Annotated in this window: 38 protein-coding genes and 3 pseudogenes (1 of these 41 running past the window's edge); 27 read left to right on the top strand and 14 right to left on the bottom strand. The window is 60.8% G+C overall.

What is annotated here, in order from left to right; translation table 11 throughout:
* The 14 genes in view from NKH43_RS19490 to NKH43_RS19425 are tightly spaced (at most 39 nt apart) and all read left to right on the top strand, a layout consistent with a single transcriptional unit that may run on beyond the window.
* A protein-coding gene (locus NKH43_RS19490; RefSeq protein ID WP_023678576.1) for an Hcp family type VI secretion system effector crosses the window boundary here: on the top strand, positions 1 to 439 show its 3' portion. It extends 23 nt beyond the left edge of the window; the window shows 439 of its 462 coding nt (coding positions 24-462); its start codon lies beyond the left edge, outside the window; it ends in the stop codon at positions 437 to 439.
* Entirely contained in the window at positions 426 to 1,181 is a 756-nt protein-coding gene (gene tssE, locus NKH43_RS19485) for a type VI secretion system baseplate subunit TssE (protein ID WP_023720341.1), read from the top strand. The genes NKH43_RS19490 and tssE overlap by 14 nt, the downstream gene beginning before the upstream one ends.
* Position 1,182: 1 nt before the next feature.
* Positions 1,183 to 3,057 (top strand): type VI secretion system baseplate subunit TssF, encoded by a 1,875-nt coding sequence (gene tssF, locus NKH43_RS19480; RefSeq protein ID WP_352859468.1) that lies wholly within the window; start codon positions 1,183 to 1,185, stop codon positions 3,055 to 3,057.
* A complete protein-coding gene (gene tssG / locus NKH43_RS19475; protein WP_352859467.1) occupies positions 3,021 to 4,082 on the top strand; it encodes a type VI secretion system baseplate subunit TssG in 1,062 nt (353 codons plus the stop codon). The genes tssF and tssG overlap by 37 nt, the downstream gene beginning before the upstream one ends.
* Entirely contained in the window at positions 4,079 to 5,548 is a 1,470-nt protein-coding gene (tagH, locus tag NKH43_RS19470) for a type VI secretion system-associated FHA domain protein TagH (protein WP_352859465.1), read from the top strand. Before tssG ends, tagH (NKH43_RS19470) begins: the two co-directional genes overlap by 4 nt.
* Positions 5,549 to 5,551: 3 nt before the next feature.
* A complete protein-coding gene (gene tssJ / locus NKH43_RS19465; protein WP_023720337.1) occupies positions 5,552 to 6,007 on the top strand; it encodes a type VI secretion system lipoprotein TssJ in 456 nt (151 codons plus the stop codon).
* Between the two features lie 39 nt (positions 6,008 to 6,046).
* Positions 6,047 to 7,381 carry a type VI secretion system baseplate subunit TssK gene (gene tssK, locus NKH43_RS19460; protein WP_023720336.1) on the top strand — a complete coding sequence of 445 codons (1,335 nt, stop codon included), beginning with the start codon at positions 6,047 to 6,049 and terminating at the stop codon, positions 7,379 to 7,381.
* Between the two features lie 4 nt (positions 7,382 to 7,385).
* On the top strand, positions 7,386 to 8,708 hold the full coding sequence (gene icmH / locus NKH43_RS19455) for a type IVB secretion system protein IcmH/DotU (protein WP_352859463.1): 1,323 nt from the start codon (positions 7,386 to 7,388) through the stop codon (positions 8,706 to 8,708).
* A gap of 1 nt (position 8,709) precedes the next feature.
* Complete coding sequence (gene tssM / locus NKH43_RS19450; RefSeq protein ID WP_352859462.1) at positions 8,710 to 12,243, top strand: type VI secretion system membrane subunit TssM; 3,534 nt, start codon at positions 8,710 to 8,712, stop codon at positions 12,241 to 12,243.
* A complete protein-coding gene (gene tagF, locus NKH43_RS19445) occupies positions 12,225 to 12,767 on the top strand; it encodes a type VI secretion system-associated protein TagF (RefSeq protein WP_023720333.1) in 543 nt (180 codons plus the stop codon). The genes tssM (NKH43_RS19450) and tagF overlap by 19 nt, the downstream gene beginning before the upstream one ends.
* Positions 12,767 to 13,876 carry a DUF2169 family type VI secretion system accessory protein gene (locus tag NKH43_RS19440; RefSeq protein WP_352641600.1) on the top strand — a complete coding sequence of 370 codons (1,110 nt, stop codon included), beginning with the start codon at positions 12,767 to 12,769 and terminating at the stop codon, positions 13,874 to 13,876. The genes tagF and NKH43_RS19440 overlap by 1 nt, the downstream gene beginning before the upstream one ends.
* Positions 13,873 to 14,898 carry a beta-ketoacyl synthase N-terminal-like domain-containing protein gene (locus NKH43_RS19435; RefSeq protein WP_031194389.1) on the top strand — a complete coding sequence of 342 codons (1,026 nt, stop codon included), beginning with the start codon at positions 13,873 to 13,875 and terminating at the stop codon, positions 14,896 to 14,898. Before NKH43_RS19440 ends, NKH43_RS19435 begins: the two co-directional genes overlap by 4 nt.
* Complete coding sequence (locus NKH43_RS19430; RefSeq protein WP_352641598.1) at positions 14,895 to 15,968, top strand: PAAR-like domain-containing protein; 1,074 nt, start codon at positions 14,895 to 14,897, stop codon at positions 15,966 to 15,968. Before NKH43_RS19435 ends, NKH43_RS19430 begins: the two co-directional genes overlap by 4 nt.
* Before the next feature lie 18 nt (positions 15,969 to 15,986).
* Positions 15,987 to 16,883, top strand: coding sequence for a hypothetical protein (locus NKH43_RS19425; RefSeq protein WP_352641595.1), 897 nt, complete (start codon positions 15,987 to 15,989; stop codon positions 16,881 to 16,883).
* 21 nt (positions 16,884 to 16,904) lie between these two features.
* Here NKH43_RS19425 and NKH43_RS19420 read toward each other — a convergent pair whose 3' ends face one another.
* From NKH43_RS19420 to NKH43_RS19410, 3 genes are read right to left on the bottom strand one after another with little or no spacing between them, the layout of a single operon-like run.
* Complete coding sequence (locus tag NKH43_RS19420) at positions 16,905 to 17,246, bottom strand: hypothetical protein (protein ID WP_352641593.1); 342 nt, start codon at positions 17,244 to 17,246, stop codon at positions 16,905 to 16,907.
* Positions 17,246 to 17,671 carry a DUF6484 domain-containing protein gene (locus NKH43_RS19415; RefSeq protein ID WP_023720327.1) on the bottom strand — a complete coding sequence of 142 codons (426 nt, stop codon included), beginning with the start codon at positions 17,669 to 17,671 and terminating at the stop codon, positions 17,246 to 17,248. Before NKH43_RS19415 ends, NKH43_RS19420 begins: the two co-directional genes overlap by 1 nt.
* A 10-nt stretch (positions 17,672 to 17,681) precedes the next feature.
* Positions 17,682 to 20,009 carry a type VI secretion system Vgr family protein gene (locus NKH43_RS19410; RefSeq protein WP_352859461.1) on the bottom strand — a complete coding sequence of 776 codons (2,328 nt, stop codon included), beginning with the start codon at positions 20,007 to 20,009 and terminating at the stop codon, positions 17,682 to 17,684.
* A gap of 305 nt (positions 20,010 to 20,314) precedes the next feature.
* On the opposite strand from NKH43_RS19410, the gene tagH (NKH43_RS19405) reads away from it, so the two are divergent.
* The 8 genes and pseudogenes from tagH (NKH43_RS19405) (at position 20,315) to NKH43_RS19370 (ending at position 33,717) form a co-directional block, all read left to right on the top strand.
* Complete coding sequence (gene tagH / locus NKH43_RS19405) at positions 20,315 to 21,355, top strand: type VI secretion system-associated FHA domain protein TagH (RefSeq protein WP_352859460.1); 1,041 nt, start codon at positions 20,315 to 20,317, stop codon at positions 21,353 to 21,355.
* A 292-nt stretch (positions 21,356 to 21,647) separates the two neighbouring features.
* Entirely contained in the window at positions 21,648 to 23,150 is a 1,503-nt protein-coding gene (gene tssL / locus NKH43_RS19400) for a type VI secretion system protein TssL, long form (RefSeq protein WP_352859459.1), read from the top strand.
* A gap of 22 nt (positions 23,151 to 23,172) precedes the next feature.
* Entirely contained in the window at positions 23,173 to 26,736 is a 3,564-nt protein-coding gene (gene tssM, locus NKH43_RS19395; RefSeq protein WP_352859458.1) for a type VI secretion system membrane subunit TssM, read from the top strand.
* A gap of 373 nt (positions 26,737 to 27,109) precedes the next feature.
* A pseudogene (locus NKH43_RS19390) lies at positions 27,110 to 27,274 on the top strand (hypothetical protein); the annotation flags it as partial.
* A 257-nt stretch (positions 27,275 to 27,531) separates the two neighbouring features.
* Positions 27,532 to 28,305: a PP2C family protein-serine/threonine phosphatase gene (locus NKH43_RS19385; protein ID WP_023720321.1), complete on the top strand. Its 774-nt coding sequence runs from the start codon at positions 27,532 to 27,534 to the stop codon at positions 28,303 to 28,305.
* A gap of 4 nt (positions 28,306 to 28,309) precedes the next feature.
* The gene (locus NKH43_RS19380) at positions 28,310 to 30,868 is read left to right on the top strand and encodes a serine/threonine-protein kinase (RefSeq protein ID WP_352859457.1); all 2,559 of its coding nucleotides are present in this window, start codon (positions 28,310 to 28,312) and stop codon (positions 30,866 to 30,868) included.
* A 108-nt stretch (positions 30,869 to 30,976) separates the two neighbouring features.
* Positions 30,977 to 31,387 carry a DUF1036 domain-containing protein gene (locus tag NKH43_RS19375; protein ID WP_352641580.1) on the top strand — a complete coding sequence of 137 codons (411 nt, stop codon included), beginning with the start codon at positions 30,977 to 30,979 and terminating at the stop codon, positions 31,385 to 31,387.
* Positions 31,384 to 33,717 carry a M23 family metallopeptidase gene (locus NKH43_RS19370; RefSeq protein ID WP_352859455.1) on the top strand — a complete coding sequence of 778 codons (2,334 nt, stop codon included), beginning with the start codon at positions 31,384 to 31,386 and terminating at the stop codon, positions 33,715 to 33,717. Before NKH43_RS19375 ends, NKH43_RS19370 begins: the two co-directional genes overlap by 4 nt.
* Positions 33,718 to 33,941: 224 nt before the next feature.
* Here NKH43_RS19370 and NKH43_RS19365 read toward each other — a convergent pair whose 3' ends face one another.
* Positions 33,942 to 34,478 (bottom strand): OmpA family protein, encoded by a 537-nt coding sequence (locus tag NKH43_RS19365; protein WP_352641575.1) that lies wholly within the window; start codon positions 34,476 to 34,478, stop codon positions 33,942 to 33,944.
* Between the two features lie 185 nt (positions 34,479 to 34,663).
* Between NKH43_RS19365 and NKH43_RS19360 the strand changes: the two genes are divergently transcribed.
* Together NKH43_RS19360 and NKH43_RS19355 are read left to right on the top strand one after the other, a co-directional pair.
* Positions 34,664 to 35,257 (top strand): DUF6931 family protein, encoded by a 594-nt coding sequence (locus tag NKH43_RS19360; RefSeq protein ID WP_031194381.1) that lies wholly within the window; start codon positions 34,664 to 34,666, stop codon positions 35,255 to 35,257.
* Between the two features lie 1,475 nt (positions 35,258 to 36,732).
* Complete coding sequence (locus NKH43_RS19355; protein ID WP_156948118.1) at positions 36,733 to 37,008, top strand: hypothetical protein; 276 nt, start codon at positions 36,733 to 36,735, stop codon at positions 37,006 to 37,008.
* Between the two features lie 372 nt (positions 37,009 to 37,380).
* Here NKH43_RS19355 and NKH43_RS19350 read toward each other — a convergent pair whose 3' ends face one another.
* From NKH43_RS19350 to NKH43_RS19325, 6 genes and pseudogenes are all read right to left on the bottom strand, one after another.
* Positions 37,381 to 38,634 carry a caspase family protein gene (locus NKH43_RS19350; protein WP_352859453.1) on the bottom strand — a complete coding sequence of 418 codons (1,254 nt, stop codon included), beginning with the start codon at positions 38,632 to 38,634 and terminating at the stop codon, positions 37,381 to 37,383.
* A gap of 11 nt (positions 38,635 to 38,645) precedes the next feature.
* Positions 38,646 to 39,752 (bottom strand): OmpA family protein, encoded by a 1,107-nt coding sequence (locus NKH43_RS19345; protein ID WP_352641572.1) that lies wholly within the window; start codon positions 39,750 to 39,752, stop codon positions 38,646 to 38,648.
* Between the two features lie 456 nt (positions 39,753 to 40,208).
* Positions 40,209 to 41,291, bottom strand: a complete 1,083-nt coding sequence (locus tag NKH43_RS19340; protein WP_352641570.1) for a sensor histidine kinase — start codon at positions 41,289 to 41,291, stop codon at positions 40,209 to 40,211.
* Between the two features lie 408 nt (positions 41,292 to 41,699).
* Positions 41,700 to 42,008: pseudogene (gene nadE, locus NKH43_RS19335) on the bottom strand (NAD(+) synthase); the annotation flags it as partial.
* A gap of 354 nt (positions 42,009 to 42,362) precedes the next feature.
* Positions 42,363 to 44,912: a caspase family protein gene (locus NKH43_RS19330; RefSeq protein ID WP_023721741.1), complete on the bottom strand. Its 2,550-nt coding sequence runs from the start codon at positions 44,910 to 44,912 to the stop codon at positions 42,363 to 42,365.
* A gap of 297 nt (positions 44,913 to 45,209) precedes the next feature.
* On the bottom strand, positions 45,210 to 46,658 hold the full coding sequence (locus NKH43_RS19325; protein WP_352859450.1) for a caspase family protein: 1,449 nt from the start codon (positions 46,656 to 46,658) through the stop codon (positions 45,210 to 45,212).
* Between the two features lie 423 nt (positions 46,659 to 47,081).
* Between NKH43_RS19325 and NKH43_RS19320 the strand changes: the two genes are divergently transcribed.
* Positions 47,082 to 48,176: an autotransporter domain-containing protein gene (locus NKH43_RS19320; protein WP_352641565.1), complete on the top strand. Its 1,095-nt coding sequence runs from the start codon at positions 47,082 to 47,084 to the stop codon at positions 48,174 to 48,176.
* Between the two features lie 575 nt (positions 48,177 to 48,751).
* Positions 48,752 to 49,908 (top strand): annotated as a pseudogene (locus tag NKH43_RS19315) (ATP-dependent DNA ligase).
* A 276-nt stretch (positions 49,909 to 50,184) separates the two neighbouring features.
* Here the strand turns inward: NKH43_RS19315 and NKH43_RS19310 are convergent.
* The 4 genes from NKH43_RS19310 to NKH43_RS19295 all read right to left on the bottom strand — a co-directional run bounded on the left by NKH43_RS19310 (position 50,185) and on the right by NKH43_RS19295 (position 55,976).
* Positions 50,185 to 53,655, bottom strand: coding sequence for an ATP-binding protein (locus NKH43_RS19310; RefSeq protein WP_352859448.1), 3,471 nt, complete (start codon positions 53,653 to 53,655; stop codon positions 50,185 to 50,187).
* Positions 53,652 to 54,911, bottom strand: coding sequence for a metallophosphoesterase family protein (locus tag NKH43_RS19305; protein WP_031194810.1), 1,260 nt, complete (start codon positions 54,909 to 54,911; stop codon positions 53,652 to 53,654). Before NKH43_RS19305 ends, NKH43_RS19310 begins: the two co-directional genes overlap by 4 nt.
* Positions 54,912 to 55,064: 153 nt before the next feature.
* Positions 55,065 to 55,331 carry a BrnA antitoxin family protein gene (locus NKH43_RS19300; protein ID WP_031194808.1) on the bottom strand — a complete coding sequence of 89 codons (267 nt, stop codon included), beginning with the start codon at positions 55,329 to 55,331 and terminating at the stop codon, positions 55,065 to 55,067.
* Positions 55,332 to 55,763: 432 nt separating this feature from the next.
* Positions 55,764 to 55,976: a cold-shock protein gene (locus tag NKH43_RS19295; RefSeq protein WP_031194806.1), complete on the bottom strand. Its 213-nt coding sequence runs from the start codon at positions 55,974 to 55,976 to the stop codon at positions 55,764 to 55,766.
* 518 nt (positions 55,977 to 56,494) lie between these two features.
* Here NKH43_RS19295 and NKH43_RS19290 point away from each other — a divergent pair.
* The gene (locus tag NKH43_RS19290; RefSeq protein WP_352859446.1) at positions 56,495 to 57,367 is read left to right on the top strand and encodes a ferritin-like domain-containing protein; all 873 of its coding nucleotides are present in this window, start codon (positions 56,495 to 56,497) and stop codon (positions 57,365 to 57,367) included.
* Positions 57,368 to 57,671 lie beyond the last annotated feature (304 nt).

Raw genomic sequence — 57,671 nt, 5'->3', positions numbered from 1 at the left:
TGGCTTTCTAAAGGTTCCGGATATCAAGGGTCCAAGCACTCGAGATGGTCATGAAGACGAAATCGAAATCCATGGCGTCGATTACAAGATGATCGCACCCTATGATCCAAATTCGCTCTCGCGCCGAGGTCGTGTGTCCTTGGGTATGATCAAGTTCACCAAGCACTATGACAAGTCTTCGCCCTACCTGAAAAAGGCGCTGTTCGAGAACAAGGCGCTGGACGAAGTCGTGTTTTCGGCACGGCGGACCATTGATGGTGAGACCAAGGATTACCTGGTCGTCACACTCACCGACGCCTCGATCATGGAATACGACATGTCGCAGGCCGAGGATGAGGAAGACCTGATCGAGGAAGAGGTCAGCTTCGCATACAAGAAGATAAAGTTCGTCTACGACGACAACGACGAAATCGAAATGGATGTCTATGTCGGCAAGTGAGGCCCGGCGGCCCGGCGCGGACAAGTCGCTGGGTAGCGGCAGTTCGCGAGCAAAGCGCGAAGCGGTCCAGCCCTCTCTGTGGGACCGCCTCATAAACGATCTGCCGGGCGTGACCTCCGAGATAGACGGACTGCGCCAGGCACTGCAGGACGAGCTTGGCGCGGAGCGGCTGGACAATCTGGTTGCTGCCAGTGCGCGGCTCATCGACGCCGACGCGGAGTTGACGGCCGACCAGAAGCGGCGTCTGCATCGCTTGGCCTTTCAGAGCCAGCACCGCGCTGAAATCGAAAGCCGCGGCGTGGTTGTGTCGGCTCGTGTGCTCAAGGAAGCCGTTCGGCGCGATGTCGAGGCTTTGTTTAACACCGAGCGCTTCGAGGCCGTTCCGCTTCTTTCCGACCTTGAAAGCGAACAGGCCGCGGACAACCCGCCGTCGCTCGCCGATTTTCCGGAGGTGCGTCGCAGCGTCGTCAATTACGGCGTGCCTTCCTTCTCGGGCCGTTCCTCCCGCGACTTTGATCGCGAGGCCCTGGCGCGCGAGATCCGCTCGGTGCTTGCCACCTTCGAGCCGCGTCTCAAGGACAGTGCAACAAAGGTTACGGTAACCCTTGGCGACAAAACCGTGGGCCTGAAGATCGAGATAGATGCGGTGTTGATCATGACGCCGACGCCCGAACGCATGCGCCTGCGCACCACGATCAACCTCGATAACGGCTTGGCTCGGACCGAATTTAGGGAAGCCTGAGATGGATCGGGTCTTCGTAGAATATTACGAGGAGGAACTGACCCATATCCGTGCGCTCGCGGCAGAATTTGCCGACCTGCATCCGGCGGTGGCGCGCAACCTTTCACTAGATACGGTCCCCTGTCCGGACCCCTATGTCGAGCGGCTGCTTGACGGTGTTGCCTTCTTGGCCGCGCGGACCCGGCTCAAGGTTGATGCGGAACGCTCGCGTTTCTCGCGCGCCGTCCTTGATGTTCTCTATCCCGATCTTGTCACGCCGGCGCCGGCAACGGCCATGGTGGTGCTCAAACCCGGCCAGCAAGTCCAGACGATGATTGCGGGCCATGTCGTCAAGCGCAATACGCGGCTGGTCTCCAGCCTCCAGCCTGGCCTGTCGACGCGTTGCACGTTCACGACTGCCCAGGACATAACGCTGTGGCCGATAGCCATCACCTCGGTCGGGTATTTTCAGGATCGCAGCGCCTTGGCGGCAGCCGGCATCACGCGGATCGGCGGTGTCGATGGCGAGGCGGCGCTTCGCATCACGCTGGCCCGTACTGGAAAAGGCAAGCTCGACGAACTGTCGCTCGACCGGCTTGATCTCTACTTTGCCGCGCGCACCAAGGCACCGCTGCTTTTCGATGCGATTTTCGGCGCCTGCTCAGCCGTTGGTGCACGACCGGGAGGCAAGACCAACCCAATATCGGCGTTGCCGGCACCCGAAATGGTCGGCATCAGCGACGACGAGGCTCTGATGCCTCGTACACGTCCGACCTTCGAAGGATATCGTCTTCTGCGCGAACATTTCATGATACCGGAGCGCTTTCACTATGCTCGGGTTTCGGGGTTGCAGCCCATCGTGCGCAGATGCACAGCCGAGCTCGAGATCATCTTCATCTTCAGGCGTCCGGCGCCTGAACTTGCCGATCTGATGGCGGCCGATTTTGAACTTTTCGCAACCCCGATCATCAATCTGTTCGAACGCGAGTGCAACGTCGTCGAGCTCGATCCGCGCAAAACGCGGCAGGTGCTGCATGCCGACCGCACGCGAGCGCGGGACTTCGAAATCTATCGGGTTATCCGCGTCGAGGACGCCGACAGCGAGGGCAGCGACGCCACAATCCCGGAGCTCTTCAGCTTGGGACAGAACCGCGGCAGCGGCTGGGTTTATTCCACCGAACGGCGCCCACGCCGCCCGACGGAGGAGGAACGGCGCGATGGCCTCACCCGCACTTCATACACGGGCGATGACGTTTTCCTGGCGATTTCACGCCCAGCGGAAAGTCCACCGAACCGGCCGCTGAAGCGCGTCGACATCGTGGCGCTCTGCACCAACCGCGATCTGCCGATTCTTGACGACAACCCTACCTTGACGCTGGAAGCCGGCGATCCGGTCGAAACGATCCGGCTTCTCGGCGCATTGCGCCCGCCTCGCCCAGCCATCCCCGCAGCGCTGCCGGCGGGCGCGGCGGGTGAATCGCGAGCCGACAATCTCGCCTGGCGGCTTGTAGCGCAGCTAGCGCTCAACTTTCTAAGCCTTGCAAAGGAAGGTCGCGGCGTCGAGCCGCTGCATGCGCTGCTTGAGCTTTACGCCGACAGGGGAGACCCGAGCCTCGCCCGCAATGTGCACTCGATTGTACGCATCGACTCCCGGTCGGTCATCGAGCGGCTGCAGATCGATGGGCCGATGTGCTTCGGACGAGGCACGGAGGTGACATTGCATGTCGATCAATCGGTCCTGGCGGGGCAAAGCACCTTGCTGCTTTCGGCCCTGCTGGCACGGCTCTTTGCCCGTCATGCCGGGATAAACGGCTTTGTGCGAACCCGCACATGGCTGCTGCAGAAGCAGGAGGATGTGCCATGGCCGATGACGCCCGGCAATCGCTACCTGATCTAGACAAGCCTGGCCGGTCCGAAGAGCTGTCGGATGCGTTCGACTTCTTCGAGCTGTTGCGGCGACTCGAACGGAGAGGCGGGCTGTTCGGCTATTCCGGCCCGCCGGAGCGCGAACCCTCGCGGCTCGGGCAGCATGTCCGTCTCAGCTTTTCCGCCAAGGACTTGGCAGAATTCCGCGAAGCGACTGACAAAGCGCCCGCCCGGGTTACGGTCGCAAACATTGGTCTGATGGGACCTGAAGGTCCGATGCCCCTGCATTTGACGCGCTGGGTGCTAGATCGCCTGTCGCAACGCTGGTTCACAGGCGCCGATGCGCAGCAGACCAGCGACACAACCTTCATGGACTTCGTCAACATTCTTCAGAACCGGATGATCGCGCTGTATTACAGGGCTTGGGCGGATGCGCATCCGGCGGTTCAGGTCGAGCGCGCGGCAGGCGGGCGCGTTCGCGCCATGCTCGAAGCCATGGCGGGGATAGGGCTTCCCGGCACCCACAATCCCGAACTGGACGCCGTGAAGCTGCGCCAGGCAGCTTCGCTTGCCAATCAGGTCGACGGCCCCGAGCGGCTGACGCTGTTCCTGGCGGAGGCGTTCAAGGTGCCGGTCCAGATCAGGGAGTTCATCGCTGCCTGGATGACCATACCAGCCGCGCTCCAGACACGCCTAGGCAAAGCCTACGTAGCGCTCGGCCGGGGAGCAACGATCGGTCCGCGTGTCTTCAACCGTCAAAGCAGGATCGAGCTCCGTGTCGGCCCACTGGGCTACGAGGAGTTCAAGGCGTTCCTGCCGGGCGGTCAGCGCCTCAAATTGTTCAAGCAGGCCGTTAGCGACATGGTCGGCGAATCGCTCGACGTCGATGTGCGCATCGTGCTGGCGCGCGATGCCGTTCCGCCGCCGCGTATTGGAACCGTCCAACTCGCCCGGACCGCGTGGCTTGCGCGGCCCGCTGAAAGGGGCGATGCTGACGACATGCGGCTGCGGACATTAGTCGGCTGGCGGCAGGAAGGGGCGGAGGTCGCGGCATGAGTCTGCTGCTGACGCTGGAGCAAGGGCCACGCACCCAGGCGGTACGGCAGACCCGGCTTGACGAGGGGGAACTGGTGATCGGCCGCAGCGCGGACGCCGGCTGGCAGATCGACGATCCCGACATGTTCGTTTCGCGCGCCCATTGCAGGATCACTGGTGGGCGCGACGGATATTTCGTCACTGATACGTCAAGCAGCGGATTGTTCATAGACGACTCGGACAGCCCGCTCGGTGCCGGCAAGTCGACGCGTCTTCGCAATGGCATGCGGCTGAGACTGGGCGATTACGTCGTATATGTCGATCTGCAGACGCCGAGTGCCCAAGCCACAGCAGCAGCAGCCGCAGGGCCAGTTCCGGAGCGCTCCCCGCCGGCGTCTCGGGCGCCGGTCAGCATCGGCCGTGACGATTTCTTTTCAGCCACCGTGGAAGAAGAGCCGCAGCGGCCACGTCCAGCCGGGCTGCCGAACCCGTTCGAGCAGCCGATCCCGGGTGCGTTCGAACGGGCCAATTCCAGACAGCGCAGCTCGCCTGCTTTCGATGACCCGTTCAGCCTCGATCCGATCGCAACACCCGTATCCAAAGGCACCGCAGGACCAGCCCGCGCGCCCAACCAGACAGACCCATCCGGCCTCGACTCGGGATCGTTCCCCAACGGCTCAACGGAGCCCCCGACGGCAAAGCTGCCGGAATTCAATGACGACTTCGGTTTTGGGCCAGCCGCGGCCCCCAGCCCGGGACGCGATGCGGGCTCGACCGGTCAGCGCGAGCGCGACGCCCAACCACTGCAAGCGGCCAATCCCTGGGACGTGCCCGTGCGAGCGGCAGATGCCCCTCCCCCAATGCGAGCAGGCCCAGCCGGCAGCCCCGCCCGCCAGCCGCCTGCGAGGCAGCACGCCGAAATGGCGCTTCGCACCGCATTCCTGCGCGGCATGGGCATCGCGGAAGCCGATTTTCCCGGACGCGATGCCGTCGCCGAGATGGAGAAGTTCGGCCGCGAATATCGGCTTATGATGGAAGGATTGATGCAGCTGCTACGCAAGCGTGCCGAAGAAAAGGGAAATGCTCGCGTTGCGCAGACAATGGTCGGAGCCTCCGAGGTCAATCCACTCAAGTTTCTGCCGACGGTCGACGACGCTATCGTGACGCTTATCGCCGAACGCAGCCCCGGATTTCTGGCCGGCGAAGCGGCTATCGCGGATGCGGTTCGCGACCTCGCACAACATCACGTACGCGCCTGGCGCGGCGTGCAGGCCGCCTTGCGGCGGATGGTCGACCGTTTTGAGCCGGCAGCCATCGAAGAAGAGCTGAAATCGAGTTCCGCGATCGGCACGCTGTTGTCGGGCGGGCGCGGCGCCAAGCTGTGGGAGCTTTATCAGAAACGCCATCGTGAAATCGCAGAGAGCGCGGAAAAGAGCTTTCTCGGCGAAATCGGCGCCGATTTTCGGGATGCATATGAGGAGGAGTAACACATGATCGATCGACGCGAATTTATCGTTGCCTTGGGTGCGACCGGGCTGCTTACGGCCTGTCAAAGCGCCGGGCCGCCAAAACCGTCGGTCATCACGGTCAAGCTGACAGGGGCGGCCGGTATGAACCCTGGACCAGGCGGCGGCGACCGGCCAGTGACGGTGCTGGTCATGCGGCTGCGCAGCACCGGTAAGTTCAATTCCGCCGACTACTTTGCCTTGCAGGGGGATGCCGGCTCGGCACTGGCAGGTGATCTCATCGGATCCGACCAGATTGCCGTCGCGCCTGGAAAAACCGCGACCAAGACCATTACGGTTGAACCGGATGCGACGGCCCTGGGCTTCGTTGCACTTATCCGTGAGCCTGGCGGGCGAAACTGGCGGACGACCAAATCGGTTTCGCCCGGATCAAACTTTACGATCAATGTCACACTCGGCAGCGGCGGCATTTCCGCCTGACGGCCAAGGCAAGGGGAGCTCGATGCAGAGAGTAGCCGGATGAGCGATGCAAACAGGGTGCTGTGGTCCGAGGGCCTTTTTCTGCGGACCCAGCATTTCCAGCAGCAGGACCGTTTCTTCGAGGCGACTGTGCGCGGCGCGTTGCAGGCCGGCCAGCTGCACACGTTCGGCTTTCAGCAATTGACCCTGGATAAGGCATTGCTCGATGCCGGCCAGATCTCGATCCTGTCTGCACGAGGCATTTTCCCTGACGGAACCCCCTTCTCCATTCCGGATCTGATGGACGCGCCGCGTCCGCTGCCGGTCACCCCGGATACAGGCGCCGGCCCAGTGCTGGTCGCCCTGCCGCTCGAGCCGGCCGGCGGCGTTGGCTTCGATCCCGCGCATGCGCCACCCAGCGGCGCGCGCTATCATGGACGGATCGTTTCGGTGCGCGATGCCGTCCAGGGCGGTTCAGACCCCGAAGAAATCGAAATCGCCCGACCGCAATCGCTGTTGCTTGCACCCGGCAAATCGGTCGGCGGCTATACCGCCCTGCCGATAGCCGACATCAAGGGGGTTCGCGCCGATGGCGGCGTTTCGCTGGACGAGACATTCCTGCCACCGGCCCTGGTTACTGGTGCAGTGGCCTGGTACCGGCAATTGCTTCTGGAAGTCGTCACAGGCCTTGACCAGATCGCCGAGGCGCATGGCAAGATGGTCATGGGCGGGCCAGGGCGCAGCGTCGAAGACCTGTTGATGCTCAACCTCGCCAACGCGGCGCGTCCGCGCCTGGCCCATATGCTGGCGCAGGATGTTTTCCATCCGGCCGAACTCTATCTGGAACTGGCCGGGCTTGCCGGTTCGATGGCGACCTACGGCTCGAGCGCGCGGCGACTGGGCGAGTTGCCGGCTTACGATCACATGGCGCCCGGCCCACCGTTTTCGGCGCTGGCGGATGCATTGCGCTCACTGATCCTGAGCCTGCGTTACATCGAGCCGAAATCGCGCGCGCTGCCCGTCATGCGCCATTCGACCAATGTTTGGAAAATCCGCATCGACAATCCGAAGCTGCTGGTAGCCAGCCGGATCGTCATCAGGGTCGGTTCGGAACTGTCGGAGGACGCGCTACGCAAGATATTCGTCAACCAGGCGACCGTGGGCTCGGCGGATGAGTTCGAGGGCCTGTGGAAGTCCCGCCTGCCCGGCATCCCGCTGAAACCGCTTCATTCGCAACCGCGCGAGATTCCTTACGACGGCGATCGGCTGTGCCTTGAGCTCGACCAGAAAAGCGAGCACTGGGCATCGCTGCTCGGTGCCCCAGGCTTCGTCATTGGCGTTTCGGGTGTACTGCCGAGCGAACCGCAGGTGGACTGCTATTCGGTGAACAGGTGAAACCATGAGCCGGGATGATCCTTTCGGACTGTCGGAGGATCGCGAACGCACTCGCATCAGGCTGACCGGCACGCCGATGCCGCGGCCGATGGCGGCATCCTTGCCGGGCGGGCCGGTAAAACGCTCGCGCACCCACCCGAACGGCCTTGTCAACGCCTTCGCGCCCCTGCTCGAGTTTGCGCCGGAGCTTGAGAGCGCGCTGCCACCGGAGAATCCGGAAGTGTTACGCACCCGGCTGCTCGAAGAACTGGTTCGGGCACGCGACACGGCAATGGCGGGGGGGTCGTCGATGGAACGGGCCGATCAGGCAGCCTGGGTTGTGGCGGCTTTGCTCGACGATCTGGCACTGAACACGCCCTGGGGCGGGGCCAGCGCGTGGCCGCGTCAGCCGCTTGTGGTCATGTTGCGGGGCGATGTCGACGCCGGCACGCAGTTCTTTACACGGCTCGACGAACTGGAACGTCATCCGAACCGAGATTGCGAATTGCTCGAACTCCAGTATGACTGCCTGGCACTCGGTTTTCGCGGCAAGTATCGCGTGCCCGGCCGGTCGGGCGATCGCTCGCTCAATGCCGTTCGTGTGGCCGCGGCACGTTTCCTGCGCGATTCCGACGCCGAGAATGCCCCGCTGTCACCAAACTGGAAGGGCGTCATCGCATCCGACGAGCCGCAGCGCTTCATCGTTCCGATCTGGGTAATGGCCCTGGCCGTGGCGGTCATCGCTACCGCGACCTATGTCGGGCTCTCGATGGGCCTAAGCAGCCAGGCGGTGGAGCTTTCAGCACTGGTCCGAGCCCTGCCGCCGCCGACCCGTGGCGACATCAGGCGCATATCGCCAACAGTCGATGCCCCGCCGCCGGAGACTGTGGATTTTGCACTGCTGCCCGAATTTGAGGCCGAGGCGCCGGGCAATCTCAGATCGGCTCTGAGCGGCACGGAGAGCGTTTCGCTGGCCAAGCTGGTCATCCAGGCATCCAACCCCGAACTGTTCCAGTCGTCGCGGCCAACACTGACGGAAGGATTCGAGCCGCTGATCGGCTCGATCGCCAAGGTGATCCTCGCCAATCGTGACCTGATCGGCAACATCACTGTGGTCGGACATACGGACGGGGTTCCTCTGCAAAGAACCAATCCGCTGTCGACCAACCAGCGACTGTCTGAGGCTCGCGCCCAGACCATTGCCGACATGCTGGTACAAAACGGAGTGCCGCAGGAACGCGTCCATTCCGAGGGCCGGGCAGCCACGGATCCAGTGGCCGACGACGGCACGCGCGAGGGCCGGGCCCTGAACCGGCGCGTTGAGGTGCTGGTCGAAAAGAGGCTGTGAGATGTTCATCCTGCGCTTCCTCTGGGCGGTCCTGACATCGCGCTGGCTGTGGACACTGATTGGCATCACGCTGCTTTCGTTGGTGATCTGGGTATTCGGGCCGATCGTCAGGGTCGGACCCTACGACCCTTTCGCCTCGGACAATGTGCGCATCGTCATCATCGCGCTGCTGGTCATCTTCTGGCTGGTCTGGTTGATCGTTGCCCAGCGTCGGGCGATCCGTGCCAACCGGATGTTCGTCGCCGAAATCGCCGCGCCGGCGGTGGAGAAGCCACTCAGCCCCGGCGAAGAGAATGTCGCTGCCGTCGGTGCCAAGTTCGCCGAGGTCATGGCCGAGTTGAAGCGCCGCAAACTGGGCGGTCGCAAGTTCCTGCGCGAGATGCCGTGGTACGTTATCGTCGGGCCGCCGGCCACCGGCAAGACCACAGCCTTGCGGCAGTCGGGGTTGAACTTTCCGATCGACCTGACCGACGACCTGCAAGGGGTCGGCGGCACGCGCAATTGCGACTGGTTCTTTTCGGAGAGCGCGGTTCTGATCGACACTGCAGGCCGCTATGTCCAACAGGAGAGCCAACCCGACGTCGACGCGGTGGAGTGGCTGGGCTTCCTCGACCTTTTGAAGAAGCACCGGGGCCGTCGCGCGCTCAACGGTGTGATCGTCGCGCTTTCGATCGATGTGCTTTCGGAGGGCGACGACGCCATCAAGGCGCATGGCCGCAAGATCCGCCGTCGGCTGGCCGAGCTCAACGATCGCCTCGAGATCCGCCTTCCGGTCTATCTGATGCTGACCAAAGCCGACCTGATCAAGGGATTTGAGGCTTTCTTCGGCGGTTTGTCGACGGCTGCGCGCGAGCAGGTCTGGGGGACCACGTTTGCACTCGACGCGCATGTCGATGCAAGGACCATCGAGCGGGAAATCGCGACGTTAGCAACCGAGCTCGAGCGGCGGCTGGTGCCCCGGCTGGAGGATGAGGACAAGCTTGCCGCCCGCGCCGAAATCTTCAGGTTTCCCGCCCAACTCGCCAGCCTGTCCGAGCCGATCCAGGTACTGGTCGAGGCGATGTTCGGGGAAAGCCGGTATGAGGAGGCCCCCTGGCTGCGTGGCCTTTATCTGACATCGGCGACCCAGGAAGGGGCGCCGATCGACCGGTTGACCGCAGCGCTATCTGCCTCCTTCGGCCTTCCGCCGCGCCGGGCGTTGGCCGCGCTGCGTGTCGAAAAACGCAGCTTCTTCCTAAAGAATCTGCTTACCGAAGTCATCTTCAAGGAAGCCGGCCTCGGCACCTTCGATCCGCTGGCGCAACGCCGCCGCGCCTGGGTCTGGCGTGGCGCGGCTGCCGCATGTGCCGCAGCCGCCCTGCTGGTCAGCGGGCTGTTCACCTGGTCCTATTACGACAACCGCAACGCGATCACGGCCCAGGCAAGCCAGTTCGAGGCGCTGCAAACGCCATTGACCTCGGCCGCGGCAAACCCGGCATCGGTAGAACAGCCTGCGATCGATATCGCCCTCGGTGCAATGGAAGAGGTCGCAAATGCCCGCACCCCGCCTCCTGGCGCAGCACAGGATTTGCTGGGGCCATCAGCCTCGGCGGAACTGGTGCGGGCACAGACCGACACTTACGACCATGCTTTGCGTAACGTTCTCGAGCCGCACATGGTGGCGCTGCTCGAGGCGACGATGTGGCGGCAGATCCGCGATCCGGACTTCATGCTTGGCGCGCTGAAGACCTATCGCATGATGACCGGCCTCTCCCAGATGGATCCGGATTTCGCCCAGAACTGGTGGGTAAATAGTCTGCCCGAATTCGCGGCAGCGGCCCCCTTCCCGACAGCTGACGCGGAAGAGCACCAGCTTGCCGCGATCCGTCGCATGGCGGTTGACGCCAGTTATATCACCCCGGACCAGGCACTGGTTGCAGAGGCACTGAAAACCGTCTGCACGATTTCCTTGCCGGCGCGTGCCTACAAGCAGTTGCTGGCCGACCCGGCGGTGGCTGCGCTCAAGGAATGGATCCCTGCAAACTTCGCCGGCCCAAACGGCGCCAAGGTCTTTGCGCGGCGTTCGGACAAGACGCTGCGGGTCGGCATTTCGGGAGCGTTCACCTATGCCGGCTTCCATGACGCCATTCTCGACCGGGTCGAGGATGTCGCCGCCCAGGCAGCACTCGACCGGGCGGTGTTCGCCGGCGGTTGCTCGGAGAATTCCGAAACCTCGGTGTCGGCGCTGTCAGAGGATATTCTGAAACTTTATTACGACGACTATATCGCGCAATGGGACAGCTTCCTGCGCGACATGAGGCTTGCGCCACTGACCGACCTAAACGTCGCCAGTGAAAACCTCAAGGATCTTTCAAGCGCCGACTCCGCGCTGAAGCGCCTGGTCACCGCGGTGGTCCAGGAGACCGAGCTTACGCGATCCGATGAAGCGCCGGCAAACGACAAGGCGGCGGCAGGTGGCTCGAAACTGCTTGGCAAGCTGGGCAAGCTTGGCAAGATCGTAAAAACCGGAGCAAAGCTTTTGCCGCGTGCGGGCTCCGCCGACGAAGTGGATCTTACCGGCAGTCTGGTGGCCGAGCATTTCAAGCCGCTCAAGGGTGCCATCGCCGAGGTCGAGGGCCAGCCGCCGGCGCTCGACGCCGCCATTGTCGCGCTCACCGCACTGTCCAACGTGCTGCAGACGGTAACGGCCAATCCCGATCCTCAGGACGCCATCAAGAAGCAGGGCGGCCTCGCAGAACTGACTGGAGCGGTTGCCAGGCAGGCGCAGATCCTGCCCGACCCGATCGACGATTGGTTGGGCGGCATTGCCGGCGATACCAGCGGGCTGACGCAGAAGGCGGTCACCTCGGAGCTCAACGCGATCTGGCGAGCCGACATCCTGCCGTTCTGCCAGGCAGCACTCAACAACCGCTATCCTTTCAGCCCTGACAGCGCCGTAGACGTCAATGTTCGCGACTTCGCCCGCCTGTTCGGACCGGCAGGGCTGATCGACAACTTCATAAACGACCACCTGATCAGCTATGTCGACACGTCGGCGCAGCCATGGAAATGGCGCGCCGATTTCGGCCTCGATCCTTCGGCACTGGCCGCGTTCGAACAGGCAAGACGGATCCGCGATGATCTCTTTCCCGGCGGTACAGGCCCGCTGATGAGCTTCACGCTCGAACCGAAGGACCTGTCGCCCAATGTTGCGCGCGTGACGCTCAACCTCGATGGCCAGAACCTCGTCTACTATAACAATGCAACGAGGCCGCAGCCGATGACATGGCCCGGCAAGGACGGCACAGGGGTCATCTCGCTTGCCTTCCAGCCGATCGATGGCTCGCCCGAAATCTTGCTCAACGAGACCGGCAGCTGGGCGTGGCTGAGAATGTTGCGCAGCGGTCGCTTCACCGGCACCTCGCTGTCGGACGTCTACAGCCTGCGCCTGGGCACCAAAGGCATGTACGCCGATTTCCAACTCAAGGCCGCCAGCGTCGAAAACCCTTACAACCTGCAAATGTTCAAGAAATTTTCATGTCCGCCGCAGATCTGATCCTGCCCGGCTTTTACGGCAAGATGCCCGCGACCGGCGATTTTGTGACGCGGCGGCTGCCGGGGGATTTTGTTCGTCCCTGGGACCGCTGGCTTGCGCAGCATGTCGTCCCGCTCATCGGCTGGGAACCCTGGCCGCGCGGCACGGCGCTGCGGTTCCTGAGCGGTCCGGATTTTCTCGGCGCATCGGCAGGCGTCATCGTGCAGAGCGCCGACAGAGTTGGCAGGCAATTCCCGTTGAGCGTCGTCGCGCAGCTTTCCGAGGCTCCCGTTCAGCTGGCTCACGCCGAAGCCTGGTTTTCCGGGATCGAACGAACAGCCATCGCTGCCCAACGCGGCGAACTGACGCCCGACGAACTGGACGCCGCTTTGGCCGGACTGCCGGTGCCGCCTGTCGAGCCGGGCGACGAGCTCATCAGCGATATGGTGATGTGGACAGCCGGTTCGGACATTTTCGACATTGATCCACTGTCACCGCAAGCGACTCTGGAGCAAATCTTTGCCGCTAATTGGGAGACCAGGTGATGCAGATCTGGAACCAGATGGGCTACCCGCACCAGTTCACGGCAGCAACGGATGTTGGAGGGCACGATTGGCTCGTCGTCGTGGTGAAGGGGACCTTCGATTTTCCGGAGACACCTGGCGGAGACGTGCGCAAATCGGCGGAACAAGTTCCTCTGGTTTTCGCCGACACCCAAACTGGCAAACCGGGTTATTCCGCCACACTCTGGGAAACCGATTTTGCGTTCCGCAAACCTCGCTGCGACGTGATTGCCAATGGCTGTGCCTACGCGCCTGGCGGCCGGCCGGCCGAGCGTGTGCCTGTCGGCATCAAGATCGGCAACTGGTCGAAACTCTTCGAGGTGCTGGGCAATCGCGAATGGCGCGCGATTGGTCCGGTCTTCACCGCGACCTCACCGCAGCCGTTCCTGAAACTGCCGATCAGCTATGACAATGCCTGGGGCGGCGTCGACAAGGTCGACCCCGATGACAAATTGCCGGGGGTCTATTCCACCAACCCGGTCGGCACCGGCTGGTCACGCACAAAGAACCAGCGCTTCATTCCGGGTTTGCGGCTACCCAACACACAAAAAGTCGGCGAGGAAATCCGTTCGCCTTTCGGCGACTACACGCCCATGAGCTTTGGACCGATGGGGCGCGGCTGGCCCGGGCGCATCGAGTATGGCGGCACCTACGACGACAACTGGACCAAGAACATCTTTCCGTTCCTGCCGCCGGACTTCGACGAGCGCTACTTCCAGATGGCGCCACCAGACCAGCAAATAGACCGCCCGCGCGGCGGCGAAGAGGTGCAACTGGTGAACCTGACGCCGGAGGGGCGCATGAGTTTCCGCTTGCCGAACACGGCACTGCCCATGGCGCTGTTCAAGGACGGAGCTAAGGTGGTCGACACGCTGGTTCTGGCCGACACAATCCTGTTTGATCCGGAGCGCCGGAAGTTCTCGCTGGTCTGGCGTCTGTCCCAGCGGCTGCAGCGCACGATCCTTGATTTTTCCGAATGCTGGATAGGGTTGCCTACGCCCGGCATGTTGTTGGCTCGAGCGACCGGCAAACGCTACATCCGCAAGTTCGATACTCCGTTGCACGAAGACGACGGCGCGGAGGCGGCATGAGTGCCAGCCTCGATATCGTTTCAATAGGCATGGTGACGGCCGTTGGCCTCGACGGGCCGTCAAGTTGTGCCGCGATGCGGGCGCGGTTGAATGGTTTTCAGGAGACGCATTTTCACCAGTCGCCAGAGGCTCGTTTGACCGGCGCGCCGGTGCCGCTTCCGCGCAACTGGATTGGCGAGAAACGTATGGCTCATCTTGCTGCCGGTGCGATCTCCGAGGCCTTCGAAGCAGTGCCACAGGCACGTGGCCAAACCGCGCTCATTCTTTGCCTGCCGGAAGAAGACCGGCCCGGCCGACCGGTGCGCGACAATTCGGCCTTGTTGCGGCGGATCGGCGACATCATCCAACTCGCCCCCCACGACCACTCCCGTATCGTGGCGCATGGACGTCCGTCTGGACACGCCGCCTTCGACCATGCCCGGCGGCTGCTGGCTTCCGGTGAGGTGTCCTATGTGATGATCGCCGGCGTGGACAGCTACCTGACCGCGCCGACGATCTCCCACTATCTCATGGGAGGCCGCCTGCTGACGGCCGACAATTCCGACGGTTTTATCCCAGGAGAGGCAGCCGGGGCCGTGTTGTGCACACGCTCGAACGGCGGGGCCTTTCAGCTTTTCGGACTTGGCCTCGCGCGCGAAGCGGCATCGATCTACAACAAGGAGGATCTGCCCCTGCGCGCGTACGGCATGACATCAGCCTATGACGCGGCCTTTCGTGAAACGGGCATCGAGATGAGCCGGCTCGGCTATCGCATCTCCGATCTCGTCGGCGAGCAATACTGGTTCAAGCAGGCCGCGCTCGTGACGCTACGCCTACTGCGTGGCCGGCACGAATTTCAGGATCTTTGGTCACCAGCTGAATCTCTTGGCAACATTGGAGCTGCCGTTGTGCCGTTGATGGTTGGTATGGCCTGGACCGCCGCTCGAAAAGGCTACGCTGCCGGCAATCCAGTCCTCATTGAAGCTTCTTCGGACGCTGGAGCTTGCGGCGCCGCCCTGTTCGGCTCGAGGAACGCAGCATGACTGTCTTCGCCAACGGGCTGGAGATTGCCTGCAAAGCACAGGCAAACCAGGTCATAGCGGCGTTCCCCTATGTCTGTTTCACGCCGCCACAGACACCAGCGACACCACCGGGCGTGCCGGTGCCCTACCCGACCTTCGGCTCCGATAGCGACACCGATAACGGCACCAGCACCGTCAAGATCGGCGGCAAGACGGTTACCCAGAAGAACAAGTCCTACTACACCAAATGCACCGGCAACGAAGCGGGTTGCGCGCCGAAAAAGAACGTCATTACGTCTGTGAACACGGGCAAGGAGTACGCCCACGCCTGGTCCGGCAACGTGTTCATGGATGGCGAGCCGATCAGCCGTTTCTCCGACATTTCGTCGAACGACCACGCGTCGCCCATTGCCGGTGGCCCTCCCTTGCCCAAGGTCGGCATCCTCGACGAATCCGATCCCAGATGCGCGTTCCTCGGCATCAAGCCATACAACAAGCTGAAATGCGATCCGGGCGAGCAGAAGGAACACACGGTCGAGGTTCAGTTCTTTACAGCGGGCGGCGTGCGCGACCTCGTGCTGAAATGCTGCGAGAAATACGACGACAGGGAGGCACCATGCATCTGCATGAAGGCGAAATGGGTCGCTGGCGAAGGCGCAACAGCGCGTTCGGCAGGCGTTGAGGGACGTTCCGTTCTAGGCAGGACGACCAACACGCCCCACTATTACAAATCGGCTGAGGCAAGAAACTGGATCGCCAACAACCCGGAGGGAAAGCTGGGCGACTTCGTGAACACTTGCGTTGCCGCAACCGTCGACAACCTAGACATCCCGCCAGCGCAGGTCGCACTCGCGACAGAATGCCTTGAAGTCGCAAATATGAACTATTTGAAGAAGAGCATGAACAAGAGTGAGCAAGACGTAAAGGACAAGCAGGTGTGCCACACGACTTGCACGCGCGCCTACGCGGAAGAAGAGCGAGTGGCTGGAGCAAAGAAAAAGCTCAAAAAACTAACCGTATCTGCACGACAGGTTGAGAAGGCGATGAAGCAACGCCCGACGGTCGGGTGCAAGCGACGCGCCGGCACTTGAAGGGGTTCAAAGATGAGAATGGACCGTGAACTGCTGGACATTTTTGCACAGGATAGCGACACGGCATACCAATGCATACAGGTCGCGCCGATGCGCGACGGCCGCGCCGCAATCCTCTTCCTGGTCAGTGATCCCGACTTTGTGAATACCGTGTCGGTCGTCTTCGTTGTCGATGATTTTAACCCGGCTACCGCCAAGCGAATACTTCTGTCGGATGCGTGGCTGATGTCTCTTTCCGCGACGCCGTCGGACGAACTCCTTGCTCTCGAGGCAACCACCCGGGTTTGGCGTTTTGCAGGCGCGAACTGGTCGAGCGAAAAGATCTCGGAGATCAGCCTCCGGCGTATCTGGGCGAAGGACCCGGATGGGCCCATTGCCGTCGGAAGCAAAGGGGTGGCTCTCAGGTTCCGAGGGGCTGCGTGGCGTCCCATACCACCCATTGTCCCGACACAATATTTCGACGTTCACGGCTCACCTCAGCACGGCCGGTTCGCCTGCGGCAACCAGGGCAGCCTTCACCGGTTGGCGGATTCGGGCTGGCTAGCGGTGGAACTTCATCGCCACGACCAGTTCCGCGGCATCGACGTCGCTCCCGATGGCACGATCCGACTTGCCGGAGACGGCGGCGCCTGCCTCCGAGTGGCCAACGAGGAAGCGACGGAGCTTCAGGCGCCCGAACATGCCTTTTTTGCCGTGCGTAGTTTCAAGGGCCGCGCCTATTGGGGCGACGAGGTGGGCGTAAGCGTGGAAGCGGGGGACGCGCTACAGCCCTTCGAGGATACCGGCATCGGTTCGGACCTGCGCAGCGATGGCGACTATCTCTATGTCGCCGGCATCGACGCTGCCTGGCGCTTCGATGGCAAAACGTGGAAGAAGCTGACGCTTGTCTATGACAATGGATTCCGACTGGAGTGACGGCCTGAACGTCGTGTTCGTCTACTTCTGGCCGCCATTGCTCGACAGATACGCCCTCACCTTGGGCAGGTCGAGTTCCGCGATCCTCGATGGTGCGCCCTTGATTAGCATGCGCAAAACAAACAACTCGCCCGCTTCGGGATACTCGGCATAGAGCGTTTCAGCGATCTCCTGCCCGACCTCTCCTGCGATACGCAGACCGTCTAGATGCGAGTCAAGCCGTTCCACAAGACGCGCCAGCCGCTCCTCGTCCATGTCAGGATTCTCGTCCGGATACAGCAGATGATGGTCGTAGACCGTCCATAGAAACGCTGCCATTTCGGCATGCTGGCGAACGATCTCGCGCAAGACGATCTTTGGCATCAGTTCAGATTCACTGACCCGCCACGGACCCTGTTCGTGGCGCTGGCATGGCTCGTCACATAGGTGCCGCGGATGGTGATGTGGCCATCCTTTTCCATGATAATCGTTGCCTTGCCACAGCGAAGCTCGATCCGCTCGTCGCCGACTATGGTCACCAGCTCACCATCGCGAATGACCTGCGGCGTCGGAGATTTGCGGGCAGGTTCGACGATTCGACCCACGATCAAGGGCCGCGCCGGGTCACCCTCTTGGAAGAGCAATGCGACTTCCGCCCCGATCATCGCCGAGGTGAGTTCAGTCAGGCTGCGTGCGGGAACCGCCGCATCACCTGGATTGCCGGGAAACACGACCAATGGCGAATCAGAATTGAAGCCGAGAAACAGGCCGATCACCACACCTTCTATGCGTTCTTGAACCTCGGTCATGCCGGAATCCCTAGTTCTGATTTATCTTGCTGCCCTTCATGGTGATGTCGCTAGACGCCTTCACATTGATCGTGCCGGACCCCTTTATCATGATGTCCTTGCCTTCTATGGTGATGGTGCCGTCCTTCTTCATCGTAATGGACGATGAACCGCATTTCAGGGCGATAGCGTCGCCTGCTTCGATCAGGAATGTCTTGGCGACGGTGATTTTGCCGTCCTCGCCGATCTGTACCATGCTGGCCTTGGCTATCTCCAACTGGAAGGCGCCACCGACCTTGGTGCCGTCGTCCTTGGCAATTTCCGTGCGCCTCCCCGCGCCAATCTGGCTATTCTGATCTTTGGCGATACTAAACTTCTGGGTGCCGCCGATCGTCACGTCCTGATTTGACGCGATGTTCCAGCTGTCGTCGGCACCTATCTGATGGCTCTGAGCGGCACCTACGGTGACAGAGCGTTTTGACCCGATCGTGTTGGTCTGCGCGGATCCTACCGTGCGAGTCTCGGTCGCGCCGACGCTGTCCACGCGCGCTGCCCCCACGGTGATCGCCTGGGCTATGGCCACGGTCTGCGCGTGATTGGCGCCGATGGTCTCGGTCGAGTTTGAGCCGATGCTGATGGTCTCGTTGGACCCTACCTTCAACGAGCGGTTTGACCCCACCGTTTCCGTATCGTTGGAGCCGATATTCGTCGTCTGGTCGACGCCGATCTTGACCGTCTTGTTGTTGCCGACGTCCTCATCAAGGTTGTGGCCGACGGAGTGCTTGGCGTCGTGGTCGATGCGGTCGGACTGGTCGTGCTGCACCAGCTTGGTGCGGTCATTCTTGATCAGAAGGTTATGGTCCTTCTGAGACTGGAAATTGACCAGCTCGGAGCCGGCCTTGTCCTCGAACATCAGCTCGTTGTAGCCACCGCCGCCTTTCGAGGAGTCCGACTTCCAGCCCGATTGCGTAGCGCTGCCCGGCAGTCCGTAGGGCGGCATTTGGGAGGCATTGTAGACGCGGCCGGTGATGATCGGCAGATCCGGGTCGCCTTCGATGAAATCGACGATCACCTCCTGACCGATACGCGGTATTTGGATGAACCCCCAGCCGCTGCCGGCCCATGTCTGCGAGACCCGCACGAAGCAGGAGCTGTTCTGGTCCTTCTTGCCCAGACGGTCCCAGTGAAACTGGACCTTCACCCGTGCATATTTGTCGGTGAATATTTCCTCGCCGGAAGGTCCGACCACGGTCGCCGTCTGCGGCCCGCGCATGATCGGTCGTGTCGTGACCCGCGGCGGACGATAGGGCAAAGCCGTAGGTGCCACACCAAGGATCACCTTGAAGTTCTCGCTGTCGACATCCGCATGGGCTCTGTAGCCCGGGTCGAACAGCCTGTATTCAGCGCTGACCACCAGATACTCCTGGTTCTGGTCCTCGCGCGGAAAGCCATCCAGCTTGAACGTGCAGCCGGAATAGAGGCCGCGCAGGGTTCCGACCGCGGCGACGCGCTGGTGCACCGCCTGGATTTCCTCGCGCCGGATCGCCGCCAGGCTATCGCCGCGGCCCACTTCCAGATGGGCGCCGGGCTGACGGTAATTCTCGCCCGCAGCCAGCTTGTGACTGAACGGCTGGGCCGATTTGGCCATCAGGTCGGCACCCGGTTTCTTGAAATCATAGTCGGTATGGACATAGGCGCCCGGCCGCACCGAGCTGCCCGGGATCCATTCGGTGATGTATTCGACATCGCGCCGGGAGCCCTGCCCCTCGAAGTGGTAAGGCACTTTTTCATAGCCCGGCGCCGGCTTCAGCTTGCTCATCGCATCGGCGAGCACAAGCGTGTGCTTGCCCTCGCCATGCTCGAAGAAATACAAAATGCCCTCGTGCTCGAGCAGCCGCTGCACGAAGTCCAGATCGGTCTCATCATATTGCACGCAATATTCGCGCGGCGGATAGGAACCTTGCAGGCGTTTCTCGAATTTTGCCGTGCTGTATTTCGAGAAAACCTCCTCGACGATTTCGATGACGCTCATGTTCTGGAAAATGCGGCAGTCGGTCGTATTGCCGAGAAACCAGAGCCATGGTCTGACGACCGTTTCGTAGTAGGCCAGCTGGTCCTCGATCCGGGTAAGTCTAAACTCGGACACCAGGCCGCTGAACCAACGTTTTGGATCGGATTCACCTTCGATCGAGACGGCCCCACCCAGCATCTTCAGCGGATCGATGTCGTGGTCGGTACTTACGAACCCAACCGTGTAGCCAAAACAACGGCTTATCTCATCGCGCCCGACAAGGTGCGTGAAGGTCAACAGCTCGGCGCCAATCGGCGTCTCCACAACCGTGGCACGTTCATTTGGCATTGGTCGTGCCCCTCCTGGACCCGGTAGTCAGTGGATTTGAAGGTCCTGCTATACTGTCCTGCTATACTAACGACGACAGGTTCAGGAACTGAAAGCTCACAACAATTCTCTTTGCTGGTCCGTGTTGAGCGTACCACATGTTGTTGCGCGGGCCAAAGAGGCATGCCAGCAGAGCTGGGCGAATCAGCAAGATCCAGAGTTCGCCCGCTGCCTTGCGCCAATGTGATGCGAAATTGGATTAGCCACGTTAAAAACATGGAGTATCGTGCCGAGAAGGCCGCCAGCGATCACACAGGCGATTGTGCATGTTAATCAGTCTGCAGATCAGCAATGTCGATGCCCTGCCCGCTGGCGTATCCCCCGGCTACAGATCGCGTGATCGCACCTTCAAAATCGGTCGCGAAAATTGCGACTGGATCTTACCCGACCCGGACAAGTTCATTTCCGGCCGGCATTGCCAGATTCGATACGAGGCAGGCGCGTTTTGGCTGCATGACATCTCGCGCAATGGCACTTTCATCAACGGGTCGAGCCAACGCATCACCGGTCCGCACCGGCTGGCGCACGGCGACAGGCTCCTGGTCGGCCGCTACGTCATCTTTGTATCGATTGACGAGCGCGCCTCGCCGACCCATCCGCAAGGCGACGAAGGTTCGACACAACGACACATGCCCGTCGCGGCCGATCGACTGCTTGGCTCTGGAGGCGAGCCTTTCTTGAATTCGGCACAGCCATGGCCCGAGCAACAAGCACCGTCGCTGCCCGCCTCGGTCCTTTCGACGAGAGACGAGGTGCTGCGGGAAATCGCGATTGGAGCGGGTATTTCCCCGGAACTGCTGCAGTCGCGGGACCCGCATGAAGTCGCGGCCGAAATTGGCTCGGTCCTGCGGGTGGTGGTCGAGCAACTGGCCATGCTGCTGAAGGCACGTGCGGCCGCCAAAACGCTGGCCAAGAGCACGCACCGGACAATGATAAGCTCCGCCGACAACAACCCGCTTAAGTTCGTGCCGGGAATCGACGACATCCTCGAAATCATGTTCGCACGGCGTAGGGCCGGCTATCTCGATGCCAGGCACAGCGTTGAAGACGCATTCCGCGATCTCAAGGCGCACGAATTTGCCACCTATGCCGCCATGCAAGCTGCGCTGTCGCGACTGCTTGACGACCTTTCGCCGGAAGCGATCGGCAAAAAGCTCCCGCCGACATCTTTTTCCTCGAAGAAGGCCCAAGCATGGGACGCTTTTGTCGGGACGTGGAGGAGCATGGAGGAAGCACACGAAAACGGCATGCTGGATATATTCTTGGCCTATTTTAGCGAGGCGTATGCAAAAGCTGAGCAAAAATAGCCCGGCGCAACAGACTGTGGCGCTTTAGCTGACAAAGAAAAACGCATCGGCGCGCCGCGTCATGTTCCAATCGAGAACATCTGCGATTACGATCACATACGACAAGTTCGCCAAGCGGGTAAGCCTGATTGACCTGGGGTCTGCGGCAGATGTCATATTGCGGCGCCATAGTTTCTTGTAGCTCCGGACCGCGACCGTGCCGGTATGATACTTGCCTGCGCTATCCGACCAGGAAAGATCTGGCGCCTCTCGCACGCGAACGCGGGCACCGCATGGCAGCGGCACATCGGCGATGAGCTCGAAGGACGATCCTTTCGGCCCGGTGGGCAAGACCGTCATCCGCCCACGGCGCGGGCAGAATGCAAAACCAGCCGCAAACGAACCGATTGCGAAGACTGCCGGACCCTCGGACGTCAAGGAATCGACAGTTTTCGAACCTGACATAGGTCGGCATATGCCGCCGGACTGGACATCAGGAACCATTCTTTATCAGGGAGCATCGTCAGGTGCAGCGGCCAAAGCCGGGGCAGCCGAGTCAAGGCCGATCATTCAGCAGGAGGTGCTGCTCGAAGCCGCAGACACGGTCAAATATTCGACGGCAAATCCGATCCTCGCTGCGTCAGCACCATTGCTCGTCCTGTTCGGGCATCTCAGGCTCTTGCCGGTTGAAAGACAGGCGGCGCCATTGGCCGAGCATATCGCCGAAGCGATCGAGAGGTTCGACCGGACGCCGGAGAAGTCGGGCGTTGCCGAAGAGGATGCGCGGATCGCGAAGTTCGCCCTTTGCGAAACCGCCGACGATCTTGTTGGCAACCTGCCCTGGACCGGCAAGGACACCTGGGCACAGCACAGTATGTTGTCGCGGTTCTTTCACGTTGAAGCCACGGGCGCCGGCTTTTTCGAAGCGCTGAACAAGGTGCTGGCCAATCCGGAGCCACACTTAGACCTGCTGGAGCTGATGCACGTCTGCCTGTCCGTGGGATTTGAGGGCCAGTATCGGGATCTGGCGCGCGACGATACCAGTCTGGAACGTGTGCGGCGCGACGTCTACGAGACGCTTCGCTACTTCAGGGCCCGCGCCGGAGAGGACATCTCCCCCCGCTGGCAAAGCATGGCGGCGACGATGGTGCCGTCTTCGACCGGCCTGCCGCTCTGGGGTGTTGGCGCCGCGGCATCAGCCCTGCTGACGGCCGCGTTCTTCACGTTGCGGGCGTTCGTGACCGATGAAGGCGATGCTGCAGCCAGACAGTTGCTGGCACTCAATCCCTCGACGCCTGTGACGATCGAGCGCGCCAGTGTGGTACCCCCACTTGCCGAACCGGTGACAGTTGCCTCGCCTGCCGCAACCGAGCAGATCGACCGCATCCGCTCGGCACTGTCCACGCAAGTCGAGCGCGGCGGGATGACCATCGGCACAAAAGGCGACTTCATCGTAGTGGAGATCAACAATCAATTGTTGTTTCAGCCTGGCAAGACCGAAATGAAGCCTGAGTCTCAGTCACTGGCCGCACAGATTGCCGCAGCCCTTGAGCACGAGCCGGGGCCAATCAGGATCGTTGGCCACACGGACAATGTGAAACCACGGAAATCGAGCGCGTTCAAATCCAACTTTGACCTTTCGGTCGCCCGGGCGAAGGCTGTTGAAACAATGATCGCCGCGAAACTTAGCGATCCCTCGCGAGTGACCGCCGATGGCAAGGGCGCAGATGAGCCAATTGCCGACAATGCGACGTCCGAGGGCCGCGCCAAGAACCGCCGTGTCGACGTGATGATCCCCAAGGAGGAAACGCTGTGAAGACCGCCGGTGGGAAGCGCCAATGATGCGTTGGCTGCCGCGGATATTCAGCACGGCCGCGTTGGCCGGTTTTGCGGCAGCGATCTGGTTTGCTGGACCTTTGATCCGCTTCGCCGATATCCGGCCGCTGGGACCGGTCTGGTTGCGCGCGACAATCATCGGCACGATCGTAGCGACCGCGGCCCTCGGTTACGGAGTGCGCGTCTGGAAGGTGAGAAAGGCGCAAAAAGCGCTCGAGACCGTCGTTGCCCGCAACGACGGGAGCAATGACGACTCACCGGTGCTCGAGGCGCGCATGAGTGAGGCCATCGCAGCACTCAAGCGCTCAAGCCGGAAGTGCAATTTCCTCTACGAGGTTCCCTGGTACATCGTCATTGGCCCGCCGGGCGCCGGCAAGACGACCGCACTGGTCAATTCGGGTCTGAACTTTCCGCTTGCCGGTTCAGGAGACGCCCAGCCGGTGGCCGGGGTTGGCGGCACCCGCTCCTGCGAGTGGTGGTTTACCGAAGAGGCCGTGCTGATTGACACGGCGGGACGCTACACCACCCAGGATTCTAATGCAGGAAGAGACACCAAGAGCTGGCTTGCGTTTTTAGCGCTGCTCAAGAAATACCGCACCAGACAACCGATCAACGGGGTTATCCTGGCCATCAGCCTTGCCGATCTTATCAGCTTCGATGACCAGCAGCTCGACGCCCATGTCGTTGAAATACGCGGTCGCCTGAGGGAGATCCACGAGACGCTGAAAATCCAGTTTCCGGTGTACCTGCTTTTTACCAAGGCCGATCTTGTTGCCGGCTTCATGGATTATTTCGGCAGTTTCGAGGAGCCGCGCAGGCGCAAGGTCTGGGGCGCGACATTCCAGACCACAGACCGCAACAAGAACATGGCCGGTGAGGCTCCGGCCGAATTCGATGCACTGGCGAACCGCTTGGCGGACGAGATGCCTGACCGCCTGCAGGAAGAGCCTGATCCGGCCTTGCGCATATCGATGTTTGGCTTTCCGGCCCAGTTTTACGCGCTCAAGGGCCGAATTGCCGGTTTCGTGACCAGCCTGTTCGATCCGGTCCGCAGCCAGGTGAACGTCAGCTTGCGTGGGCTCTACTTCTCGTCGGGGACCCAAGAGGGAACGCCGATCGATCAGGTGTTGGGCGCAATCGGTCGCAGTTTCGGCAACAATTCCCGCCCCCATCTGTCCGGGACCGGCAAGAGCTTCTTTTTGCACGACCTCCTGACCGATGTCATTTTCGCCGAATCCGGATGGGTTTCCTATGACCGGGCCACTGAAAGGCGGGCAGCGGCCCTCAGATATGGCGGCTTTGGCATCATAGCCTTGATCACTGCAGCGGCCCTTGGCGCGCTCGGGATGAGCTTCATGGCCAACCGCTCGCTGATCGCCTCCACGACGCAGGCGATGAGCCAATATCGCGAGACAGCGGACGCCCTGCTCAAAAGCACGACGGTCACCGATGTCGACCTTGAAAACGCCATCGGGCCGCTCGACCAGTTGCGCAACATGCCGGCCGGTTTCGAAACCAGTGACTTACCCGCACCGATCGACGAAACGGTCGGCCTTAGCCAGCGGGAAAGGCTTCTTTCGGCATCGACAACGGCCTACCGGCAAGCACTGGAACGAATGTTGCGCTCGCGTCTGCTTATTCAGGCTGAGCGGAAAGTTCAGGCGACGATGGCTGAACCCGCCGCGCTTTACGAACCGCTCAAGATCTACCTGATGCTTGGCGGCAAGGCACCCAAGGTCGATGACGCGTTGATCATCTCCTGGATGAAGCAGGATTGGGAACAGAACCGGTATCCCGGCGAGAGCAACCGGTCAGGACGCGCGCAGCTCGAAAAGCACTTACGCGCCATGCTTGCGCTGGACGATGCCTATGATCCGGTTTTCGAACTCAACCAGCCGCTTGTGGAAGCCGCCCAGCGTTCGCTCGGGCGTATGAGCCTTGCCGATCGTGCGTCCGCATTGATCAAGTCGGCGGTGTACGCGGCTGCGCTGGACGATTTTTCTGTTTCGCAAAAAGGCGGCCCGGAAGCGCAGATTGTGTTCGAGCGCGTCGATGGCGGCGATTTGTCGAAGCTCCGTGTTCCCGGTCTCTACACCCATGCGGGATTCAACAACTTTTATCTCGGACAGCTTTCGCGCATTGCGCAGACACTCGTCGAGGACCAGTGGGTACTGGGCGGTGGCGGCGAGCAAGGCGGCATCGATCAGGAGTTGCTCAAGCTCGGCCCCGAACTTCTCGATCGCTACGGCAAGGAGTTCGCAGCCGCGTGGAACAGCATTCTCGATGCGTTGAAATTCAAAGCCATGCTGAACGACAAGCCGCACTATGTCGCGCTTTCCGCCGTTGCCTCACCAAGCTCGCCGATCGAACAGCTTTTTACCGCGATTGCCGACGAAACAGCCCTAGCGCGCGACCCTGTCTCCGGCGAAGACTCGGGCACTCGGATGCAAGCCGGCACCGTTATGCGCCAGTCCCAAGACGCCGCAGACATGGCCAAGGGCCTGGCTCGCATCGGCATTCAAATTAGCTCCTCGAAATCGCAAAGCCGTGCCGGTACGGGGTCTGCAAAATTTCAAAGCCAAAACCCCGGGGCAAGTATCGAAGCGCAGTTCAGGTCCTTCCAAGCTCTGGTAAGCGGTCCTTTTGGACACCGACCGATCGATGCGCTGACCCAGAATTTTCGCGACATCCATCAGAGCCTGCAACTGGCAACCGAGGTCGCTTCGCAGACGGAACGTGTCAACGCCAACCTGCAGCTGCAGGTAGCCACCCTTCGCGCCAATGCATCGCGCCTGCCCAAGCAACTCGGCAGAATGGCCAACGCAACTGCAGACGAATTTGAGGGCAACGCGGCTGAAATTTCGTTGACGAATTTGAACGAGATGCTCGACCAGGCCGTCACGCAGCCGTGCGAGGAGGCGGTCAACGGCCGCTACCCCTTCGCCCGCGATGGTACCCAGGATATTGCGATGGCGGACTTCGCCAAGTTGTTCTCTCCGGGCGGCCTGATGGACCGGTTCTTCGCACAAAGCCTTGCTTCCTTGATCGACATGAGCGGCAAGGACTGGAGCTGGAAACAGAATGCGCGCTTTGGGCGCGACCTGTCGAAGTCGACGCTGAAAAACTTTCAGCTGGCTGCGGAAATCCGCAACGCCTTTTTCCCCTCGGGCGGATCAATGCCCTCGGTCAACCTGACCTTTACCCCGTTCTCGCTGAATGGCGATGCAGACGCTGCGGTGCTCGACGTCGACGGCCAGATCGTCCAGAGCAACCAGGCGGGTAACACGCCAAGCACGATGTCCTGGCCGAGCGGCGCGGCCTCGGCGTCCGCCAGTCTGAGACTGATGCCGGAAATGCCGGGCCGCAAATCCGTTATCAGCTTCGAAGGGCCGTGGTCGCTGAAGCGGTTGTTGGACAAGGCGACGATCACCAGCAAGGACGGCACTGTTGAGGCGCGCTTCGTAGTCAGCGGACGCGACGTGGCCTATACGATCCAGACCGGCTCCGGTCCCAGCCCTTTCTTCCTTCCGGCACTTTCCGCATTCAGCTGTCCGAAGGCGTTTTGAGGTGGATTGAGCCTCGCCGAGGGCAAGTAAGATCGCCAAATCTAGTCGATCAGAGGTTTGTCTTGCATCAACGAGCGGCATCAGCGAACGCTTGGTTGGTTCGCATATCCAAACCGTCGCCTTGTCAAACGATGCCTTCCCGATCCGGGGCAAGCAACCGCCGCGGCCGGAGCCGACGAGCAGCGTTCGTCCAAGGAACAGTATTGAGAACGGGAGTGTCGCTGCCGGCGCTGGCTGATGTCCTGTTTGGCGGGCAGCGAAACGGATCTCCTATAAATCTCGAGCACTGCTGCAACTTCGTCGAACATCCGGACGTCACGGGTGAGGATCGATATTTGGCTAATACCGACCCTCCTGTTTCAACGGCGGCGTCGGCAATGCGCGCTGGGTGGGCACGCCGCTCACTCGGATCCTGAAAGAAGCCGGGGTACTCGGCAGTGGCATCCAGGTGGCCTTCTGGGGCACCGATGATGGCGAGATTACACGACATCATTCCGCACATTCCGGAGTACCTGACCGGCTGCCTGGTTGTTTGTGAGATGAGCTGGAACACTTAGGCACCGGCATGTTGTGAGACAGACGGGGAGATCGCAGCATGCGCAGTTGACCAGGCAACGGAGCGCTGTCGCGCCCTCAAATCATCACTTGAGCTCTTTCTAGTGGTGACCTCCCCATAAGGGTCACGCGCTCAACGCTAGATTTCGATATTTTAATATTCGAGCCTGTGGCAAAGTGGCGCCAGCGAGCGCCTGAGAGTGCGCTGCAGAGGACGCTTCGAGAAGCGCTGGTGGCAAGTTGAGCGATGTCGCCCTTTCCTTTGAGAGCTTCGGCGTGAGCCACAATGGCTGTGTCCGCGAGCACAATGAAGACAACTATTTGGTCGAGCCGCGAACCGGCCTGTGGGTGGTGGCCGACGGAATGGGTGGGCATGAAGCAGGAGAGGTTGCTTCAGCCAGCATCGTCGACCATCTGGCCACGATCGGCATTGCCAGTTCCGCCCCGGACCTTCGTGCGCGCTTCGAGGATAGGCTGAGCCGCGCCAACGCCGAGATCCGCAGGATCTCCGAATCCCGCGGCATAACCATCGGCTCCACCGTTGCCGCCTTGTTGGCGATGGATGGGCGATTTGCATGCCTGTGGGCGGGCGACAGCCGGGTCTATCTGATCCGCAACGGCTCGATCTCGCAGATCTCGAAGGACCACACCGAAGTTCAGGAACTTCTCGACCGCGGCATGATCAGCGCAGCCGAGGCGCTCACCTGGCCGCGTCGCAATGTCATCACGCATGCGGTAGGCGTCAGCGACGAAATCGTCATCGATTTCCAGCAAGGGGAAATCATGCCGGGAGACATCTTTGTGTTGTGCACCGATGGGCTGACCGCGCATTTGACCGACGCCGAAATCGGCGCCGCGGTCGTGTCTGCGACACCTCAGGCGGCCTGTGAGGCTCTGCTGAGAACGGTGCTGGAGCGAGGCGGCACAGACAATGTTACGATTGTGCTGGTAAAATTCGCAAACAGAAGCAATGGACACCCCCCCTACCCTGATCTGTCCAGAGCGGAGGGTTGAGCTGATGAGCGCCGACGACAAGACGCGAATATCGCCGCAGCTGGCCAACACCGCCGTCGGCACGCAGCTCAGCGGCATCTACGAACTTGACGAGCGGATCGCATTCGGCGGCATGGGCGAGGTCTACCGCGGCCACAACATCCAGACTGGCGACCATGTCGCGATCAAGATCGTCCTGCCCGAATTTGCCCGCGACCCGACGATCTTGTCCTTGTTCCGCAAGGAAGCGTCGATCCTCAATCACCTCTCGCATGATGCGGTCGTGAGATATCACGTCTTCACGATCGATCCAGGGATCGGTCGTCCCTACCTTGCGATGGAATTCGTCGACGGCGAGTCGCTACACGACATCATGCGACGTGGCCCAATGCCGACTGAGGAGGTGCGCAGGCTCTGCCATCGGCTCACGTCGGGTCTCAGCGCCGTGCATCAGGCGGGAGCAATTCACCGCGACCTCTCCCCGGACAACATCATCTTGCCAGGAGGTCGGGTCGATCGGGCCAAGATCATCGATTTCGGAATCGCGCGATCGGCGACCGTCGGCGGTGAGACCCTGATCGGCGGAAAATTCGCGGGAAAGTACAACTACGTTTCCCCCGAACAGCTTGGGCTATACAGCGGCGATGTCAGCGAGCAGTCGGACATCTACAGCCTGGGGCTGGTGCTGGTTGCCGCCCTGCGCGGCAAGCCGATCGACATGAGCGGGTCCCAATTCGAGATCATCGAAAAGCGTCGGACCGTGCCCGACCTGTCCGACATCGACGACGGCTTTCGTGACATTGTTGAAGCCATGCTGCAGCCGGATCCGCGAGACCGCCCGGTGAGCATGGCGGAAATCGCCAGGATGACGCGCGACGAGGACGAAGGGACAACGCCGCCGACGTTCGTCCCAAACCGCGGCAGGCCGGGTTTGCCACGAGCGGGGCAAACCCTTGCGCCCGATCCGAAGGCCTTGTCCCCGCCATCCAATGTCTTGGGCCATGACGCGCCTTTGGCAGGCTCGGGCGGGCAGCGCTTTGTCCAGCATGTCCGGCCAGCGCTGTTGTCCGAACCGCGGGCCTCACCGGTCGCCGCGCCGCCACGTGTGCTCGTTGGCGCTGTTCGCGGAAAATCTACAAAGCGCCGAGCCATCGCCATCTCTGCCTTCGCGACATTGGCTCTCGCCTCACTTGCCGGCCTTTATTTCAGCGGCTTTACGACACCCACCGCGCCAACCGCCGGCAAACCCTCGCTTTCCGCGCCAGAGCCACCACAACCTGCACCACAAGCAACAAGGCCTGTCCCCGAAGCATCAATTCCTGAGGCAGAGGCGTCAAAGCCGCTGGCGACGGACCAGGATACGGACTCCCCTGAGCCGCCACAGGCGGTTCCAGCCCCAAAGCCGCAAACAGAGGCTACATTAGCACCAGCTGAAAGTCAGGCGGAGGCCCCCGCGGCTCGAACGCCGCCGCCGGCAGCGTCGCCAAAGATGCTCCCGCAAATACAGGAAACGTCGAAGCTGTCGGCAAGTGGGGCGCAACCGCCGGCCGAAAACGCAGCGCCGTCAATTCAGCCCGATACGCCCTCGCCGCCTGCCAAGCTTGCTCCAGCCCTCCCGCCGGTCGAAAAGGCTCCCACGCCGCCCGCGGCGCAGCCAGACGGGGCAAGCCAGGCGGAGGCGAAACCGGCCGCGCCAGCTCCCAAGCCGGCTGCAGGCCAGGCGGATGCGACGAGCGCAAAGGAGCAGCAGGCCGACCTGCCGCCGCCCAAACACCAGGCGAGCCGGCCGGCGAAGGCCCTACCAGCAGCGCCCGTTCCAGAGCCGGCTGCACGCCAGGCGGATGCGGCGAGGGCAAAGGAGCAGCAGGCCGACCTGCCGGCGGCCAGAGAACCAGACCAGGCCATGGTTGCCCTGAACCTGCCTAAGCCGGAAGTTGCCCCTGTGATCGACGATATAGCGCAGCGTGTTTCGTGGGTTCGCGACTTCAGCGGTGGCGACTGTTTCTACGCCGCCGTGACCTCCATAACCGATAAGACCGCTGCCATCGAAGGATTTGGAACCGCGGTCCAGCCATTCGAGCAGATGCTGGCTGATTTCCAGGCAAAGTTCCACGTTGAGCCCGACATCAACGTGCGCCTCATTGAGCCGAGCCAGTGCGAAGTCACCAACTTCCTGCGTTTTCTGGGGCAGGCTGCTGGCGAAAAGCCGCAGCTCGTTCTCGATCGAACATCGGTGCCGAACGGCACACCGATCAGCGGTACGTTGGTGACGCGTGGCGGGCTCATTTCCAGCGTGCTGCTGATCGACCACAAAGGCATGATGTTCAACCTCGATGACCGCATGGTCGTACAATCGGACAAGGCTACCTTCAGCATCCCGATCGGTCTCGGCGCCGCCGACAGGGCTGCAGGCAAGGCCGTGCCGCAGATCATCATGGTGATCACCGGCCCCCAGGATATCCAGGCGGCTGCGTTCTCCACGCCAATGCCAGCCTCACAGCTGTTGCCCAAAATTCTCGAGGAAATCGAGGCCAACGGATCCAAGTTCTCGGCCAGCGCCAAGTATTTCCGGCTCGGCGGGTAGCATGGGCGTCCGATGGAATTCCGTAGCTCGCGTTTGCCCCGCTCGTCTTCCGACCTGCCCTTAAAGCAGCGTGGTCGGCTTCTAACCTTGCTTGCCTCGAGGGGCCGGATGAGGCTTGCGGTCGTTTCGGCCGCCGCGTTGCTGGGCGTGCTCTCATGCAACGAAGCGCGCGCCGAATTCACGGTGTGCAATCAGACGCTCGACGTCGTCAACCTCGCCGTCGGCCAGGAGGTCGACAATGCCGATCAGACCGATGGGTGGTGGACCATCGGCGCAAATCAGTGCGTGAACGTCATCCGCGAGGAACTGACGAACCGCTACATCTACCTCTACGCCACTGACGTTTTCGGCCAAGCCATCCTGACGGGATCGACCGAAATGTGCATTGAGCGGCGACGTTTCTCGATACGCGGCATCGACGAATGCTGGCAGCTTGGCCATATTGCTGCGCGATTCGTTGAAGTCGATACGCTTGAACAGGTGCGGTGGACGTTTTTCCTGACCGGAAGCAGTCCGTGACGCACGCTATCGACACCAGCTTCAAGGAGAAAAAGCAAGCACGCGCTGCCCTCCGCCGGCGCACCTTTTGGCGCAGGCTTCTTGCCGGTTTCGCCACAGTTTTCCTGTGTTCGATTGCCGCCGGCTTCTACCTCACCGCGGACTATTGGTCGTTTGGCGACGAAGACGAGGATCTGCATGCGGTCGAAGGAGCCGACGATGTGCCGGCCGATGCCTCTGTTTATGTGCCTGCCATTATCGGCCTGGCGGGGGATCCGATGTGGATCACGCTCGCCCCCGATTCCGGCGCCGCAACGAAAGGCCGCGTTGTTCCGCGTCCGGCCGAACTCGACCAGGCCGGGGTTTCGCCACAGATCGAGATCTTGTCCGACGTCATGCTTAGCGCCAGCGAGAAATTCATGACGACCATACCGTCGACGCAGGAGGATTTTGCATTCTTCCAGGCGCAACGAAAGACGGCCCCCGCAGCCTCCAGCGATCTGCAGAACGATCTTGAGCCATCTCCTGCCGCGGATGAACCCGCCCCTGCCGCCGATCAACTGGCCGAAGCCGATGACCCGGAGGCCGGCTGGGGTGAAACAATCGAAGCAGGCGATGCAGCTCTTCCCGCGTTCCACAAGACCCAGATCGAAAACAACACCAGCGTCGCAACTGTCACGAACGAATTTCAGCGGTTCGAGGTTACGGAAGACACGTTCGTGAAGATCCTCAACGATCGCAGTCTGGATAGCGTTGCGCTCGATGCACATTTCTCCGCCGACGACGCCAAGCAGGCAGGCGAGGCGCTGAAGGCGCTCTTCGGCCGGGACGGCCTGGAACCGGGCTATGTCGTGGCCATGCGTGGATACCGACCCAACCGCGAGACGACAACGATGTCCCTCATGCAGGTGTCGATCTACGCCAAGAACGTCTTTGTCGGTACGCTGACGCGCAATGCCGCGGGCGTGTTCGTTTCGGGCGTTGATCCTTGGGTACGGGAAGATCTTTTCAACTACTCGGGCGCGCCGGCGGAAGGCGCCCACAAACGGCAGTATCGTCTGCTCGACGCGATCTACTCGACAGCGGCACGCAACAGCGTTCCGACCGGCGTGATCGGCGAAGCCATCATGTATCTGTCGAGAGGACAGGATCTGGACGCCTTCGCAAGCGAGGACCAGCGTCTTGTGCTGATCTATTCGCAGACGCCGCGCGGCAAGGACGAAGGCGCTGGGCGGGTGCTGTATGTGGGTGTCCAGGGCACGACAAAAACTCTCGACTGTTTCGTTTTCCAGCAGAGCGATGGCCAGTTTGCATGCGTGACAGGCGACGATCAGGTCCGCTCGCTGACGGTCACCAACGGCATGGTCACACCGGTCAACGGGGTGTTGACCTCGACCTTCGGGCCCCGCAAGCACCCAATTCTGGGCACCGTTCGCATCCACAAGGGCGTCGATTGGGCGGCGCCGGTCGGCACGCCGATCGCAGCCGCCTTCGATGGCGAAATCAGCTTCCAGGGCGATGGGGGCGGCTATGGCAATCTGGTCAAGATTTCGCACGGAAACGGGCGCGAGACGCGCTATGCGCATATGCAGAAATTCGCAATCGTGGGCGGCGTCGGCACCAAGGTCAAGGCAGGTGACATCATCGGCTACATCGGCACCACCGGACTGTCGACCGGACCGCACCTGCATTTCGAACTCTACCAGAATGGCGCGGCGATCGACCCGCTGGGCACAGTTACTGCGGTCGCTTCGGACTTTTCCGCCGTGGAAACGCTCACCGACCGCATCGTCCATGTCGAAAGTGGCGGCAGTGCCCGTGCCAAGAACCCGAATTCTTCAGCGACCGGTGCCGGCCAATTCATCACCAAGACCTGGATCCGTATGATGAATACATACCGCCCTGAACTTGCACGCACGCTCTCGACCGCCGACCTGCTTGCCCTGCGTTACGACGCCACGATCTCGCGCGAGATGGTTCGCAATCTGGCGCGAGAGGGCGAAGCCTATCTTCGGGCGCGCGGCCACCAGATCACAGCCGGCCGGCTCTATCTGTGCCATTTCCTCGGCATGGAGGGCGCGCATCAGGTGCTGTCGGCGTCGGGTTCGGCGCAACTGAGCGCCGTGCTCGGATCAGCCGTCATCCAGGCCAATCCCTTTCTCACCGGCAAGACCGCCAGCTATGTCGTGGACTGGGCCGAAAGGAAGATGGGTCGAAAGCTCAGCCCAGCCACGACCGCGGCGAGCCAGCAGACGACGACCACCACTGAGGTCCGGCAGACATCGCCCGAGTTCGCAAAGTACAAACAGGTCATCACGGCGATGCTGAGCACCGTTCAGAATGCGCTTTGAGCCAGGGCATGGCGTCGCAAGTCGCAGCCGCTTCGCAGGCGCAGACCGATTGGTCCGCGGGGTCAGCGATTTCCCGACCAAGGCTCTGTAATTCGGCGCCAGTGTGGTGATGGGCGGCGTGCTGAAGGACTGACAGCAGCATTCAAACGACTGCCTGCTCAGGGCAAAGCAGTTGTGGCTCGAAACTGCCGCACAGTTTTCCGGCAGCATGGGCCAGAGTTTCGCTACTCGGTCTTTATGCGCATTTCCACCCGGCGATTGACAGCATCGTACGGGTTGGGGCTGCGCGGATGCGCTTCGCCCAGGCCGATCGGGTTGATGCGGGCAGCCTCAATGCCGCTTGATGTCAGGAAGGACGTCACAGATTGCGCCCGTCGCTGTGAGAGCCGCTCATTGTAGTTTGCCGGTCCGGAAGCGTCGGTATAGCCTTCGACGACGAAGTGGAAACTGCTCAGCCGATTGTCCTTCAGGGCCTTGGCAAACTCCGCGAGCTCGGCGCGCGCGGTTGCGTCGAGTTCGGCCGAATCGAGCCCGAAATTGATCAGCATGTCGAGACTGGGTTTCTCGGCGAGTCCGTCTTTTGCTTTGGTCCTGCTCTTGCACTGCTCCTCGGTGCCGACACAAATTCCACGCGACTTGCCGAGATCGGCCGCGCCGGCAAAAAACTTGACGATGTCTTCTGATTTCTGGACAGGGTCGGCGCAAACATGGGTCGAGAAAACCACGACCGCCAACACCAAAGGTGAACTGGCCCACCGCATAGCGGTACTCCTGTTGAGCATCCGATATTACCAACCGTGAACATACCAAATTCCGAAGCAATTGTCTGCGGGAAATACCGAGCCGCGGCTGTGTCGCCGGTCATCACCCCGCCGCAAGTTGAGACTTGACCCGCGCCGCGCTGCGGGCTTGAGTGCCGACAGGCTCTCGATGAAAGCGTGGCGTCATGGGCAACGGGCTCCGATTCAAAACGGCACGAGATCTTTTCATGGCTTGTCCCGCCGCTGCCCGAGACATGCAAACCCTTCCAACCGACCAGCGTTCGATCGATTTTTGCCGCGATCTCCTCGCCGGGCGCGTTCCCGAAGAGGCAATCACCTTTTGTGCCTACCTGCTGCCGGATCGGGCTGCGGTCTGGTGGGCTCATGAATGCCTTGGGCATTTGAGCGAGTTGCTGGATGAAACCGATCAAAAACTGCTCGCACTCGTCAGCAACTGGGTCAGCGAACCGAGCAGCGCCCACCATCGTGCGGCGCTGGGCCAGGCAGCGGCAGTGCCACCTACAACCCCGGGCGCCTGGATTGCCTTGGCTGCGCGATGGCGTGACAATGGCCTAGGTACTGGCGGATCCGTCGGCCGCACAACCTTGCCACCGGCCTTACAGCCGCTTCCTGCCGCCCATGCCGTCAATGCCGGAGTTCTGGCAGGGCTCGCGCGTGTTGCACTGGCGGACCGTTTTGCCGTTCTATCTGCCTTTGTCGAAATGGGCTTACAGATGGCCGAGATCGAGGCGCTGCGCCAATCAGCGGACGCATACTAGCCTCGCATCTTTTCTGTCTGGGCTGTAGGCGAGAGGGAACAACTGCTTGGCGCGAGTGTCCAAAGGGGTCGGATAGGCTGGAACTGCACAGGGCCGAGAGTGGAACTCAGAGATGACGGTTGATCAGATTCTCATCCGCGGGTTGGCTACCGTCTTCCGTCCCTTCGTCTCGGTGCTTTCCTCGGTCTAGAGGGCGGGCATCGGGTGGATTGTGCGGGCCACCAGCCTCAGCCCTCGAAGATGAGGTCTCGCAATATGCTGCTGCCCCTGGTCGCCGCGATCTTGGTGTGGCGTTGCCACAACGGGCCACATTGAAATCAATTCGATGTACGCAGGCTCGCCGAAGGCTCGTCAGCCAGTTCCTGCTCTCGCTGGGTCAAGCGCGGCTAGCAATACGGCAAAGTGCTCCGGCATTTCTTGATCGACTTCCAACCTGGCCGCTTGCGCAACACCTGACGATTGCCTTCTGACTGATCAATCGTCGGAAGGCTGTCCGTGCTCTTCGTGATGGCGGCATCAGCTAGAGCGGAGTTGGTCACGTCAGCCCCCGTCCTGATCGAATGAGCGCAGAGCCCCCTCCTTCTTGCCATCTGCCATTAATGACGCAAAGGCGCACCACGAGGTCCCACTGACGGCCCACGTTTGGTCCACTTCATCAGTTGTTGCTGCTGCCTATGCGTTGCAGAGGTGGTACGCTAGACGGCTTACTTCCGCCCCGACGAGGACCGAAGAAACCCAATCATGCGGTCACTCTTTGTCGGCTCGATCAATTTCATCAGCAAAGACTTGTGCTCACCCGGAAGCCCCTGTTCTACCGGAAGATTTAGCGCCTTGCGAAGGTAGTCGCGGACGGCTTCTGACGTGATCCACCGTCGTATGAGGTCGGCGATAACCTTCTGCTTCCTCTCGTCGGCCTGAGCCATGGCCGGCCCTACATGCGAATAGGTCCGAACCTCCGGGCGAACCGATTTGTTCCTTAGCTATTCTTTGGTGTCGAGCAGGACGGCCCTTCCATCATGTGTCGCCAGATCGATCAGAATTTCACACAGTTCGAGGTCCGTCTCGTCTGCGTGTGGGCACAGGGCCCGGAGGGCCGCTACGGCCGTTCTAAGGGACACCACGTTGCCGTCCGACGCGGCCTTAACGGCTCTGGCAATAGCTTCAGGCGTAATGCCTCCCGGCGCTGTATCCATGGTACCCGACCCCTCGGTGCCCTAGGGTCATCTTGCCGGGAACTTAGGAGAGGTCAACAAACGATTTCGTGTGGAATGGGAGGTCGGAAATATGTGGCAGAAATGCTCGCGCGGTGACCAGCTTGTACCCTCACCATCACTGGCGAAGACGGACGCCGCCCCGCTCACCTTAACGTTGACCGTAAAGGTTCTTCGGGGCGCCTTCTCAAATTCTCCTTTCCTGTAGATTTGGAAACGAATGGACGGTGTTAAGGCTTTGACGTGCCGGGTGGCGCAGTGTCTATGTCAATAGTCACCTCGCCCGCCACGTCAGCCCTGGCCGCCTCCAGCCCTGCAATCACGACGTGGTCTAACCAAGCCTTTGCTTGCTCGCTGAAGTCCGCCATGGGGGCATCTCGTTTTGCCACCTCCAACCTCGACGACAGGCTCCTCCTGCTGGCGGCGAGCTTCCTTCCCGCGCTCAAGGGCTTCTTTAAACTTTGCCATCCCTGTTGCTCCGATTTGTCATCAGGCCACCCCCAGATCGGCTATGGCGCCCTTTCACTAGAACGCGCGTAGTCGGGTACGTTGCGTTGGTGGAGCCTTTGAGTTCGCTGCTATTCTCATCTGGCTCGCTCAGAAGTCTTACAACGGAATGGCAATTCTTGCCGGCGCGGCGCCGTAACCGGCATCGTTAAGGGCGTTTGACTTGCCGACCGTCGAGCGTAGCGCGCCGTTCAACATCTGCCGCATATAAGCCTCCTTAGAAGGCTTCGTGCAGAAAGGAATCTTGTTCATCTCCATCATCATGGTGCACGCCGACACGCTGTTGTGGAGCTCATCCGTGGCACTCGAGCGCGCCATTTCCTGATTTCCGCACACGACGAATGTCTAGATGGGGATTGGTCCTCGCCTATTTGACCAGGAATTTTCGAACCGAAGGTCCAGATCTTACTTGCAGCCGCCTTGCGCCCACTTCGCCAGCGCCACCTTGAAGCGCGTCCCGAGCGGATGTTGCAGGCGCAGCACGGAGACATCGTTGGCGGCGAAATTCTTCGCCTGTTCGCACAGCCGAACCTCATCCCACTCATGGCAGCCATTGCAGTGCTTGCGCTGCCAAACCGCTTTGTCGAGCCCTTCCACGGGAGTGAAGAGCGGCTTGCCCGTGATCAGCTCGGCGATACTCTTGCCGTCGATCTTTGGATCTCCAAAATCGACAGGTCGGTCGAAAAAGATCGGATCGTCCGAAGCCAGTCTCGGGATTTTCTGACGCAGGACATTAAGTGCAAGCTGTGCCTCATCCTCGCCTGACGAATTTGCGGTGGCGTTTCGCCCATCCGAGCTGTCTTCCGCTTGTTGCGGAGCGGTCGCTTCGCCGACGATCAGCGGCGCGTTGAGATCGACCCTGTGCAAAACGACCTCGGTGGTCAGCGAAACATTGATCCACGGGCGCTGCTTGCCGGCGGTTGCTTTGAAGACATCGGCGATGACCATGTTCATCGCGTCGGTGATGGAGACGTTCGAAGCCCCAATATGGGCAAGCAACGCGGACGTGAACGGCGAATGTTCGCTCGATCCGTCATAGGCGACCTGATTGGGACTCGTGGAAAACGCGACCAGCGTGCCCGCGCCGCCATTCTCGATCGGGATTTCGGCAAGCCCGCTTCTCGCTCCCTTGACGCCGGCGGCCTTTGCCAGCACTTCGGCCAGAGGATTGTCTCGACAGGCGTCGAGGAAAATCAGTCTTATGCTGGTCTCGCGCGACATTTGCCGCAAAACGAACTCGACAGGCACCGCCTCGAAATCAAGCGAGGTCTCGTCTTCCAATGCAGCATCGACCGGAAGCAGGTAGTTGCTGCCTGAGACCTGCAAACCGTGGCCGGCGTAAAAGAAAAGGGCAATGTCGGCGCCGCGCACCTGCTTTGCGAACTGCGCAATCGTGGTCTGGGTCTGCAATTTGGTCAGATCGAAACCGGAGACGACTTCAAAGTCCAACTTGGCAAGGCGGTCGGCAACAGCCTGCGCGTCGCGGACTGGGTTGGTCAGCGCCGGCGCATGCTGGTACTGGGAGTTGCCAAGGACCAGAGCAACACGGCGTTCGGCATCGGCTGCCGTCAATGTCAATAGCAGCGAGAGTGTCACCAGCCCAATCGCGCGCAGGGCACTGCCAAAACAGGCAATCAGATCGAAGCCCCACCGGAACAAGAGGTCCTTCCTCAGTTGACGAGCTTGGTGGCGGAAAACTCGATCCGCCGGTTGAGCGCCTTGTTCTTCGGCGTATCGTTGGCCGCAACGGGCCGCTCCTCGCCATAACCGGTTGCCGTAATCTGCGTTCGTGCAATACCCGCGGCAACGATGGCATCGGCAACGGCCTGGGCCCTGCGCTCCGACAGCAGCTTGTTGGTGGCAGGCGAACCATCGGAATCGGTGTGGCCGGAAACCTCTACCTTCAGGCCGGGGCACTTGCCCACCACGCCAACCACCTCCGCCAGCAGCGGACGGCTTTGGTTGTCGAGCCGCGCGCTCGCCGACCGAAAGTAGATGGCCCCGGTGCGGGAGAGCACCGCGAACCGGTTGAGGCACTCCTCGTCGCTGAAGTTCGCTTTCGCGGCATCGGTGGGGACGGGTCCGACGTCGGCGGTACTTGCCGCGACTGTCTGCACGGCAGCGGGCTTGCTGCCGTCGGCGTTGAACACGAAATCGAATGATACCGAAGCGGTCGGAACAATGTTGGTCACATTGGCGGCCTGCTGCAGTTTGTCGACATTCGGCAGCAGTCCGAAGTCCTCGACATGCACGGCAACAGGTGTCTCCGAAGCGACGGAGACCATCCTGTCGCTGATCATGGTCACGACGATATTGGCCTCGAGATCCTTGTCGACCCCGTGCAGGTTGAGGCGGAACGGCAGCACTGCCTTCACCCTCCGCTTGGTCCCAAGGTCGGCCAATGCGGCAGGGTCCACTTTTGCGGTCAGTTCGGCGGACGGATACTTGAATGTCTCAAAGAAAAGGAACCGCATGCGGACATTGCGAAGGTCGACACCCGTGTCGACGGAGTTGAGGTCAAAGGTGATCTTGGCCTCACCCGTCGAAGAAAGAGTGCCGGCTATGTTCCTGATCTTGTTGGTTTCGACGATCGTGTTCTTCTTGACCGACTGGTAGGTGAGCACGGAGGCCGTCGGGTCGAGTGTCCAATTCGTCTGTGCATTCGCGCTTTCCAGCCCAGGCAACAACAGCACCGATATCGCGACGATCAAGCCAAGGGTGTTTAGGGCGAACCAGCTTCTCGAGCCCGTTTTCCAGTCTCCGACGACTTCGAACATGAACCCCCCCACAGGACAACAGCCTTCCGTGTCGCAATCACGACCATGCCGTGCCAAGGAGAGCATAGAGCAATTGTCGAGGCTTGGCGAGCATCGGCCAATCGACCGCATGGGTGTAAATTCCGCTCAGGTCCCGGGCTGCTGAAGTCCGGCAAAATGGCGTTGCGCGAACACAGGCTACGCAGCAGTCTTGTTGGCGGACAATGGAGCTGATTGGAGAATATTCGCTGCGCCACCTGCCGCTGTCTTGAAGCCGGTCACGCTGGACCAGCCCAAGCGAGGGAAACGCCCCGCTTACTCCATCCTGCTTCTCCCGCGGAATGCAGCTGCCCGCTCTTCGACGGAATTTCGACCATGTGAAGCAGGCCGTGAAGGGCGCCTAGCCTATTTGCAGGCACCTGCTCAAAGCCGCGACATGAAGCCAGCCGCCAGCCTGCTATGTTCGACAGCAATCGTTCAGCTTGCTGCCGCCGACCGTTTGAAAACGATGGTCACCTTCGTCCCTTTGTTGGCGCTGGACTCGACAGCTAGCTGCGCCTTGGCGTTCTCGGTCAGCGATCGCGCGATCAGCGCTCCAAGCTTGCCTGGCTTGGGCCACATCTCGCCTTCCGGCAGGCCGATTCCGTCGTCCGCCACTATAACCCGGCAGCCGTCGCCATCGACGATGCTGTGCAGCATTATCGTGCCGCCGTCGCGCCCCCGGAAGGCATGCTTTAGTGAATTGGTCAGCAATTCGTTCACGACCAGTCCCGCCGGCATCGCGACGTTTATTGACACCGGATATGTATCCACCTTCAAATCCAGCCGGATTCCCTCGACTGCATGCGAGCTCATCACCGCGGACGCGATCTGGCTGAGATACACACCAAGGTCGACCTCTTCCTTCGGCTCGTCGGCCGTTAGCGTCTGGTAGAGGATCGCCAAAGCGTCGACGCGACCGGCGAGGCGCTCAAACCGTCTCCGGTCGGCCTCGGTAGCGTTGCGGCTTTCCAGCCGGATCAGTGCGGTGATCATCTGCAGGTTGTTCTTCACCCTGTGCTGCAGTTCGCGAAGCAGTGTGTCTTTCTCGCTGACCCGCTCCTCGGCCGAGCGCTGATCTCCCGCCTCGCCGTGAGCCGATACGTCGACCAGGGCCACCAGTCGGAAGCAAACCTTGCCGTTATCGTCCTCTATCTCGTTGGAATAAACGTCGACGATCGCGGCTTTGTCCTCGCCGCGCTCCAGCCTGAAGCTGCCGACCAAATCGGTTCCCTTGACCACTGCCTCGGCTAGCGGCCTGTCCTTTTGCTGATGGAGGCCCGTGCCTAAAAGGGCCGCCCAGTTTTGTTGGGTGAGCCTGGCGACTGTCAGGCCTGACAGTTTCTCGAATTCCGGATTGGCGTAAACCACGCGCTCTTCACCGGCAAGGTCCGAAACGGCTATGGCGATCGGCACCTGGTCGAGGAATTTCTTGAACTGTTCGCTTTCGAGTGCTGTTGCAAGTTCAGGTGTATCAAGCAACTGCTCGACCGCCTCCGCCTTCTCTGAATTCGATGTCATTTGCGCGCCTGTTCTGTGCGGATGATATACACAATGCGGCGCGCCTGCCATCGCCAAAACTGGAGCTGCATCTCACGTTTCGCATCACGCATCTGACAACCAGCCCTGCATCGCGTAACGGCCGCACGTCTAACATTGCGATCGGCCGAAGGAGAGCGGACCGGCTGCAATCCAGGTGCCTGGAACGTTGAGGCGGCCCGGTCAAGTGGTTCGCTGCGGCAGATGAAATAGAGGGGGCATTTAGGAAGCAATGACTTCGTTGCCGGCCTCGGCCATACACTGTCGGCCGCATGACCGCATGCGGGGCTGAAAGAGCAACGCATCGCTCCAGCGGGAGTTCGGGCCGATAGTTGCCAAGCTGCGGCAGCCCATCGATCGTGCATGTTGAGACACTATCGCCGATGCCCAAATGTCGACCGGAAGGGCTCGCTTATGGGCTGTGCTGGAATAAGCATGAAGTATGCGCCTGCGCGCCGCTTCGTTGATGTCTCGGCCTTCGAGGAAGTCGTCAATCTGATCGTATGTGAGACCATATGCATCTTCTTCAGGCCGAAGGAGGACGAGGGTCTCCAGGTCGGCGGTCGGGATCTTGTCAACAAGATCAGACGGAGCGCCCACATGCGCTGCCAAGGCGCGAACTCTGCGCTTGTTCAACCCGGAAAGAGGAAGCATGTCTGCGGCACCGTCGCCGAACTTAGTGATGAAGCCCATCAAGGCCGCCAGACTCGTGCAATCCTTCTTCAGTCTGACCTGATCAACCTCCCCAGCCACCTCCCCCGCTTCCACCGCCGCTTCCGCCACCGCCACCAGAAGGAATGACAGGCGCGGGAACAGGCTCGTCATCAACCGGTATAATCACCTTCTTCGCGGTTTTTTGTTTGCGTACGGGCTTGACGACCTTCGGCGGAGGAACCCGCCGAAAGATCTTCGGCTGGGGCGTTTCGACCAGCGGCGTCGGCTCAACTTTCGGAACCAGGGAAGTGCAGCCCATGAGACCCGCCACGACACCTGATAACGTCATTCCAAGTATTGCTTGTTTCAATACTCCGCCCGCCATTGTCTCCTCCTTGGTCAAAACAAGTCCCGACGCGGATTGGCTTCTTCCCATACTCGTCTGGCCGCGTTAACCAGTTGAGTGTCTTGTGAACCGGAGCCGGGAAGCTTCGATTTCAGTTCCTGTCGCAGCTGCCTCAACGCCGCTGTTTTTGGCTTCGGTCCGAACTTTGCCAGCGTCCTCAGCGCGTCCGGCAGTTCCTTGCGCACGTCTAGTGCGGCCGCAAGTGCAAGGAACCGCGCGGCAAGGGCCTGATCGGCCTTGTCGCCTTTTTGCATTTCGAGGGCCGCGCGATCGTAAGCTGCGAACGGATCACCCCGCGCGATCCCAATTTCAAACAATCTTTGCGCTTCTGCGAGGCTCTGTTCCACACCGACACCGTCCCGATACATGCGTGCGAGGCTGCCAGGCGCATAGGGCTGGCCGAGATCGATTGCCTGCTGAAACAGCGTTAGCGCCGTTTTGGGATCCCTCTCCACGCCCTGCCCGGACAAGTAATTGCGCCCGAGCAGGTTCATCGAATACATGTCCTGCCGCTGAACACCAGCTTGCAGGAAGGCAACAGCGCGGGCTGGGTCAGCGGTTACGCCGTTGCGGCCCTCGGTGAAGATCGCGGCCAGATCGTTCATTGCATAGGTGTGCCCCATCGCTGCCGCCTTGAGCAGCAGGTCCAAACCCTTGCCGGTGTCGGGCTTGACGCCATAGCCATTGAACAAGGCGCGACCCCACGACGTCATTCCGTAGGGATCGCCTTTTTCGGCGGCCGCCGCGTAGAGGGCATTGGCCTGGGTGCGGTCCAGGGCCACGCCGGTTCCGGTCGCATACATGTAGCCGAGTTCGAACACGGCGCGTACATGTCCCTTCCTGGCCGCCTCCTCGACGGCTGCCTTGGCTTCTTCGACCTTGCCTACGGCAAGCAGCGCCCGCCCCAGTTCATAGCGGAAGCGCGGGACTTCCGGATAAGCCTTTACCGCGTCCTCGCAAACCTCCACCGCGCTAGCGCCAATTTCATTCGGCAGGAGGCCGGTGGTGACCCCTTGCAGATCGAGAGGTTCGCCGGCAGCCGTGTCGCACGGATCGATCGTCGGCGACAGTTTCATCGTCGCGGGCTTTGATGAGCTGCTGTCCGCTCGGATTTCGAAGCCGACCTCGACCTTCGCTTCCGCCCCGATCTGCGGTTCATAGCGCAGCCCATCGATCTCTCCGGCCATCAGGCTCGACTCGGGCGACAGGGTTCGATCGGCCAGCGAGAGCGTTCCCGTTGCCGGATAACTCGATACTTTTAGGCTGACGGCGGGATCATCGGTCGGGAAATCCAGATTCAGCGCAACTGGACCCACGCCCACGGGAACATCGATGTCGCGGTTTTCGATCGCCTCGGCCGCACCGGCGATATGAATGCCACGCTCCAGCACCTGCTGCTTCTGCTCGGCCTCGAGGGAAGCCATGATCTGTTCGCCTTGCGCGCCTTCGCCGCTCTTGACCCGAAACACGACGATGCCTTGGGTCTGGCCGCCCCAGTTGTCATGCGTCGCATAGGCCAGCATGTCGACTTCTTCCTGCGGGGCGACTCCCTTGGGTACATCCATCTGCAGACGCGGCAGATCCGTGCCCTGGATCGGCACGCCCAACTTGACAGGCTTGCCGTCCAGCATCAAACGCCCCAGGGCGGGTGGTCTTTCGATGCTCAGTGTAATCGTGCCACCATCGACATCGACCGGTTCAGGCAAGCCCAAGTCGACGGGTCCGACTCCTGACAGTACGACCTTCTCCAGCACGGGCGGCAGCGATGGTCGATTGCTGCGGCGCATCAGGACGACTTCGTCGATCAGCGATGAGTTCTCCCAGGGAACCTGGAGGCCGTTTGTGGCCTCGACCACATCGCGGCGCACCGCCGCCATCACGGTGCGGATCTCCTGGTTCGGGGCCAGCGCGCGACGGGAAAAGGCCGCCGAAAACGGGCTGAGTTCGCCGGAGCCGTCATAAGCCGCCGCCCCGGGTTCGGTGGCAAAGGCAATCAAGGTGTTCAGCGAGCTTCTCACCTGTGCGAGGCCCGTATTGCCGGCAGTGATGAGCTGGTCTCTCAGCCAGTAATCCTTACGTGGGAACGGATTGTTACGGCAGGCATCGAGTATGATCACTTGAATCTTTGATTTCGAGCGTAACTGTTCCAGCACATCGTTGAGCTTGATGGCCTGGACTTCAATGTCCGCCGCCTGCTTCAAGGAGGCATCGACCGGGATCAGAAAATTTTCGCCGCCGATCTGGAAACCGTGGCCGGAGTAGTAGACGACGGCCAGTTCTGCGCCGTCTGCAGCGGCAAGATAGTTGCGGAACTGCTCCTCGAATTGCAGCTTCGTCAGATCGCTTGCGACGAAGACCTCGAACCCTGCCAGTCGAAACGTTTTGGACACGTCCTCGGCATCCTTGGCCGGGTTCTTGAGCGCGGGGAATTGTCGGTACTCCGAGTTGCCGATGACAAAGGCGACCCTTCGGTCGGCGCAAGCGTCAAAGGTCGTGAAGCTCGCGAAGAGGAAGGCTGCGATGATTCCGCAAAGTCGGAGCATGGCAATTCCCTTGAACGCTATTGCCTCGCCCACAAGAACACGGCATGTGCTAGCAAGGTCCGTCAGAGAGCATGCAATCTGCCGAAACAAAAAGAGAGAAAGGCCGTCGCGACAGCGGGCATATTCCTCACTTGATCGATTGCTAAATTACATCAGTGACTGAGTGTCTGCAACGTCTGTCACACCTCAGGCGTGCTCTTCCGATCCACAGGTTCCTTAGCTGCGGCAGGCGGGCCCAAATCGCGCCAGGCTGTGGTTTCGCGTGCCAGCAAGGATACGCGTGGAATAATGGCTTCTCTAGAAAACACCGCCAATCCCAATTCCGCCACTGATATCGGGAGGAGCAGCTGCGGGAGGCGAGGATTGCGGCTGCGGGTTTCTGGCATTCTTTCGGCTGGGAGCCCCCTTTTTCCGCACGGGGGCGACATCTGAGGCCACACTTGCTCGCCTGGGCCTCTGCAGTACGGTCACAGGCTCTTTGCAGACGCGGCCGGAGTGCAAAAAGAGCTCCCCCAGAAGTTCAACGGTCGGCTCGGTGGCCGACGTTATTCGCTTGGTGTTCTTGTAATACGTGCTGAGAGCATGGAGCGAGCCCTTGCCCCAATCTCCGTCGACGGTCATGCGATAACAACCTAGGCGGCGCAATTCTGTCTGGACACTGCGTACGAGCTCGGCTTTTTTTTCAGGCTTCGTTGCACCTGTCTGCGTGCCAACGATCAATGTTTCAAGACCGGAGATCACACTTTTCCGGGCTCCTTCGAGGCTGGCAATCTCCGTACCGACGGCATCGGCTGAAGCGCCGGATGGCGCCGAAGCGTCCAGCGATCGTAAAGTCTGTCCCACGATAATCACCGCAGTCTGCAAGTCGTTGGAAGCAAGTTCGACCTGCAGTCTTTGCTTCGCGACGGGATCCGACAGGATGCGTGACAAGCTGGCGCTCAACTGAGCCGGGTCGAGCACTTGCTGCTCGGTGAAGTAAAACTGCTCGCGAAGGTTGGACTGGTCCCACGGGACCTGACGACCGACAGTGAGTGCTTCAGTCTCGTTGCGCACGCGGATCATCATGTCGGAAATGCTGAGCCCTGGGATCTCGACATTCTTCAACAGGGCTGTAGTGAACGGGCTGTTGTCGCCCGAGCCGTCCGCCGTGATGTTACCTGGCTGGGTTGCAAAGGCAACAAACGTGTTTTCGCCCACTTCGACCTGCGCAAGCCCGTCCATTACGCTTGGGCCTTTGCCCATCGGGTTGTTTCGGCACGCGTCGAGGAAAATGAAGGTCTGCCGTTCCCGACTTGAGAATCGTGCGATCAGGTCGTTGAGCTTGATTGCCGTCGCAGTAAGTTCCCCGATGGTTTTAGGATCGGGCGTGTCGACCGGCAGCAGGTAATTCTCGCCCTGAAGCTGCACGCCATGGCCGGCGTAGAAGATCAGTACCGCGCTGGCGGCCACAACCTTGTCATCGGCCTGGCGAAAGAGCTCGCCGAAACCGGCAAGGGAGAGATCCACTCCCGTCAGCACATCAAAATTCAGCCTTCTCAGGCTTTCGGAAAGCCTTGTGGCGTCGCTTACTGCATTGGGCAAGTGCGGGAGACGAGCACTTTGGTAGTCGGAGTTGCCGACGACAATGGCGAGCCGCTTGCTTGACTGTGGCGTTGATTCATCTCCGACCGCCGCTTGAGCGCGTACCGATCCAACCAGTGCCACCAGCAGAACCATCATGATGCGTAGGAAGGGACTGTAGGTCATGTAACGGGCTCGTTTCAGCATGCGACAATCTCAGAGTCGTCGAAGTGTCGAACCGGCTCACGCTAGTCTGCGCGTGAAACTTATGTCTCGGAGTGCAACGGCGTTTTTTACACCAGAAATCACCTCAAAGAAAGCGCAAGGGTGGTGCTAGCCCGCTTTCTTGACGCAGTGTTCATCCGAGAGAGTAGCGCTGGCGCGCGCGCGATCGACAGATCCGGTCGGCAAGCTCGCCGCAGTTTCTCGCAAGCAGAAATCGAGCAATGTACGAAATCCATATCCTGAGCGGCGAGAACCTGCTACACTCTTGCCAGCGCCGGTGCAATATGTTGCACCCACGCTGCCACAGCCAGATATTGCATTGAGAATCTTCTGCGTATCGCATCCCTTATTACATTAGCTTTGTAGTTAAGAGGGGAAAGGACAATGAAGGAAAGCTTCGCTCGGCGCTTGTGCGCAGCGGGCATGTTGTCGTTTGGCGCTGCATTGATTTTACTGCCTTCGAAGGCAAACGCCTGCATTGTCGACAGTGAGGGCACCTTTCTGGACACGAACTGCTATCTTGGAGGTGCGACCAACAGCGTAATTGTCGACACATCTCTGGGGGCGCTTGGTGATGTAGTTCACAGCGTAGTCGAGGCGGAGGTCGGCCTCGCGAACGGGATTCCGCTCGCTCAGTCGACGCCGTTCGGTGTTTTCGCTTCCGGTCAGTTGGCACGTACGGAACATGACGGCTTCTCGATTTCGAATAGCTTGGGCGTCGTTGATGGACCGAGCTTCAGCGTAGATGAATTCTCCGCTGCCATCAGCGTCGACTTCAATGCCGCAAAGCATTTTGGATTCGGCAGCGAGCATGGACTGAACCTCGGCCTGTTCGCCGGGTATGCCTCGGCCAAAGTCGATTCCGATGCATTCGGGTTCATGGGAGAGGGTGAAGCAACCAACAGAAGTGGGATGTTCGGCGGCTACGGACTCATTCGACGCGGCACGAGTTATGCGCTCGTGGCAGCATCTACGTTTCTTGGGAACACCGACATCAAAAGGGCCGGACGCGCTTTCGGCAGCTACGACACACAGGGCTATGCGCTGACAGGCTCAATTGGTCGCATCTTCAACCTGACCGATCGGGTGCGATTCGACATCCGCGGCGGATTGTTGGGCGTCATCTTTACCGGCGACGAATACACAGACAGCTTTGACACTGTCTATGGAAAGAGCCGGTTGTCGTTTGGCGCAGTCAAATTCGAACCTGGAGTTTACGCTGATTTTCTGCTCGGCAATGGCATGGTGATCAGCCCCTATGCGCGATTGGATATCCAGGAGCGCTTCGGCTATTCCAACACGGCAAGCGCCGACGGTAGAAAGAGTGACTTTGACGACGCAGACTTTTCGGCTGCGCTGTCGTCCGGCTTCAACCTGAAAGTGTCTCAATCGACAATGCTCAGCAGTGAAATCCGCGGCAAGTGGTCTCAAGACAGTTCAACCGTCAGCGGCAAGCTGGGTGTGAAGATCGCCTTTTGAATGCGGTGTGGGGATCCCGGTAATTGGGCTGGCCAGCAAAAGAGCTTTTGGCGAGCCGACCAACCGGAGGACAGCACGCAGCCGCCGGTATGACCTAGACCGACGTCTGAGCGCATCGGTGCTCAAGCATTGTTGTTGCCCCAGCCCCTCCTTGATGATGTCCTAAGCCCGGTTCATCGCCCCTCAGCTTCTGCTGCGATCAGCTTGCTATCCTCGGCCTTGGGACCGGAGTGCATGACAGATTCGAGGTCGCGACCGATGCAACTGGTCCGCCACACATCGTTGGCCATCGTATCTCCCGCGTCGAGGCAAAGATCAAGAACTGGAATCTTCGCCAAAGGACGTGCGGTCCACCTAAGATCTGAGGGCCGAGCCTGAGTTTATGCAACTTTCCTAAAATGCCCGGAACCGACGCCCGTCCTGCGGCTTAAATCTTTTCTGGAGTCGCAGATTCATGAGTAGCGCAAAGGACCGGCTTTCCTTCATCGAGTTTCAATCACCCACCCTGGTTACCAAAGCACCCGAAGACGCCGAATGGCTCACGAAATAAAGTACGAGGCTACCGGACCCAACTCATCGTCGAGGGGGGAAGAGCACGAGCCTTCACGCGTCGCGCCTATGACTGGTCGCATCGCTACAAGAGCATTGTCCATGCCGCGGCGAACCTGCCGATAAAGTCTGCGATCATCGACGGCGAAGCCGTTGTCCTCGGCGACACGGGTCTGCCGGACTATCAAGCCTTGGAGCGGGAGTTGGGCAACCCGAACTCGCCCAGGCTTATCTTCTATGCATTCGATCTTCTGCACCTTAACGGCGCGACCTTCGGCAGCAGCCGCTGATTGAGCGCAAGGCCGCGCTGGAGAAGCTGCTGAGCGATACAGCGCCGAGATTGACCTATGCCGAGCACCTCAAGGTAAGCGGCAGCGACATGTTCGCTCACGCCTGCGGGATGGGCCTGGAGGGGATCGTGTCCAAGCGAGCGGATGCGCCCTATGGCTCCGGCGTCCAGACGAGTTGGGTGAAAGTCAAATGTATGAAGAGCGACACTTTCCCGATTGTGGCTTTCGTCGAGAAGCTCGGCGCCGGTCTGCGCCGTATCGCATCGCTCTACATTGGCAGGCGACAGGACGAGGCTGTGTCCGTGCTGCCAGGATCGATCTTCGCCAACCGCGATCTCGCCTCGGCCACGCGTCGTTGCGCAGCCCGGATCCTGCTGCACAACGCGAGATTGATGCCGACACCGCAGCCTTCATCCATCATTTCATTTGCACGTTCGAGGGAGCGTTCCGCCCGGTTAAGCCGCTGTCGGGCTCTCGCCAGTTCCATATCCAAAAGTTCCATTATTCCGAATCCATTGCGGTCCCTTCGATTTGTAAACCGCTTATTGTCGCCGTTGGTTCCGGCTGTTCGCGAGCGTGCAGCTCAGAGGTCGATGTGGCGGGCACAGTTCTGGAGCGAGAGTGGTCGCGCCGGTGGCCTGGAGGTCGCGACGAACGAAACGCCGGCCCAGTTCAACCCGCCCCATGTATTTCAAAGCTGCGGGGATCGTTCTTCACCAAGCGGTCTGCGGCCTCGACCGCAGTTCGTAGCCTGCTGCACAGCGCGAGATTCTCGGCCAGCATTTCTTCAGTGCGTTGAAGCGCGAGCTCGGTCCGGTGGATTCGCTGCCTGGCATTGGCAACTTCCGATGTCAAAATATCGGCTGCTATCCCATGGCCCTGGGGTTCCATAGTGTCCATAGATCTCTAGATACATTGGGGCCGATATCGTTCCCCTGATGTCGTGCGAAGCGGGGTGTCGCAGCGTTCTGGATTGGGACTGGGGAAAAATGAAGGCCTCGAGCGTTCATCGATTGACCAGTGGAAACGGCACCTGCGTCCGCGGAAGATGGGAACGCGTTCCCGACGCCGAGGCGGCCTCGCCGATCAATTCGCGTCCTTCTGACGACCCGGCCGTTTACTTTCAGTTTGCAGCTGGCGCTCAGCTCATCCCACGCGATGGCAGACGACTATCCGAGCTGGTGAATTGTAACGCCGGGAACAACAGCCTTCGCGATCTCGCAAAGGTGCTGGTGATGCGTCAGATAAATCACCTGGCCAGCGCTTGCCATCTCACCAAACAACCTGAAAACCTCCTCCGACCGGAAATGGTCGAAGGTCTCCATGATGTCGTCGGCAATGAATGGCACCGAGGGTCGAAACTGGGCGAACTCGTAGTATCCGGCAAGCCGCAGCGCCAGGTAGAGCTGAAAACGCGCACCCTTTGATAGCGCGTCGGCGACCTTGGACTGCCCGTCGCGCTGCAATGCGATGAGGACTTCCCCGCCCTTCACAGGTTGGGTCGCAAGCCCCGAATACTGACCGCGCGTGATGAGTGCGAATGCGTCAGATGCCCGCTTCATCATCGCGGAGCGATGGCGTTCGCGGTACACGCGCAGAGCGTTCCCGGCAGCCATGATGCCCAGTTTCAGCTCGATGTAGCGGACTGCCTTTTCTTCGATTTCCAGCACGACGGTGCGGCGCTCGGCATCTATCCGCGCAACCGCGCTGTCGCCGCCAATCGCGTCCAGCTTGTCGGTCGCCCGGGTCTGGCGAATAAGCTGCTGTTGTATCGCTTCATCGAGATCCCGAAGCCGTTGCTCACTTTCAGCCTTCTCGACCAGGAGACTATCGATCTCGACAGAATCCAGCATCGAACGCGCCTGGTCGAACCCTTCCACCGCGAGCTCTACCGACAGCTGCTCCTCAAGCTCGGCAACGGCAGCGCGCAGGCGATCCCTTTCCCGTAGCAACTCGTCGCGTTCCACGACTTCCGACAGCGTGGTGACGCCAAAGGCGGTCAGGACCTCACTTTTGCGTCGCTCATGCGCCGTTGTCTCGAGATTGAGACTGTCACGAGCGTCCTGCAGGCGCTGCAGGTCATTGATGAGGTTTGCCTTCATCTCTCTGGCGCGATCGGCGCGCTCCAAGCGCTCAGCAAGCCGGATCGCCAACTGCTCCGGTTCGTCGTCGTTCGCCGGCTCACCCGCTTCAGCTGCGGCAGCGGCGACCTCGACAATGAAATTGTCTCGGTCTGCCTCCATCTTCTCGATGCGGAGCTGCATGGCATCCCGCTCCTGAATGCTTTTCGACAGCTCAGCCAATTGATCGAGCACGTTGCCGATGCCGGGCGCTGAAATGCCGCTTTCAAGCCAGGTGCCGGCAAGCGCTTCGGTAATGCCGGCCAACCATTCCTCCTCGCGCCTTTCTGCCACGTCCAAAGCCCGTCGTCTGGCGGCCAGATCCTCCTCTTTCGCGCTCACGGTCTTAAGCGCCTCGGCACGCTCCGCATCGACCTTGAGCTGCCTGTCGAGGAACAGTTCTGCCACGGCCATGACAGTCTCCAGGCTGTCGCCGGGTTCCGAGTCTAGGCCGACCCTCGCCAACGCCCCGATCAACTCCTGCTGGATCTGCTCTCCCTCGTCGAGCGCGCGGCGGGCCTTCTTGCGTGCCAACTCGACCTCCTCCCAGGCCGCGAGCGCATCAATGCGGGCAGAGGTATGATCCTCGATCGTTTCGATCAGACGCTCGGGCGAGAATTCCAGGCACTCTGCCAGTAGCTCGCTGGCCACCTCGCGAAGTTCGGAGAGTACAGCCTGATCGTCCAGGTCGATCTGTGCAAGCTGGTCGCGGATACGTGTGATGGCGGCTGTTGTTTCGGTGAGGCTGCGGAGCGTTGTCCGGATCTCGGCGAGCTCTCGCGCGTTGGCCAGCCGAACCGCTGCAACACTGTCGTCACGCGCCAATAGCGCCTCGAAATCGTCAGCAGTTTGGCCAGTAAGTTCGCCCCGATGCCTGGCCCACGCCTTGTCTCGGGCGCGGCGAATGGCGGAGGCCGCCGCATCATCGGGTACATCGACCGAGGCACGAAGCGCATCCAGGCGAGCCGACAGCAGGTCGTGACTCTCCTGGTGTTCGGCGAGACGTTCGCAAAGGACAGCCCTGCCCTTTCCCAACCCAGCTGCCCGCACCTTCCATGCACCAACTTGCGTGACACTCGGGACGGGCACCCTGGCCAGTGCCCCGGCGTCTCCGGACCAGGGATGCAGTCGAGCGATTGCCGCCTCCCATCGAACCGTGCTCGCGTCCTCCGCCTCGCGGGCCATCCTGAGGTCTTTTAGGTGCCCGCTGGCTCGCGCTTTCGACAAGGCCGAGGCGAGCCTTGCCCTGGCAGGTTCGGGCACCCCCCTCTCTTGCCCAACCCGCTCGCGTGCCGCCTGAAGTGCATCGAGCGCCGCCGCGCATTCGTTGCGGGCAACGCGTACGCCGGTGGTGATTCCCGATCGCACTTCGAGCATGGCGCGAACAGCGCCGACTGTGGCAGCAGGCAAAAGCAGCGCAGCCGGATCTGCCTCGGACGATCTTCCAAGGGCGGCAAGGCAATTCGCCACGGCGCTGTCGAGTATCTGCAGCTCGGTCCTGCGGCTTGGCAGGTCCAGGCCTGCGGAGACATGGCGCACTTTGCGATCCGCGAGCGTCCGAACCCGCTCGGACATTGCCAGGATCGCCTCGTCCACATCGACCGAGCCGATTTTCATTGTCACGCGCTCGGCGTCGTCGATGTTCCCTGACAGCCGCGTTCTCAGGCTGGCGTCGTCATCGATCAATCCGGTGACGGTGCCTGTCCAGGTCCGCAATGGTGAAGCGATGTCAGGCAGCTCGGCAAGCTGGGCCGCCTTGCGTCGAATGTCGGCGAGGATCGGCATAGCGCGAAGGTACCTGGCAATGGTGTCAAGCCGAGCCGACAGCAATGATCGTTCAGCAATACTGCGGTCGTATTTTTCCGCCGCGTCAAGACGTTCGGCCTCAAGGCTCTCAAAAGTCGAGGCCAAGGTGTCGATCGCGTCCCTGCGCGACTTGAGTTCCGCAAGGCGCTTCTTGAGCAGCGCAAGTTCGGTTCCGTGAGCCTGCTTGCGATAGAGCCCGTCCGCTTCGGTCTCTAGCGCGCTCAACATGTCGCTCGCATGCCCAAGCCCGGCGCTGGCCGTGAACAGGAGCTTGCCCAGGTCGCCACGCGACTCCAGGATTGATTTTCCGCCTGCTTCCAGCGTCTCGTCGTCCAGCGAGAACATGGTCTCGTATGCGTCCCGCGACAGACCTGCGAGATGGGCTGCTATCGCCACCTCGCTCACCGGTTGCTCCATTGCGTTCAGCAGCGAGTTGGTGCGCTGCTTCGTGCGCGTGAATGTGTGCTCAGTGCCGGCGAGTTCGAGCACCCCGCCTATACGCATCGCGCTGTACTCGTGCAGGAAATTGTAGCGGCTGCGTTCCTCGATACCGAACAGCAGGTCCAGATAACCGGAAAGTGCGGTCGACTTGCCGGCCTCGTTCAGCCCGAACACAATGTGGAAGTCGGGACCGGACTCCGGCCTTGGGCCGAATTCGATCGTCCCGTCGGTGAACTTTCCATAACGAATAAGATCAAGGCGCCGGAGCCTCATTGCGCTCCACCTGCTTTGAGGCGGGCCGTGACCAGGTCGGCACCGCTGGCAAGCACCTTGTCGATGAACAGTTCCAGCCCAGCTTCGTCCCGTCCGGCGAAGTCGCGCCCGTCCGGCGGCAGATCGGCAATCATCTTTTGGACAAGCGCCCTCGCCTCGGCGCGGAAGGCCTCAGCCTTGACATTGGCATGCATGGATTGCGCGAGTTCGAAAATCGGATCGGCGACGTCATCGGCTGTTTCCGCGCTCTGTGGAGCGAGATCAAGCTCAAGTTTTTCGACCCATGTGTCGCCCGTCTGCTGCGCCGCCTGCTCGGCTTCGGCCAGCAGCAGGTCCCTGTCGCGGATCAGCGCCCATGACAACGGCGACGCCCCGGCCAGTCCGAGACGGACCACAACGTGGCGGGATCTGACGGAACCCCGGATACCTTCGAGCGCGGAACGGACACGGCCGACGACCTCAGACCATTCGACCGTCCCGGTCAGATCGACGCTCGCCCGCTCGAACTGCGCGATACTGGTCAGTTTTTCCTCGATCTCGACGGACCGGTCATCTCGTATCGTGACCAGAGTGGCGGATTTCTCTCCGGCCTCGTTGATGTCCCTGCCCTGCGGCATTCCCGTCATCACAACGGTGCTTGCTCCAGGATGGACTTGGCGCACGTGGATGTGCCCAAGCGCCCAATAGTCAAAACCATGGCCGTGCAGGTCAGCGATGCTGCAAGGGGCATAGACATCGTGACCGGGCGATCCAGCGAGGCTGGTGTGCATGATGCCCACATTGACCGCCCCTTCCCGGGCCGCCGGATATTTGGGCAGCAGGCTTTCCGGGGCCTTTGGGTTCGCGAAGCTCAATCCATGGAATGCGACGTCAAGCCCGCCGGCCGTTTGCAGCACCGACTGGGGGCGGCCGCCGAAGATCGTGACCGTGTCAGGAAAAACGAGCTGTTTCGATATGCGCGATAAGGCGTCGTGGTTTCCGCGAATCTTGAAAACCCTGATGCCGGCCTGGTGGAGGCGTGTCATTTGCGACGCCAGGAAACGGGCGGTCTTCATCGACGTCTGGTCGCCATCATAAAGATCGCCGGCAATGACGAGCGCATCGGCACGTTCCGCAAGGCAGAGGTCTATTATCGAGACAAATGCCTGGCGACTGGCGTCCCCCACAAGTTCGGCAAGATCAGGGTTTCGCAGCGCCAGCGAACGTAGCGGCGAATCGAGGTGAATGTCGGCCGTGTGTACGAATCGAAATGCCATTCGGGTCTCCGCCCGGAGCATAGAGGGGTTCGGCCGCGGCTCGGTGAAAAAATTCCAGGATGCGCGTTGTCGGTTGTCCAAATGGTGCGCAATCGCTTACGCTTATGCTTCCGTTCAACTCCATCTGCGTCGCCGCTATCAGCGCCGTGCCGATCAGTAGTCGTCTGATCGTTTGTCATCGGCATTCGTCGGTTCTTTGGAGATAGCGCGCCGCAAGGTGTCGTTGATCCGATCCTGCCAGCCCGGTCCATCTTCCTGGAAGTGGTCCAGCACCGCCCTATCGATCCTGATCGAAACAAGCTCTCTGACATTTGGAGCAGCCGACGGTTCGCGAACCGGCGCCGCCGGCTTTTTGATCGGCTTGAAGGCGGCTTCAGCGGCTGACATCGGATTTGTGGGTCGGCGTGGAGGATTTGCCATTTGATGATCCTGACTGGTCATAATGCTTGTCGAGCGGCTCAGTGCGAATGCGCATCGTAATTGAGCCTGGCCAAGTATGAAGGCAGCTTAAACCTCCAAAAGGGGAGGAAAAATCCGACGCGATGTCCATGTGGGGCCAACTCAGGCAATTCAATGACATTGCTGTAGGATACAACAAGCCAAAGTGCTCCACGGGGCAACACCACCTCGCCAACCATCCTACGCTGGAGGACGCAAACGCGAAAAACGCGGGGGACTTCCCGCCTTCCGTTGCCTGACAACCTGGTTCACACGATCGTTCTGAGGCGTTGCAGCAATCTGCTGCCCAGGTCTCTCCATCACACCAAGCTTCGCGCGCTTTTTTTACACGGCGGTCAGTACATGCGTGACTTGCCGCGCTCCTGCGGCTTTCGCCACGGCGCGCCAGAGAAATCAACCTGCTTTGCGGAGATTGCCAGCAGAAGACTTGCCGGTACGTCGGTCCTGCTCGATGTCGTAGTTGATCTTTTGGCCCTCAACGAGGTTCGACAAACCAGCGCGCTCGACGGCGGAGATGTGAACAAAAACGTCCTGACCGCCATCGTCGGGTTGGATAAACCCAAACCCTTTAGTGCTGTTGAACCACTTCACGGTTCCAGTTGCCATGTGCATATACTCCTTGTGACTTCCAGCGTGTTTGATCCGACGAAGAGGCCAGACCGGTTCATAAATAGACGCAGCAAAAGCGACAAATCGCAAGGCCCGGATGGATCGACCAGAATACCAGCTTCTCTCGGATGGCCCACTCGTCTCACAAGTCGACAGGAATTTTCCTTTCCGGCGTGAAGCCCCTCCAGCCATCCTTGCTGTCCTAGGTTATCACGGTCCGCTCGTTTCCCTCCGGCCCTTAGCCTGCCGACTTGCGTTTCGAGTTCTTGGTCGACCGTGCTGAGCGGGCGTAGCCTATCCGGCTCATAATGTGTCACCTCAATGTCTAGACTCGAGGCTTGGTCACAAATAGTCGGTGCCAACTCCGACGTTACGCTGCCCAAAAAGCCATTCCTCCCGAGCACGACCCCTGCAAAGCCCGACCTTACAGGAACATTTCGCCTGTGGCGGAGTTGGGCGCATTGCCCGCGATAAGGTGCCAACAGGTGACGCCGGCGGGCTTTTGGGAGGAAGCCATGATACGTGCCATCCCTTCACTCCACCTTTCCCGTCGCCGCGCATTGCAGTTTGGGCTGGGAGCCAGCCTCGCCGCCACGACGGGCCTGGCGCCGGTTTCTCGCGCCTACGCCAAGGAGGAAGTGCAGGACGAGGACATTTTCCGCTTTGCGCTCAACCTGGAATACATGGAGGCCGAATACTACCTTCGCGGCACCACCGGAAAAGGCATCGACGCCGCCGATGCCGGTTCGAAACCCGGCGATGTCGTCGGCGGAAAGAAAGTGTCCTTCGAGACACCCGCCATCGGCGAATTCATGCAGGAGGTTGCTGAAAACGAACTCGCGCATGTCCGGTTCTACCGCAAGACGCTTGCAAAGAACGCAGTCGACAGGCCGGCCATCGATTTCGATGCTGGGTTCAAAGCGGTTGCGGAGGCAGCGGGCCTCGGGCCCGACTTCGACCCCTTTGGCAACGAAACGAACTTTGTTCTCGGCGGCATGCTGTTCGAGGATGTCGGCGTCACCGCCTATGCCGGTGCTGCGACGCTTCTGAAGAACAAGGACTTCCTCGCCGCCGCGGCGGGCATATTGGCGGTCGAGGCCTACCACATGGGAATGGCGCGCTCCACTCTATACCGGAAGGGAGAGAAAGCCTGGAAGGCCGCCAACGCCGTCTCCGATGCACGAGACAAGATCGACGGGCCGGAAGACAAGGACCAGGGCATCCAGGTGAATGGCAAGGCCAATTTCGTTCCCTCGACTCCCGACGCGATCGCGTTCACCAGGACGCCGAAAGAAGTGCTGCGGATCGTCTATCTCACCGACAAGGACGGCGTCAGCAAGGGTGGCTTCTATCCGGAAGGGATGAACGGGACGCTGAAGAGCACCTGACCCGCTCGCGACAGGCGATCGGATCGCCGGAAGAGACGCAGCGGACCTGCGGTCGGCACTGCTGGTACGGCTGCGCGACGATCACGATTCAAATCCGCTGCAGGAGTCCCCACCCAAGATTGATTGAATTCCGAACCGCGATCATTGCGGCGTTCACAAGAACGTCAGGAAAGTGCGGTGGGGGGGGGTGGGGTGGGGGGCCCCCCCCCACCCCCAAAGGGGCGGCACACGGGAGGCGGGGGGGGGGGGGGGCGCCCGCCCTTATCTAGACAGGTTGGGGCGCAGATGTATGATAAAAACACAC

This window comes from Mesorhizobium sp. M1163, assembly GCF_040318415.1.
Lineage (GTDB): Bacteria > Pseudomonadota > Alphaproteobacteria > Rhizobiales > Rhizobiaceae > Mesorhizobium.
The sequence above is the reverse complement of the archived record's forward strand: the minus strand, read 5'-3'. Positions and strand labels throughout refer to the sequence as shown.

Bases quoted from the DNA above. Each gene is read 5' to 3' on its own strand.
- tssG (WP_352859467.1), top strand. From the start codon at position 3,021: ATGGCCGATGACGCCCGGCAATCGCTACCTGATCTAGACAAGCCTGGC.
- NKH43_RS19355 (WP_156948118.1), top strand. From the start codon at position 36,733: ATGTCAATAGTCACCTCGCCCGCCACGTCAGCCCTGGCCGCCTCCAGC.
- tssJ (WP_023720337.1), top strand. From the start codon at position 5,552: ATGATCGATCGACGCGAATTTATCGTTGCCTTGGGTGCGACCGGGCTG.
- NKH43_RS19320 (WP_352641565.1), top strand. From the start codon at position 47,082: ATGAAGGAAAGCTTCGCTCGGCGCTTGTGCGCAGCGGGCATGTTGTCG.
- tssM (WP_352859462.1), top strand. From the start codon at position 8,710: ATGTTCATCCTGCGCTTCCTCTGGGCGGTCCTGACATCGCGCTGGCTG.
- NKH43_RS19310 (WP_352859448.1), bottom strand. From the start codon at position 53,655: ATGAGGCTCCGGCGCCTTGATCTTATTCGTTATGGAAAGTTCACCGAC.
- NKH43_RS19360 (WP_031194381.1), top strand. From the start codon at position 34,664: ATGGGCAACGGGCTCCGATTCAAAACGGCACGAGATCTTTTCATGGCT.
- tssL (WP_352859459.1), top strand. From the start codon at position 21,648: ATGAGCTCGAAGGACGATCCTTTCGGCCCGGTGGGCAAGACCGTCATC.
- NKH43_RS19365 (WP_352641575.1), bottom strand. From the start codon at position 34,478: ATGCGGTGGGCCAGTTCACCTTTGGTGTTGGCGGTCGTGGTTTTCTCG.
- NKH43_RS19345 (WP_352641572.1), bottom strand. From the start codon at position 39,752: ATGTTCGAAGTCGTCGGAGACTGGAAAACGGGCTCGAGAAGCTGGTTC.
- NKH43_RS19290 (WP_352859446.1), top strand. From the start codon at position 56,495: ATGATACGTGCCATCCCTTCACTCCACCTTTCCCGTCGCCGCGCATTG.
- NKH43_RS19340 (WP_352641570.1), bottom strand. From the start codon at position 41,291: ATGACATCGAATTCAGAGAAGGCGGAGGCGGTCGAGCAGTTGCTTGAT.
- NKH43_RS19305 (WP_031194810.1), bottom strand. From the start codon at position 54,911: ATGGCATTTCGATTCGTACACACGGCCGACATTCACCTCGATTCGCCG.
- NKH43_RS19375 (WP_352641580.1), top strand. From the start codon at position 30,977: ATGAGGCTTGCGGTCGTTTCGGCCGCCGCGTTGCTGGGCGTGCTCTCA.
- NKH43_RS19325 (WP_352859450.1), bottom strand. From the start codon at position 46,658: ATGACCTACAGTCCCTTCCTACGCATCATGATGGTTCTGCTGGTGGCA.
- NKH43_RS19425 (WP_352641595.1), top strand. From the start codon at position 15,987: ATGGACCGTGAACTGCTGGACATTTTTGCACAGGATAGCGACACGGCA.
- NKH43_RS19330 (WP_023721741.1), bottom strand. From the start codon at position 44,912: ATGCTCCGACTTTGCGGAATCATCGCAGCCTTCCTCTTCGCGAGCTTC.
- tagH (WP_352859460.1), top strand. From the start codon at position 20,315: ATGTTAATCAGTCTGCAGATCAGCAATGTCGATGCCCTGCCCGCTGGC.
- NKH43_RS19435 (WP_031194389.1), top strand. From the start codon at position 13,873: ATGAGTGCCAGCCTCGATATCGTTTCAATAGGCATGGTGACGGCCGTT.
- NKH43_RS19295 (WP_031194806.1), bottom strand. From the start codon at position 55,976: ATGGCAACTGGAACCGTGAAGTGGTTCAACAGCACTAAAGGGTTTGGG.
- NKH43_RS19430 (WP_352641598.1), top strand. From the start codon at position 14,895: ATGACTGTCTTCGCCAACGGGCTGGAGATTGCCTGCAAAGCACAGGCA.
- tssF (WP_352859468.1), top strand. From the start codon at position 1,183: ATGGATCGGGTCTTCGTAGAATATTACGAGGAGGAACTGACCCATATC.
- NKH43_RS19300 (WP_031194808.1), bottom strand. From the start codon at position 55,331: ATGGCAAATCCTCCACGCCGACCCACAAATCCGATGTCAGCCGCTGAA.
- NKH43_RS19410 (WP_352859461.1), bottom strand. From the start codon at position 20,009: ATGCCAAATGAACGTGCCACGGTTGTGGAGACGCCGATTGGCGCCGAG.
- tagF (WP_023720333.1), top strand. From the start codon at position 12,225: ATGTCCGCCGCAGATCTGATCCTGCCCGGCTTTTACGGCAAGATGCCC.
- NKH43_RS19415 (WP_023720327.1), bottom strand. From the start codon at position 17,671: ATGACCGAGGTTCAAGAACGCATAGAAGGTGTGGTGATCGGCCTGTTT.
- NKH43_RS19420 (WP_352641593.1), bottom strand. From the start codon at position 17,246: ATGCCAAAGATCGTCTTGCGCGAGATCGTTCGCCAGCATGCCGAAATG.
- icmH (WP_352859463.1), top strand. From the start codon at position 7,386: ATGAGCCGGGATGATCCTTTCGGACTGTCGGAGGATCGCGAACGCACT.
- tssK (WP_023720336.1), top strand. From the start codon at position 6,047: ATGAGCGATGCAAACAGGGTGCTGTGGTCCGAGGGCCTTTTTCTGCGG.
- tagH (WP_352859465.1), top strand. From the start codon at position 4,079: ATGAGTCTGCTGCTGACGCTGGAGCAAGGGCCACGCACCCAGGCGGTA.
- NKH43_RS19380 (WP_352859457.1), top strand. From the start codon at position 28,310: ATGAGCGCCGACGACAAGACGCGAATATCGCCGCAGCTGGCCAACACC.
- tssE (WP_023720341.1), top strand. From the start codon at position 426: ATGTCGGCAAGTGAGGCCCGGCGGCCCGGCGCGGACAAGTCGCTGGGT.
- tssM (WP_352859458.1), top strand. From the start codon at position 23,173: ATGATGCGTTGGCTGCCGCGGATATTCAGCACGGCCGCGTTGGCCGGT.
- NKH43_RS19440 (WP_352641600.1), top strand. From the start codon at position 12,767: ATGCAGATCTGGAACCAGATGGGCTACCCGCACCAGTTCACGGCAGCA.